Here is a 54,399-nt window from a genome sequence, read left to right as displayed (position 1 = left end):
AGCCGACGGTGCCGTACGGGACGCCGAGAACGTCGGCGATCTCCTCGTGGGTGAGCTGGGCGAGGGCCTTGAGCAGCACGACGTCGCGGTCCTTGCGCGACAGCGCGGCGAGCGCGCGGGCCAGCGACGGCTGGAGCCGTTCGGCGGACACCGAGGCCGCGACCCGGTCGTCGTGGCCGCCGGGGTGGCGGTCCGCGACGACCTGGGCGAGCGTCCGGTAGCGGCGGAGTTCGGTGCGGCGGTGCCGGGCGATGAGGTTGGTCGCGATGCCGAACAACCAGGGCCGGACGGACCCTCGGGACGGGTCGAAGGCGGCGCGGCCGCGGAACGCGGCGAGGAAGATCTCGGCCACGACGTCGTCGGCCGCCTGTGGGCCGAGGCGTCCGGCGACGTAGCGGTGGACGTCGGCGTAGTGCCGGGCGTAGACGGCGGTGAAGCGGTCGCCGTCGCGGACGGACGCGGCGAGCAGCTCCGCGTCCGTCGGGGCCGTGTCGGTCGGGGCGGTCACGTCGCCGCCCCTTCCGTCGGATCCGGCATGGGCACCTCCAGGGGGGATGGTCATCACTTCTACTTGGCCCGTCCCTCGGATCGCTTTCACGCGGGTTCGGCGGCCTGTCCGGTGCCGACGGGGGCGGGGGCGCGCTGGCACGCCTCCGCCCACGATCTCCAGAAGCCGCAGGCCGAAGGATTCGCGGCACTCCCGAAAAGCCATGAACCGCTCGAACGCCTGCACAATGCCTTATCAGCGCACTATTCAACGCCTGTACGGGTTAGCGCGTGGTCCTGGACGAGGCCCGACCTTGCATGCACTGCGAACAGCACAAAACTCTTTATATTCACCCATTCTCTACATCAGGCGAATTGCTTACAGCTGGTACGACAACCTGCAGGAAGCGAGCCGAAGAGAGGGCGTCCCGACCGGTCCCCGCAATGCGACAAGTCTTTACCCGGCACGCTGAAAAAGATCATCGTGGGCGAGCATAAGAGGAGTGTCGTTTCAGAACACGTCCCTTTCGGCGCCGTATGTCGGCACCGAATATCGGGAAGGACTCTCATGAACAGACAAATCCCCGCCGCCTCCGTCATCGTCGCGGCCGCCGCCGCTGGAGCCGTGGCGGCGATGGGCCTGGGCCTCTCCTTCGCCTCGGCCGCCGAACCGTCGCCCGCCAAGCCGGCGGCCGTCGCTCCCTCGCCCTCGCCGAGCGACCAGCCCAGCGTCACGGTGACCTGCATGAAGCTCCCCGGCTCGTCCCCCGCGGGAGAGCGCCGCACGGGGCCCGCGCCCGAACCGGCCGTCGCTCCCGGCGGCGAGCCGGCTCCCGGTTACGTGCCGGTCTGCGTCCAGGCGCCCAACTCCTCCCCCAGCCCGTCGGGGAAGTGACCCCATTCGCCGGCGCTCGGCTCAGGCGCTGACGCAGGTCGCGCGTCGGACCAGGACTGTTCTGGTCCGACGCGCGACCTGCGTTCGATGCCAAGCCCGGACCGCCATCACGTTCCCGGCTGACAACGGGTCGGTCAGTCCAGGTCGGACATGTCGAGCACGAAGCGGTAGCGGACGTCGTTGCGTTCCAGGCGCTCCAGAGCCGCGTTCACCTGCGACGATGGCAGCAGTTCGATGTCGGCGGTGATGCCGTGCTCGGCGCAGAAGCGCAACATGGCGGCGGTGGCTGGACGGCCGCCGCTGCCGGCGGAGCTGAGCTTCTTGCGGCCGATGAGCAGGTCGGTGGCGTCCACGGTGATTGCCCCGAGGTGACCGACGTGGCTGAGGGTGCCGTCCATGGCGACCGTGCGCAGGTAGGGCGTCAGGTCGTGGGGTGCGGAGATGGTGTCGATGACCACGTCGAATCGGTCTCGGACGGCTTCCATCTGCGCGGCGTCGGTGGAGACGATGAACCGTTCTGCGCCGAGGTTGTGCGCTTCGTCGGCCTTGTCTGGCGTGCGGCTGATGACGGAGACCGTGGCGCCGAGCGCGGCGGCCAGTTTGACGGCGAGGTGCCCCAGGCCGCCCAGCCCGGCCACGGCGACCTCGCTACCCGGACCCACTCCGAGGGCTTGCAAGAGTTCCCAGACAGTGATGCCCGCGCAGAGCAGAGGAGCCGCTCCGGCCGCGTCGAGGCCCGTGGGCAGGCGGTAGGCGAACTTCTCGCGGACGATGTATTCGCGGGAGTAGCCGCCCAGAGTGGTCGTTCCGTCCTGGCGATCGCTTCCGCCGTAGGTCAGGGTCGGGAAGTCGCGGCAGAAGTTCTCCTGACCGGCCTGGCACATGGGGCACGTCCCGCACGAGTCGACGATGTTGCCGACGGCTACGGGCTGGCCTGGGGCGAAGCCGGTGACCGCGCTGCCGACCTCGCTCACCGTGCCCGTGAACTCGTGCCCCGGCACCAGGATTCCGTTCGTGGTGTTCTTGTGCGCGCGCAGCGCGTGCAGGTCGCTGAAGCAGACGCCGCAGTAGTCCACGCGTACTGCGACGTCGTCCGGGCGTAGGTCGCGGCGCTGGAGGGATGCGCGGCGCAGCGTCTGCGTCGCGCGGTCCGCCTGCCAGCCGGTCGTCGTGCGCATCTCTCTCCCAAGACAGACTGTTCGGTCTGTTTGACTCTAGGCGAGTCGGCTCCGATTGAGCAAACAGACTGGTCTGTCTGTTAAGGTGGCGGCCATGCCCGACCAGCCTTCGAGCGCACGCGGGGCCGCGACGCACCAGCGGATCATCGACGCCGCCACGCAGGAGTTCGCCCGGCACGGCATCGCCGGTGCCCGCATCGAGCGGATCATCGCGGCCGCCCGGACCAACAAGGCGCAGCTCTACGGCTACTTCGGCAACAAGGAACGGCTGTTCGACGCGATCTTCTTCGCCTCGCTGGAGCGCATCACCGACGTCGTCCCCATCGACGTCGAGGACCTGGCCGACTGGGCCGTGCGCCTCTACGACGAGTACCTCGCCCGCCCCGATCTCATCCGCCTCGCCACCTGGGCCCGCCTGGAGCGGCGCCCGAGCGGCCACCTCGTCGCCGAGCCCGAGCGATACGACGACCGCAAGCTCCGCGCCATCGCCGAGGCCCAGGCCGCCGGGCGCGTCAGACAGGGCGACCCCTTCGACGTGATGGCCATGGTCATCGCCATGTCCATGGCCTGGTCGCCGGTGAGCAACGTCTACGCCGCCACCGCGACGGAGCCCCCGGAGGTGCACGATCGGCGGCGCGCGCTGTTGCGGGACTGCGTTCGCCGCGCCGTCGCTCCGGAATGAGCGGTGTCCGCCGCGGCCTGGAGAACGACCGCGCGACCGTGCCGCCTTCGGGGATTCCGCCTCTTGCTCATCTGTCGCCGCACACCGCCCGCTGGTAGGTGACTTCCAGAGCTTGACGTCGTCCAATCATCAGCGCTCTTTGCCATGTGGGCGAGGCCGTAACTCTGCCGGACGGCTGACCTGATCTGGCGTGGAGTGCGGGTTCAGCGTGAGCGGCGGCGTGCCTGGAGGTCGTGTTCGGCGTTGATGCGGATGGAGGTGGCTTCACCGAGGCGGATGTAGCGCCAAGGCTGGACAGGCGCTGGTGGCGAGATTCAGCCCGGCGTTCGGGAACGGCGCGTCCGGCGGCGGCCAGGGTGCTGTGGCGCAGCTGTCGCCTGCCACTGCTGCGCTCGCGGCTGAGACGGTGCGGTGCAGTTGGCGAGCGTCGGCTCCGACGCGGGAACGCAGGTTCACCCCGTGCGCCAGCAGAGCCGACACCTCGGCGGCGGTTTCGGAATCGGCTGCGGCGACCAGTTGCCCTTGCTCGCGGGCGGGCCTGGAGCGCGGCGTGCAGGGCGGCGCGGTAGAGCTCCTGCTTGCCGCCGAACATGGCGTACAGGCTGGAACGGTTGAGGCCGGTGGCGTTCACGAGGTCCTGGACGCCGGTCGTGGCAACGCCCTGCCGCCAAGAACAACCGCGCCCACCCCCGGCCGGTGCGCCGCGACTCCAGCAGCCCCTCCCGGAAGTCCCGGCGTAGTGGATCGCCACACTCTAGATCACCGCACCAAGGACCTGTCGGCGTAGCCATCCACCGAGCCGGGCTTCCCACTTATGTAACGACGTTCTATAGTCATGTTACTTCGATCTGCAACTCAGGGGCATCGGTCCACTGGAGGTTGTGATGGCAAGGACGACACCCGGCCGCCGGCGGGATCCACGCCCTGCGCCGCCGTCGGGGCGCGAGAACGCGGTGGTAATCGGGAGCGGCATGGGCGGCCTGCTCGCGGCCCGGGTACTGCTCGATCACTTCGATCGGGTCACCCTGCTCGACCGGGACCGTTTCCCGGAGTCGCCGGCGCATCGGTCCGGGGCGCCGCAGTCGTATCACGCGCATGGCCTGCTGCTACGCGGCCGGGAGATCATCGAGGCGCTGTTCCCGGGGATCGAGGAGGACCTGAGGGCGGCCGGGGCGACCGTCGAGCGCGACCGCGTGCCGTTCCAGGTGGTGTCGCCGTTCGGGCCGCTGCCGCTCATGTCCATCGACTACGAGTTCGGCGTCTACAGCCGGTTCCTGCTGGAGTGGCAGATCCGCGAGCGGTTGGCCGCGCACTCCCGGCTGCGGCTGCTGGGCGGAACGGAGGTGGTGGGCCTGGACACCGGCGGCCCGGCGGCCCGGCCGGGTTCCGATCGGGTCACCGGTGTGCGGACGCGTCATCGCGGCGCGGACATCGGCGCCATCTCCGTGCTCGCCGCCGACCTGGTGGTCGACGCGAGCGGGCGCCGCTCCAAGGCGCCGGACTGGCTGCGCGAGCTGGGCTACGGCGAGGTGGCCGAGGAGACCATCACCTCCGGCATCGGCTACGCGTCGCGTTTCTACGCCAAACCCGACGGGTTCCCCGGCGACTGGTCCGGGATCGTGGTCAACGGCCGGGCCCCGGACAATCCCCGGAGCGGGCTGGTGCTGGGCATCGAGAAGGATCAGTGGCACGTCACCCTCGGCGGGTCCGCCGGCGCCGCGCCGCCCACCGACGAGGCGGGGTTCCTGCGGTGGGCCCGCGACCTGCCGGATCCGACGGTCTACGAGTGCATCCGGATCGCCCGCCCGCTGACCCCGATCCGGGGCCATCGCACGCTGACCAACCGGCTGCGCCACTTCGAGCGGCTGGCCAGGTGGCCGTCCGGTTTCGTGGTCACCGCCGACGCGGTGTGCGCGTTCAACCCGATCTACGGCCAGGGCATGACCGTGGCCGCCACCGACGCGCTGGTCCTGGACGAGTGCCTGCGCGACCACGCCGACCCGCCGCGCGGCGACGTCCGGCCGCACCCGGCCCGTACCCGGCCGGGCTTCGAGCGGGAGTTCCAGCGCCGGCTGGCCAAGAACGTCGCGACCGCGTGGATGGTGGCCAGTAGCGAGGACCTGCGCTGGCCGGGGACCGCCCTGCACGGGGCACGGCCACGGCGCAGTGGAAAGGCCGCGCGCCGCTGGATCGACCTGGTGCTCCGCGCGGCCGTGGCCGATCCGCACCTCGCTGAGCGATACTTCAACCTGATCATGATGATGGCGCCACCGGCCACGCTGTTCGGCCCCCGGGTGCTGGCGCACGTCGCCCGGACCGCGATCGCGGGAAGGCTGGGCGTCCCCAGCCGGGAGTTCGGCCTGACGGACGCCTCGCTGGCGGCCGTCCGCGCCTTTCCCGACGCCCGCCCCGAGCCCGGCGACGGGCCGGCGGCGCCGGGACCGAAGGCGCCGGGACAACACCGAGCCGTCACATGACATCGCCGCCATGGCCGGCCTCGTCGGGGCCGGCGACATGTCCGCGCGCATCAACCGACGGCGGCGTGGTTGCATGGCCGCATGCCATCACCGCCGCCCGTCTCGTTCCGGACACCGACCCGACGCTCCCGGGGACGGCGGTGAGCCGGGGGCGGACGTCGGCGCTGGTGGTCCGCGAGGCGCTGCTGCGGGCGGCCCGTGAACTGCTCGACGAGCGCGGCCCCGCGGGGCTGGCGATCCGCGACATCGCCGCGCGCGCCGGGGTGGCCCCGATGGGGGTGTACAACCGGTTCGGCTCCAAGGACGGCATCCTCAACGCGCTGCTCGAACAGGGTTTCGCCGAGCTCGCGGCCGCGGTCACCGTCCGTCCCGACGTCGCCGACCCCCTCGCCGCGATCACCACCGGAATGGGCAACTACCGCGCCTTCGCGCTGGCCAATCCCGCGATGTACCGGTTGATGTTCGACCTGCCGATCGCGGGGTTCGAGCCGTCGCCGGAGGCCCGCATGATGGCGCTCGCGGCGTTCGAGCGGCTGGTCGACGCGGTTCAGCTGGGCATCGCGACCGGGCACCTGCGGCCCGGTGATCACGAAGAGATCGCCCAACGGGTCTGGGCGGGCTGCCATGGCGCGACCAGTCTGGAGCTGCGTGGCATCGCCTTCATCACCGACTACGACGCCCACTACGCCGCGCTCGTCCGGACCCTGTTGCGCGGCCTCGCCGCCCGTCCCGACGCCGAGAGCGGGTGAGCCGATGATCACGGTCAACCGGGCCGGGCTGGAATTCGATGTCATCGAGAACGGGCCCGCCGACGGTGAGCCGGTGGTGTTGCTGCACGGTTTCCCCCAGCACGCCGACAGCTGGGACGCGCTGACCCCGCTGCTCACCGCGCACGGCTACCGCGTCCTGGCGATGGACCAGCGCGGCTACAGCCCGAACGCCAGCCCGCGCGGACGCCTCGCCTACCGCGTTGAGGAGCTCGTCGCCGACGTCATCGCCCTGATCGACGCCCGGGCCGGCGGCGGCCCGGTGCACGTGGTCGGCCACGACTGGGGCGCGGCGGTGGCCTGGGCGCTGACCGCCGCCCATCCCGAGCGGGTGGCCAGCCTGACCGCCCTGTCGGTGCCGCACCCGTTCGCGTTCCTGACGGCGATGTTCACCAGCGTGCAGGGGCTGAAGTCCTGGTACATGTACTTCTTCCAGCTGCCGTGGCTGCCCGAACGGCTGCTGCTGGTCAACCCGGTCCGGACGCTGGTCCGGTTCGGTCTGTCCCCGGAGCAGGCCCGGCGGGACGCGGCCCGGTTCACCGGCCCGACGTCGCTGCGCACCGCGATCAACTGGTACCGGGCCATGCCGCTGATCGACCCGCGCGCCGCCCGCACACCGGTACGCCGTCCGACGTTGTTCGTGTGGTCCGACGGCGACACGGTCATCTCCCGGCAGGCGGCGCAGCGCTGCGCTCGTCACGTCCAGGGGCCCTACACCTTCGTGACGCTGGCCGGGGTGAGCCACTGGATCCCCGACCAGGCACCCGACGAGCTCGCCGAGCTGCTGGTGCCGCACCTGCGGCTCTGGCCCGCCGTCGCCTCCGGCTGATGAGCAGGCACGCACCCAGACGGCCGGAAGCGCCAGCATACGGGTGTGACGGGAGAGCCGGTCCTGGTGGCGGCGACCCCTGAGCCGCCGCCACCAGGCACGCACCGCCGCTCAGTACGGCCGCGCCAGCCGTCAGATCTTCAACACGCTCGCCCTCCCCCGCTCGACCGGGCGTCGCCGGCTCATCCGGCCAGGCCGCGGCGCAGGGCGGCGACGAGCTCGGCGATCTGCCGCTGCGACACCTCGGCGGGCAGGGCCTGCGACCCGTGGAACGTGCCGGGCCACTGGTGCAGTTCGACCGGCACGCCCGCCCGCAGCAGCCGCAGCGCGTACTCGATGGCCTCGTCGCGCAGCGGGTCGAACTCTGCGGTCGCGACGTGGGCCGGAGGCAGGCCGGACAGATCGTCGGCCCGTGCCGGCGCGGCGTAGCGGGTGGCGGGCCGGGCGCCCAGGTAGTGCCGCCAGGCGGCGGCGAGCCTGTCGCGGGTCATCCACGGCGTGTCGGTGAAGGTGCGCTGCGACCAGGTCTCCTGCCGGTCGTCGAGCATCGGCTGGTTGAGCAGCTGGAAACAGATCGCCGGGCCCTGCTCGTCGCGCGCCCGCAACGCCGTTCCGGCCGCCAGCCCCGCGCCCATGCTGTGGCCGCCGACCGCGATCCGTTCCGGGTCGACGCCGAGTTCGGCCGCGTGCTCGGCCACCCAGACCAGCACGGCGTAGGCGTCGTCGTGGGCGGCCGGGAACGGGTGCTCCGGGGCCAGCCGGTAGCCGACCGAGATCACCACGGCCCCGGAGCCGGCGGCCATGCGAACGGCCTGCGAGTGCTCGCTGTCCAGGTCGCCGAAGACGCCGCCACCGCCGTGCAACCAGATGACGGCGCCCTGCGCCTGGTCCGGCCGGTAGATCCGCACCGGCACCTCCGGGGCGGCGGGCACCGTGCGGTCCTCGATCTCCAGTCCGGTGGTGTCGGGTGCCGGTCGCAGACCGGCGCTCGCGGCGAGTTCGGCGCGGGCGGCGACGGGATCGCTCAGGTCGAGGCGCGGGAAGAGCGGGATGAAGGCTTCAAGTTCGGGGTCCATGCCGTTCACTCTCGCGGTAGTCCCCCATCTGGATCATCCGCCATCCGTCGGACGTTCCGCGCCGGTTTCGCGCCGATCGGCGCGGCGGGATCGAAACACTCGGGTCCGCCTGGCCCGCCGACGCGGCTCGCCATCGCCGCCGATCTCCTTCACCACATGGCGGTCCCAGGACGGCCGGGTGTCGAGCCGACCATCAACGCCGGCCCGTTTCGTCACCAACGCCTCTCGCGGGCCTGCGTCGGGATTCGCGAGAGCCGATCAGGCGTCCGCATGGGACAGGCGATCGGGGAGGTCGAGGAGACCTTCGATGCGGAGCACCGTCCCGTCCGCCGTCGGCGACGGTCCCCCGGTGACGAAGTCGATGCCGCGGTCCAGCCAGATGCCGGTGAGCCCCGCGAGGACGGCCGCGGTCACGTCGCTCTCCAGCATGTCGCCCACGTTGACCGCCTGCGCGGGGTCCGTTCGCATCCACTGGCAGGCGGCGGCGTAGGCGGCGGGCTTGGCCGCGTCGAGCTCGGTCGGGGTCAGGACGGCTTCGAAGTACTCCAGGAGGCCGAAGCGGGCGAGCTTGGCGCGCTGCTGCTCGGGGTCTCCGTTGGTGAGAACGGCCAGGCGCGGTCCCGAAGGAAGCCGTTTCAAGGCCTCCAGGCAGGGGTGGGCATCGGGATAGCACCGCCAGGACTCCTGGAAATCGGTGAGGTAGCGGTCGGTGATCCAGGCGTCCAGAAGGCTGGGACTTTCCGGAACCGGCTCGCCGAGCATCGGCAGGAAGGAACGGACCCTGCGCCTGTGATGTTCGGCGAAGGAGCACTGACCGGCCAGGTACTCCCGCATGTGGCGCCCCTCCAGCGTCCACCACAGCGTCATCAGCTCCTCCGGTGGAGCCGTCGCGTTCGGCGCTGCCCGGACGATCCGGCCGATCGTTTCCCACACCGCGCTTCGATGGTCGACCAGGGTGCCGTCCAGATCGAAGAAGATGACGTCCGCCATAGAAGGATCATTTCGTGGCGCTCGTCCCCGGGGAACGCGTTCGGTGCTGTGAACCAGCTCGTCATCGCCTCACTACCAGTGGGTACTCGCCACACTGGCGGCCATGGATTCTTCCTCGGCGCCGTCCCGGCAGGTGTTGATCGTGCTGCGCGGCAACTCGGGTTCGGGCAAGTCGAGCATCGCGGCCGAGATCCGTCGCCGCTACGAGAAGCGTGACCTGGCCGTCGTGCCGCAGGATGTGGTCCGTCGGCAGATCCTGCGGGACCGTGACGTTCCGGGGGCCGCGAACATCGACCTGATCGACACCATCGTGCGGTGGAGCCTGGACCACGGCTACCACGTCCTGCTGGAGGGCATCCTCTTCGGCGACCGGTACGCAGAGATGATCCAACGGCTGGTCGCCGACCACACCGGGCCGAGCCTGTTGTACTACATGGACATCCCGTTCCCCGAGACGCTGCGCCGCCACGCCACCAAACCGGTGGCTCACGAGTTCGGCGAGCGGGAGATGGCCGAGTGGTACCGCGAACGCGACCTGCTCCCCGGCCTCCGGGAGACGGTGATCGGACCCGCCCAGTCCCTGGAGACCACGGTGGAGCAGATCATGCGCGACGCGCGCGAGGCCCGAGGCCGTGCCGGTCACGACGGCGTCGTCATGTGAGCACTGGGGCAGGCGCTGGGAAGAAGGTGAATCTGGATATGATTTGTCCCGTTCAGATCCAGCCGCGGGAGGGCGAAGCAATGGTCTTTGTTGAGCGAGAAGAACTCCTGGTCATCGGCATCGCCGTCCGCACGACCAACGAGGCCGAGGCCGACCCCTCCCGCGGCCTACTGCCCGGCCTGTGGGCCCGCGCCGGCGCGCCCGGCGCCTTCGAGCACGTCCGATTCCGAGCCGACGATCGGCTCTATGCCGTCCTGACCGACTACGAGAGCGACGAGCACGGCGCCTACACCCAGATCGTCGGCGTCAAGGTCACCCAGCTCACCGGCCCGCCCGAGGGCATGGTGGCGGTCCGGGTTCCTGCCGCCCGTTACCTGAAGCTGGAAGCTCGCGGGCCCATGCCGCTCTCCCTCATCCAGGCCTGGCAGCAGGCCTGGAAGCACACCGACCCGCCCCGCACCTTCACCACCGACCTGGAGGTGCACACCGACCAGGGCGCCGACCTCCTCATCGCCGTGCACGCCTGAGCCCGCCCCGACCAGCGGGCCGCACCATCCCCTCTTTCCCCCACACCCCGGTTGAGGATCGGAAGCCCGTGGCAGGGTACGGCGAAGGCGTTGATCAGGTGGGCTCTCCACTGACCAGAAGAAGCAGTCATGGCGGGACTTCAGGGGTCGCGTCCGTCATTTTGGGTCGGTTCGGTGGTCGGCGTCGCGGCGGGCGTTGCGTGCACGCCGATCGTGTGGTTGCCCAAGGCGAAGGTCGCGTACATGGCGTCCTCGACGGTGAGCCTTTTCCAACCTCAGTTTGAGCAGGTGAGGTGGAGGGTGAGGACGGCCTGGACGAGGCTGGTGATGCGGGTGGTGCTGCATCGGAGTTTGCGCAGGAGTCGCCAGTTCTTGAGGGTGGCGACGGCGGGTTCGACCAGGGCCCGGATCTTGGCCTGTGAGCGGTTCACGGCCTGTTGGCCTTCGGAGAGGTTCTCCCATCGGCCTCGGAACGGCACGCGGACGGCTGGTCCTGCGCCCTGGTAGCCCTTGTCCGCCCAGCACGGGATGCTTGCGGTGCGAGGGCGTCGAGGATGCCGTGTTTACGGGCGGCGCGGATATCGTGGATGGCGCCGGCCAGGGCGGGTGAGGCCCACAGCAGGCGGCCAGCCGGGTCGGCGAGGATCTGGACGTTCATGCCGTGCTTCTTGTGCCTGCCTGAGTAGAACGGTCGGTCGGCAGCGATCCGGTCGGTCGGCAACAGGGTGCCGTCGAGCAGGACGAATGCCTTCCTCGACGCTTCGCGGACGGCTTGTTGGAGTGTGGGCGCCAGGGCTGCCAGGAGGTCGACGGCTTCGGCGATGTAGCGGTAGGCCGTGGCCGTGCCGATGCCGAACCCCGCGGCGAGTTGGGCGTAGGGGTGCCCGTTGCGCAGATGGGCGAGGGTGAGTAGGGCTTGGCGGCCGGCGGTCAGGCGCCGCCATCGGGAGCCGATCGCACGGCGGCGTTCGCGGATGCGGGCGGTGAGGAACCGAAGGTGCGAGCTGGACAGGTCCAGTCCGCACGGGCAGACAAGCATGTGAAGCCTCTGGCGGAACGGGTGATCTTGGTGGTGAACCCGTCTACCAGAGGCTTCAGTCGTCTGTCACGCCAATTTGAGCCGAAGCACGATAGCTGTCACCGTCGGCCTCCACTGGCCTGCGGCATCCAGCGAGCAAGGCACGGTGGTTGTCACCGGCGCGCTGGGACAGCTCATTGGATCAAGTCGGTGTGCGGATGCTCGGGGGAAGTCGGGCAAACGTAGATCTGCATGTTGTCCGTGCTGCCTACTTCTACCGCCGTCGGCTGCGAGGGGTCCTGGCCCGCGTAGTGAGAGCTGACGGCGTTTGCCTGGTCTTCTTGCGGCACCCAGCCTTTGTCACCGTCCCACTCAAAGGAAGCGATCGTCAGCAGCGGGATCATCTGTGCCTCGCACACGGCGCAGTACTGCGGGTACGGGTCGGTGCGGCCCCACGGGGGCCAGCCTCCAACCTTCCAGCCGGGTGCGTTGCCCAGATGGGTGGAGTAAAAATCGCGCGGATACGCCGCGTAGGAGCTGTCCACGTCGGCGCCGCCGGCCTGCCACCTGTTCCAGTCCTCCAGCATCTCCTGCAGTGCCGGGCTCAGGTCCAGGCTGTTGGGGTATTCGATGATCGCTTCTGGCGCCAGCAGGCACGGCTCCGGCACGTAGCCCGGATAGTCCGCCTCGTACGGTTCCGGTGGTGTGACGAGGACGTCGCCGACCTCCGCGGCCGACCGCCAGAACAGTGCGGTCGCCGGCTTGTAGTTCGGATCGTGCTCGTACGGGCACCAGAGGATCTGGAGCAGGTCGGCTTGCCCGGGCGGCCGCAACAGGGATACGTCGCGCAGGAACAGCTGAGCCACGGGCAGCATCGGGACCGGGCATTCCGCCGGGCCGGGAGGGCCGGCTTCGAGCCGTTCGGCGAGCCACGCGGCATTGCGCTTCTTGAGCGCCTCCTCTGCGGGTGTGAGGGTGGGAGCCGGGCCGTCAGGGCTCCACCGGGAAGACAAGATCCGGCGGAGCCGCACTTCGGTCGGCGACTGGCGAAATCCGGTGTCCACGTGCAGGTGGACGTCTTCGCAGTGCGGCCAGGGCTCGCCGGCCGGCCACAGCAACGGCCCGCCGACCGAACTGTCACTGACCGACGGCGACCCCGGACGCGGATGCAGCCGTATCGCTGGGCGCGCCAGCGGCGCGAGCTCAGGGAAGACCGCTGTCACCTCAACAGGCCGCGGCGGAGTAGTTCGTACGAAACTCATACCAGTGATCTTGTCACCAGCTACTGACAGCAGGGGCCATCCAGCCCGGCACCCGGGCGGCCCAACCATCCGAACGAGGCGAATGAGGCCGACCACAACGTTGGTCCGATCATGCAGTAGGCCTCATCCGGCGTTTCCGGTGACAACTATCGCGCTTCGGCTCACAACTGCTGCACCGCACCGGCAGGTTAGAAAAGGCTCGCTGAACCCCGCCTCTTCCATCATCTACAGCAGCAGTTCCAGGCCGGGCCACTGGTCGGGGGGCGGACGGGCGCGCTCCTGGAGCCGTCACCGCCAGCATCGCCGTCTCCCTGCGGTTCTTCTGCGCGATGTCGGGCTTCATGCTCGAGCTGACGCTGTTCCTTCAACTCGGCCTTGGCTACTCCCCGATGCGCGCCGGCCTCACGACCATCCCCTGGGCGCTCGACATCACGGTCGGCGCGATCAGTGCGAAGCGTCGGTCACCCGCTGTATAGGTCATCTGCGGAGTGGGCGCTGCGACGCTCTACCTGACCGGTTCGGGCGACGTCTCGTCGTTGCGACTCGTCCCCGCCCTGCTGATCTTCGGCTTCGTCCTGGCGGGTGTCGACGACCACGAGGGCGGTTCGGCCGCCGGGGTGCTGGAGGCGAACCAGCAGCTCGCCGGGGCCGTCGGCGTCGCCGCGCTGCCTGTCGTCCCAGCGATGGCGGGCCGCCGCCTTTCACGATGAGGAGTTCAGGATGAATCGTTCTCAGGCGGCCGCATGTTCCGAGCGTCTCTTGAGCCGCAGTAAGAGACGTGGGGTTGTCATGATTCCTGTTGGCGTTGGCGTATGAGGTCTTCGAGTGCCGCGATCCAGGGTTCTTTCACGGTGTCGCTGGCAGCGGGTTCATAGGGGTGGGCGACCACTTCCGCGATGTCCCTGCTGTCAGGTTCTGCGGCAGGTTCGTAGAGGTGGGCGGTCGCTGCGGGGATGCGTCCCCGAGAACCGGCCGGAACACCGCGATCGGCACCGGAATGGGTGGGAGGCATGCCGGTGAGGTCGGGTTCGGGTGCCGGGTAGTTGTGGACGGTGTCGGGGTCCAGGAATCCGTCGCGGGTCTGGGGCCATTCCGGCACGGTGGCCATGGTGGCGCCGATGCGGTCGCGGATGTGCCGCTGTTCGGCGGCGTCGTCGTGGTGTCCGCGCTGTTCGTCGATGTCGGCCCACTTGTCGAGGAGGGCGAAGGCCAGGGCCGACTGGTCGAGGGTGAGGGCTACGGTGACGGGCTTGTCAGGGGTGTGCCAGCCGTCGCGTACGTGAGCCGCCACGGTGTCGCGGATGCTGTCGGCGAGGCCGACGATGCCGCGCGGATCTCCCCTGACGATGGCACCGTCGGTTTCGTCGGAGATGCAGATGAGGAGGGTGTGCCAGTCGCCGACGGTCAGGGCGATGGGCCGGGTCTCTGCTGCGTTCATGCGGTGAGCTTTCGCGGCATAGGGAGACGGGACTCGGGATCGTACCTCGGGTCCCGTTCTTTGATCATCCACCGGATGACGGCCTGCACGCAGAAGGGGTCACGGTCGAGAATCCGTGGATCGGCCTCGGCAGGCGCATCGCCCTTGTAGCTGCTGGGTCGTCTTCTGCTTGCTTGCGAGCCGATGCCTTGGGAGCCGGGATGTCCTACCGAGTCGTCAGCATGGCCAGTGACCGCAATTCGTCTTCAGGAGGAGAGCAATGCCGGTTCGCAAGCTTCCCCAGCCTGCACCTGACGAAGTGTTGCTGGTCAGTACGTGCTACCAGGACGGCACGGCACTGTGGGGCGAACTGTTCAAGGAAGTCGGGGGCCATCGTGACGGTGATGTGCTCCTGGTCGGGGCGGCCGGATGCGGCTTCGTCTGAGCCCGACCGGCCGCTGACCATCGTCGACGTGCACGACACTCCAGGGCAGGTCGCCGTCCTTCCCCTCCGCAAGGCCGGGTCGATGGAGTGCAACCTGGGACTTTCCAACATGAGCTTCCACGACTTCATCACTCCAGAGGGCACCAAGCCGTGGTGGAAGGACTCCTGAGGGGAAACCCGTGTCGTGGTCGACGGCCCCGCCCACTGGTAGTGCGTATGGACGGGCCGTTCGTCGCTTGCCGGTGCGGCTAGCCTCCGTAGTGGGCGTCCTGCACGGGCCCGTCACACTGTGCCCGGACCGACATCTCAGGCCGGAGTATTTCGGTCGGCACGCCCTCGACCTCGAAATAGCGACCGCCCGGTCCCGTACGGCCCCGGATCTGGAATCCGAGTTCGGCCAACTGCTCGGCGAGCTTGGCGCGGCCGACGGCTCCGCCCTCGCGTCCCACCGTCTCCTCGCTCAGCGCCTCGGCGTTGGGCGTCCATGTGTCGCCGAGCTGGTCGGTGATGCCGATGAGGTAGCAGTGGACGTGCAGCAGCGGCGGGGGCGGTTGCGGGGAATCGCGGGCGATCACGTGCAGGACGGCCGCCGCCGCGTACCCCGTACCGGGCTGCTCGCCGTCCAGCAGGGGGCGGGTCCGTGCCAGGTGGCCGAGGGTCCGGTGCGCGGCGTTCATCATCGCCTGCTTGATGCCTTCGCGCAGGGACGCGTCCGTGGTCTGCGCCCAGATCCACGACACCGAATTGGGGGCCGAGAAGATCAGGTGGCCGGTGGTCGCGCGCCGGCGGTCGGCGGGCTTGATGTTGGCGGGGCCGTAGATGGGGTCGCAGCCGCGGAGCAGTAACGCCAGCTCGTTACCGGTGACCTCGGCGCCCAGCTTCACGCCCGCGAACGACAGCGCCCGTTCGGAGCCGAGCCACATCGAGTTCGCGCGCTGGCGGCTGGTGTCGGTGCGGGCGAAGGCGCGGGGAGAGAGGTCTTCGGCGAGGGCGTTGGCCTGGATGGCGCAGGTCTCGTGGCCGTCGGGGGTGGCGGGCAGCGTGATCGTTTGCACTGTCAGCACGGCGGGGTCTCTCTGCTGATCGGAGCGTGACGGACCGGGCCACCGTAGCCGCGCAGACGATCAAGGAAGGCGGTCTGCGGGATCACGGCCGGGAGCGGCCACCGGACGGCTCGCGCCTCCGGCGGGCGGCCCGGCCGAACACCCGCCGCTGACCGACGCGGACCGGAGGCTCATCGACGCTCTGGGACGCGACGGCCGCGCCTCCTACGCCGACCTCGCCGCCGCCACCGGCCCCACCAACCTGCTCGCCCAGGCGTTGTGCGCCTCCCCCGCCGATCTGCACCACTACCTGACCCGCAGGCTCAGCGCGCTCGAACAGATCAGCACGATCGAGACCGCACCGGTGCTCCGCACCGTCAAGGCCGCTGGAACGCTGCTCACCGGGTGACGGACGCGGCGCGGGGCTTCCGGCGCGCTGTCCATGAACGTTCACCGGGTCCGGTGACGCGCCGGGCAACGTCCTTCACGCTCGACGGCGGATGATCGCATCCGTTGGAAGGCCGCGCCTACTTCCGCACGTGGAAGCGGAGCGTCGTGACGGCGCCCGCATGGGTGTTGCTGAAAGGTTCCAGTTCGACCCTGCCCAGGCTCGGCGGCGAGAAGCGGACGCCATCGCCGAGGAGCACCGGCAGGACGTACACCAGGATCTCGTCGACGAGTCCGAGCCGCAGGCACTGGGCGGCCACGTCGGCGCCGAGGATCTCCAGGTTCTTGCCGCCCGCGGCGCCGCGTGCCGTGGCAACGGCCTCCTCAAGTCCACAGGTGAGGAAGGTGACCGCAGGGTCCGGCTCGTCGGGCGGCCGGTGGGTGAGGACGAACTGCGCTCCCCCGTCGTAGGGGGTGCCCTCCTTGGACATGCGCTTGGCGACCTCGTACGTGCCCCGGCCGACGAGCATGGCGCCCGTGGCCGCCATCACCTCCGGAATCGCGTCCGCTGTCAGGTAATCGGAGATCCAGTCCATCGCGTGGCCGGGACCGGCGATGAAGCCGTCCAGCGACATCGCCCTGTTCACGACCACTTTGCCGGTGCCCGCATCACTCATGCGTTTTCTCCACAGCTCTCGGAAGGCCGGAATCGGAGCATAGTTCGGACGGCTGACATTGGCGGGAGTTGCACGCCTATCTGCGATGACGCCGGTACACGCGTGCCATTGCGGTAACGTCCCAGCGGTGAAGGCGTGGGTGACGGCGCGAACGACGAGCTCACGCATGAGGCGCGGCGGGAACGGTCATATGGGCAGTGCTGTGCGGCCAGGCCACGCCGCCTTGGAAGGTTGACGCCATTCATCTGCTTGGGGTGCGGCTCGCGCACAGGGATCCGGCGAGCCGGACTGATCACCGGGAACGAGCCGCCCCTGCCAGGAATTGCTGGCGGGCTCGGCGCTCACCTGGCCCAAACGGGTGATGACGGGGAGACGGGCTACCGATCAGCGTGGGCGGCTGTGGGCGACCTCGGCCAGGTCCGTCCATTGATCGACCGAGGAGTGGGGCACGACCACCCAGTCCTTGACCTCCCTGCCCCGCCCCGAGGGGTCGAACAGGGACGCTCCGGGCAGCGCAAGCGCGGCCGCGTGTTCGGGGGTGTCCCTGACCAGCCGGAACACCATCGCGCCGTCGCGGTGCAGGTTCGCGAACACCTTCCCCGCATGGTCCTTGAGCGCGGGACTCCCCATCATGCTGGAGACCCGTACACCCAGGTCGGCCAGCTCGGCGCCGACCCGCCGGAAATCCTCTTCCGCGCTCATCATCAGTGGTCCCGAACTCCATGGCAGCGTGATCGAGCAGCTCATCGCGGTCGGGACGCCTCCCGCGCGAGGCGACCGCCCCCGCTCCGCCTTCCGGCCGCACGGTGCTCAACCTAGCCGCCCCGACGAAAGTGATCAAGGTCGGACTCCGCGTGTGCTCGTCGGCGCAGGCCACCGACTCGGCCTCGCCGAGGCTCGGGCCCGGACGCCGGGTCGGGTCGGCGTACGTCAGGCGGGCGTTGCGCAGGAAGGCAAAGGAAGAGCCGCACCCAACCGAGTTCAAAGCACGTTCTCGTCAGGCGGGCTGAGCTCCTTGACTGCGATCTCCCGCCCTCCGTCCGCAGCCAGATTCGAGGTGGGAACCCGGCGACGCACTGTCGGACTCCACCGGCGGCCATCGTTCTCGCAGGGGCGTGGTCCAGAGTCGGGACGGAGTCAGGGATGCACGGTCCCCGCTGCCCACGTCGGTTCGGTGACGTCGTCGGCCCGCGCAGCGGCGCTGACGCCTTGCCCCCGAACTGGAAACGCTCCTGCCTAGCCTCGTACCGGCGGCAAGGGCAGGGAAAAGCCGACGGAGCGATGGCCGCGAACCTGGTCTCAGCTAGACGATCTGGTCGAGATTGCTGATCCGCCAGCGGCCGTCCACCCTGTCCATCGTCAGGCGCCAGCAGTGGTCGCGGGAAGCCCCTGCCCCGGCCGGTGGGCCGGTGGCCTGGGATGACGCTTGGACGATGACGGTGGCCTTGACCGCGTCCGCTTGGACGATCGCCGTTTCCACCCCGAGGCTCCTGGTGGAGCTCTTGGCGTTGACCGCCGCGGTCTTGATCTGTGCCGCGCTCCGCGCCCACTCTGTTGCGTAACCACCGGTGGCGCAGGCCGTGACCTTGGCCAGATCGGCGTCGATCGTCTTGTGGTCGACCGTTACCAGGGCTGCAGCGCACTCTCCGGCGTCCTTGAACAACGACGATGTCGCCCCGGCCGGCCATGGGTCTGTTCCGCTGCTCTGCGGGGCGGGCAGCAGGGTGAGCTCGCTGACCAGCCATCTCCCCTTGCGGCTCAGCATTTCGACGCGGATCGCCTGCTTGTCGAGCCGTTCGGGGGAGCCGGTCTGCCGCGTCTTCCGGTGCAGGACGACGAGCACGCCGGCGCGGCCGGGGGCCATCCGCTCCAAGCCTGCGGCCACGACGGTGCCTTCGGCGATGGTTTTCTGTCTCGTCGCGGTCGTGCGGCGCTGTTGCAGGCTGCTCTGGTTCTTCTGCCAGAACTCCTCGGCCAGATCGGCCCGGGTACGTTGCAGGTCGGCGTCGTAGCTGAGGTAGTGGTAGCTGGTGAAGTTCCGCACGGCCAAGCCGGCGGCGGCCACCGCTTCGGGCCCGTCCGCCGGCAAGCCGACCGGCTGGGCGGCGCTGTCGCCGCCCCTTCCGCCACGATCGGCGTCCGCTCGGTGGTTGTTCCACAGCACGCCTGCCGTGCTGACCGCGATCACGGCTGCGGCGGCTCCGGCGACGATCCACCAGGTCCTGTTACGACCCTTGGGGGCTGAAGGTGCCTGCGGCCATGGCTGATGCTCCGGCTGGAGCCGCGGCGGCTGCGACTGCGGCGGTTGCGGCAGCTGCAACTGCGGCGGCGGGGAAGGCGGCGGGAGGGCCGGTTGCGGAGCACCCTGCGGAGGCGGAGGGGTCGCCGGTTGCCCGCCCAGGAGGGTGAGCAGAAGCTCTTGCGACGACGGCCGTAGGGCAGGGTCTTTGGCCAGGCACCGTTCGACCAGGATGTGCAGATCGTCGGGGAGGCCGCTCAGATCGGGGACGCCGTTCACGATCTGGTGGATCACGGCAGGAATGCCGTCGCCCCGGAAGGGGGGCCGGCCCGCCGCGGCGAAGACCAGCGTCGCTCCCCAGGCGAAGACGTCCGCCGCCGCTGTGATCCGCCCGCCGGCGATCTGCTCCGGCGCCATGTAGGAAGGGGTGCCGACCACTCCGCTGGCGATCGTCGAGTCGGCGCCGAACTCCAGCGCCCGGGCGATGCCGAAGTCGATGACGCGGGGGCCGTCGGAGGCCATCAGGATGTTCGGCGGCTTGAAGTCGCGGTGCACGATCCCCGTCCGGTGGATCGCGGCCAGGGCGGTCGCGGTGCCGACCGCGAGCCGGTGCAGGTCGTTGCCGCCGCGCGGTCCGTGCTCGGCGACGGACTCCTGGAGCGAGGGGCCGGGCACGTACTCGCTGACGATGTAGGGCTGGTCCCCGGCGATGTCGGCGTCGAGGACCTGAGCGGTGCAGAATCCCGCGACCTTCTCGATCACCGACAGTTCCCGCGCGAACCGGGCCCGCATGGCCTGGTCCCCGCTGAGCTGTGTCCTGAGCAGCTTCACCGCGACCTGGCGGCCGCCTTCGTCCCGTCCGAGGTAGACGACCCCCTGGCCGCCCTCACCGAGCCGTCCCTCCAGCACGTACCGTCCGAGGTTCGGCGGATCGCTCGAACGCAGCCCACCCGGACCCGCCATGGAACCTCCCTCGCCACGGGAAGACCAGAGCCTTCCAGGCACGGCTGTCCCATGTCAAAAAGACTGTGGCGTTCATAAGGACCGGCGGCGGCCTCCGTCGTCGTGGTCGAGCGTGCGGCGCTCTCGGGGCCGGGCTCGGCGTGGCGGGCGCCGAACGGGGCGGCTGGTGCATGGTCCAGGAAAACGACATGAAACGATCTTGCTTGCCGGACATTTCCATCCGGGCTTTCCCGCCCCCGAAGGAGCTCCCATGCGTTTGGCCGTCATCACCGCCGCCACCGTCGCGGCCGGCACCCTCCTGTCCCCCGCGGCGTCCGCCGCCACCGCGCCCCCGCCCGTCCAGGCCGCCGCCTGCGACAAACCCTGCGACCGCACGATCAAGGACGACTACCCCTACAAGACCAAGCCCAACGTGGCCGACCCCTGGAACTTCTGGACGGGCCAGTGCACGTCCTTCGCTGCCTGGCGCATCAACCAGCGGCTCGGCGTCACGTTCACCAACCGCTACAAGGACGTTCTCTGGGGCAACGCCAACACCTGGGACGACGCCGCCAAGAAGGCGAAGATGAAGGTCGACAAGACGCCCAAGGTCGGCGACATCGCCGTCTGGAACGCCGGCCGGACCGGCCACGTCGCCTACGTCGCCCAGATCAGCGGAACGAAGATCGTGGTCGAGGAGTACAACTACTCCACCGCCGTCGCCTACAGCAAGCGCACGATCGCCGCCAACACCGTCGACGCCTTCATTCACTTCTTCTGATGCGGAGGGCCTGGCCGGGCTCAGCCCCGGCCAGGCCCCGCAGGCACCGGGAGGCCCGGCGCACCCTCGCCGCACGGACCGCACCCGCGGACGGGCGGCGGCCGGTGAGGCCACCGCGATGTGCGGGCGTCCGGTGGTCGGATGCGGTCCCACGTGAGCGCGCACGCCGAACACCTCGCCGATGAGGGCGGGGGTCAGGACCTCGTGCGGTGGTCCTGCCCCGGCGACGCGTCCCTCCTTCAGCACCACGACCCGGTCGGCGTAGGCGGCGGCGTGGTCCAGGTCGTGCAGGGTCGCCAGCAGCGTCAGGCCCAGCGAGCGGATCAGGCCGAGCAGGGAGCCGACGTCCAGGTGGTTGGTCGGCTCGTCCAGCACCAGCAGCGGCGCCTGCTGGGCCAGCGCGCGGGCCAGCAAGCAGGACGACGCCGCGCCCCGACACCGGATGCGGGCGCGCGCCCCGGCCGGGATCGTGTCCCCGTGCCGCGGGGGCGGTGTCCGATGGCACGGGGTCCGGCGGCACGGGGCGGTCCCGGGCTCGCGGGGCGTCACGGGTGGACCGCCTTGGCGATCTTCTCCACGCCCCGGGCGTTGAGCGGGCCGAGGTAGACGCCGTCGGACACCACGGTGTGGGTGTGAGTCCTGGACGCCGCCCACTGGGGGTAGGCGGCGAACAGCTCGGCGGCCTCGGCCTCGCCATCCTCCCGGGCCGTGAACAGGGCCGGCCCACAACCCGGGCGCGGACGGCGTCCACTCGCCAGCGCAGGTCGGCCACCAGGGTGGCGGCCCGCTGCCGGACGTCGAAGATCCGGCCGAGCAGGCCCAGGAACTCCAGCGAGGAGTTGATGGACTGGTCGCGGTAGGCGCTCTTCTCGGCTGGGGTGACGCCGGGTTTGCCGTTGGCGCAGTTGGCGGGGTTGACCAGGGAGGTGATCCCGGCACGAGCACCGTCCGGCCGACGGACTTGCGCGGCCATAAATGTACTACGGTTCGTAGTACATCGGGGGTGGCGCTGCGAGACCGGCGGTTCAGCGCCGCTTCCGCCGGAGGGTGCTCATCGGTTCGCTTCTTCACCGAACGCGGCGACCGGCGCGGCACGTCGCGGCGAGAACGCGAGGAGCAGGCCGCCGGTGACCGGATGGGTCAGATGCGTGCAGGTCACTCCGAAGACGGTCTGGACGAGTTCGGGGGTGAGCACCTCCGCGGGCGGGCCGTCCGCGACGATCCGCCCGCGATGCAGGACATAGAGCCGGTCGCAGTAAGCGGCCGCGAGGTTGAGGTCGTGCAGTACGCACAACGTCGCGCGTCCCAGATCGCGCACGAGCTCCAGAAGTTCGAGCGCCGCGTGCACGTCGAGATGGTTGGTCGGCTCGTCCAGGAGGAGCAGCGGGCTCTCCTGGGCGAGCGCGCGGGCCACCAGCGCCCGCTGCCGCTCACCGCCGGACAGCGTGGAGAGTCGGCGTGCGCGATGGTCGGTCAGGCGGACACGCTCCAGCGCGGCGGTGATCGGTGCCGCCCCACGACCGGTGGCCGACTCGAAGGACCGGAGCCATGGTCCGCGCCCCATGGCCACGACCTCCTCCACGGTGAAGTCGAAGTCCGGAGCGGCGTCCTGGGCGACGAGCGCGGCACGTCGCGCCACCTCGCGCTGGCTGAGCGTCCGCACGTCGGCGCCGGACAGCGCGACACCGCCCGCGAAGGGATCGAGCGCGCGGTAGACCGTGCGCAGCAGCGAGGTCTTGCCGCTGCCGTTGGGGCCGACGAGTCCGACGCGTTCGCCGTCCTCGACGGTGAGGTCGCAGTCCGCGACGATCGGGACGGCACCGATCCGGACGCTCACACCGGACAGCGAGAGTCTCATGACGCCTCCGAACGTCGCAGCAGCCACAGGAAGACCGGCGCGCCGAGCACGGCGGTGACGATCCCGACGGGCAGTTCCTCGGGACGGACGAGAACGCGGCAGAGCACGTCGACGACGACGAGGTAGATCGCGCCGACGAGCATGGCGATCGGGAGCAGCCGGCGGTGGTCCGGGCCCACGGCCAGGCGCACGAGATGGGGGACGATGAGTCCCACGAAGCCGATCCCGCCGGACACCGCGACCAGGACGCCGGTTAAGAGGGAGGCGACGACCAGCAGGCGGACGCGGGCGCGGTGCGCGGGGACGCCGAGCGAGAGCGCCGCGTCGTCACCGGCCGCGAGCGCGTTGAGCGTCCGGGCCCGCGACATCAGGGAGACGCCGATGACCAGCACGGCCGCCGCCGGCAGCGGCAGGTTCGACCACGACGACTCCGACAGGGAGCCCAGCAGCCAGAACAGCACCGAGTGCGCCGCGTCCGCGTCGCCGCTCCGGAAGATGACGAAGTTGGTGGCTCCGCTGAACAGGTAGGAGAGGGTCACCCCGGCGAGGACCAGGCGGCTCGGGACGACCCGGCCGGCGCGGCGCGACAGTCCGAGGACCACGACCGTCGCCACCAGCGCCCCGGCGAAGGCCGCCGCCGATGTCGACAGACCGGCCACCGCCGCCGACCCGAAGGTGATCGCGACAGAGGCCGTCAGCCCGGCCCCCGCGGAGACGCCGAGCACGTAGGGGTCGGCGAGCGGGTTGCGGGCGGTCGCCTGGAGGGTGACGCCGACGACGGCGAGCCCCGCGCCGACCACGGCGGCCAGCAGGACGCGCGGCAGCCGCAGGTTCCACACGATCTGGTCGTCCATGACGCTGGCGGGCGTCCCGGCGCCGATCAGGTGATCGGCGATGACCTTGAGCACGGTCTCCGGCCGCACGCCGACCGATCCCACCGACACCGCCACGCAGATCGTGACGGCGAGGAGGACGAGCAGCGGCGGCGCGACGACGGAGAGGGGTATATGTCGGCCGCCGCGTCCCAGGACTGGGCGGCGACCGCCCTGCGGGAGCTCTTCGACGATGGTGGCGGTTGCCTGTTTGCGCATCGCGGACCCTACTGAGAGTGGGACGTGTTCGGGTGCAGGAAGCGCGCGATCTCGGTGACGCCCGCCACCGGCCTCGTGCTGCCGCGCGCGCCGGTCTTGGCCGCGTCGATGACGAGGATCCGCCGCTTCGCGACCGCCTCGACGGTGGGGAACGTCCGGTTCAGGAACGCGGTCGCGTCGTTCCGGCCCGCCGCCGTCGCCGTGAAGTCGTCGACGATGATGGCCTGGGGGTCGCGCGCGACGACCTGTTCGGGGCTGACCGGGGCGAACTGTCCGGGCAGGTCGGCGAAGACGTTCGTGCCGCCCGCCCGTTCGAGCACGTCGTTCGCGAGGCCGCCGGAGGTCACGTAGAGCTGGCCGGCGACCTGCGAGATCTCGGCGACCTTGCGCCTGGGCTCCCGGGCGGTCCGCCGTTGCACGTCGTCGAGCTCGCCGCGCAGCTCGTCGGCCAGCGCCCGCGCGCGTGCCCCCACACCGAAGATCGTGCCGAGCTGGCGGAGGTCGGCGTCGAGCGCGGCGAGGCCGGAGGTGTCCGATTTCAGGTCCGCCGCGCAACCGCCGCCGACCACGTAGGTGGCGATGCCCAGCCGTTTCAGTTCGGCGATGCTCGGGCTTCCCGGTTTGCCGGAGACCTTCTCGACCTGATCGGTGATCAGGAGGTCGGCCTTGGCCGCGATCAGCGCCTCGACGCTCGGATTGCGCGTCCCGAGGCTGGGCAGCGCCGCCAGGCGCGCCTTCAGCTCGGGCGCGGGGGCGGACTCGCCGCGCGTCTTGGCGACGATCCGGTCGCCGACGCCGAGCGCGAACAGCGTGTCGGCGATGGCGTCCGTAGTGATCGCCACACGCCGGGGGACACGATCCAGCTCGACGGCGCGGTCACAGGATCGGAAGGCGATTCCGCTCGGCCCGCCTTCCCGGCGCGGGCCGGAGCCGGCGTCTGCGCACCCGGCCGCTCCGACGGCCGCGAGCGCGGCGAGGACGCCGAGCGCGGCGGCTCGGAGCCGGTTCGGTCGGCGGCTTGGCGAAGGGTGGCCGAGGTGCGTCTGGAGCATGGGGGACGTTCCCTTCGGTGACGGTCGCACGGGGGTTTCCGGGCGGTGCGCACATTATTGAATGAGCTTCAGTCACCATGTTAGGTTACCCTAATGAAACGCTCAAGATCGCAACCTCCCGGGCTGGCGGGACCCGGCGCGCTGCTCCGCCTGCTCGCCCCGATCCGGACCCATCTCGCCGTCTGCGCGGTCCTGTCGTGCCTGAGCGCGGCGGCGGGCATCGTGCCCTACATCGCCGTCGCCGAGATGGCGCGGCTCATGCTCGACGACCCCGCGGGCTCGCGCACCGCCATCTGGACCTGGGTCGGCGTCGGCGCGGCGGGCGCCGGCGTCTGGCTCGTCCTGTTCGTGCAGTCCTCCCGGGTGGGGCACTACGCCGACGCGGCGATCCTGCACGACCTGCGCGTGCGGATCGTGACCCACCTCGGCAGGCTGCCGCTCGGCTGGTTCCGCGCGGCGGGCTCGGGCAAGGTCAAGCGGGCGATGACGGGCGACCTCGAAGAGATGCACGAGGTCATCGCGCACGCCCTGGGGCAACTGGTCGGGGCGACCACCGTCATGGTCGTCGCGACGGGCTACCTGCTGTTCGTCGATGTCCGCATGGCGCTCGTCGTGCTGGGCGTGCTCCTGCTGACGGGCATCTTCTTCCGCGTCTCGATGCGCTCCATGACGGCCCACATGGACCGGCTGGTCACCGCCGACGCGCGGATCAGCGCCGCCAGCGTCGAGTACGCCGACGGCATCCAGGTGGTCAAGACGTTCGGCACCGGGGGCCGCGTCCTGCGCCGCTTCGACGACGCCGTGGACGAGCACACCCGGGCGTTCGCGGCCTGGGTCGCCGAGGTGCGCCACAGCTCGGCGGCCTCGCGGCTGTTCGGCTCGGAGATGACCGTCCTCGCCGCCGTGACGGCCGCCGGGCTGGCCCTGGTCGACCGCGGCCTGCTCGGCGTCGCGGACCTGGTGGCGTTCCTGGTCGTCGCCATCGGGCTGCCCAACTCCATCCTCCCCGCCGTGACCGCCGCCCAGGGGGTGCGCAAGGGCCGGATGGGCGCGGCCAACATCGAGCGGCTGCTGGCCCGCGCGCCGCTGCCCGAGCCCGCGAACCCGCGCACGCCCGGTGGCCACGGCGTCGAGTTCGACCGGGTCTCCTTCTCCTACGACGGGGTGACCAACGCCGTCGAGGAGATCAGCGCCGTCTGCCCGCCGGGCCGGGTGACCGCGATCGTGGGCCCGTCGGGCGCCGGCAAGACGACCCTCGCCAGCCTGCTGCCGCGCTTCTACGACGTGTCGGCGGGGTCGCTCCGGATCGGCGGTGTGGACGTGCGCTCGATCCCGTCCGCGCAGTTGCTGGCGTCGATGTCGCTGGTCTTCCAGGACGTCGCCCTGCTGCGCGACAGCGTGGCGGAGAACATCCGCATCGGCCGGCCCGGCGCCGGCGACGCGGAGGTCCGCGAGGCGGCGGAGGCCGCGCACGTCCACGACGTGATCGAGGCCCTGCCCGACGGGTACGGCACGCTGCTCGACGCGAGCGGCGGCGGCCTGTCCGGCGGTGAGCGCCAGCGGCTGACGATCGCGCGGGCGATCCTGTCCGGTGCGCCGATCGTCGTCCTGGACGAGGCGACGGCCGCGCTGGACGCCGACAGCGAGTCGGCGGTCCAGGAAGCGCTGGCCAACCTGACGGTGGACAAGACGGTGATCGTGATCGCCCACCGGCTGCACACCATCGCGGCCGCCGACCAGATCCTCGTCCTGGAGAACGGGCGGCTGGCCGAGCAGGGCCGCCACGACGAACTGCTCGTGCGCGACGGGCTGTACGCCCGGATGTGGGCCGCCCAGGAAGGAGTGCTCGCGTGATCCGCCGCCTGTACCGGCTCTGGCCGAACCCGAAACTGCTGGCCCGGCTGTGGGCGCTCACCGCGGCGCAGGCAGTCCTCCAAGGTCTGCTGCTCGCCCTGCTCATCCCGATCCTGGACGCCGTCATACGCCCCGAACCGGACGTCGGCGCGGCCACACCATGGCTCGTGCTCGGCGCGGTCGGCGCGCTCCTGTACGCGGTGCTGAGCGTCGTCGCCACCCCGGTGGGCTTCGCGGCGTCGGGCACGCTCGCGGCGCAGCTGCGCCGCCGGTTGATGCGCCACGTGAGCACGCTGACGCTGGGCTGGTTCACCGCCGACCACAAGGCGCGGCTCGCGCGGGCGGTGACCGCGGACGTGGGCAACGCCGCGCACCTGGCCGTGACGATCGGCGGGCCCGTGATCACCTCGACCCTGCTGCCCGCGACGATCGTCGTCGTGACGTTCGCGGTCGACTGGCGGATGGCGCTGCTGCTGTGCGTGATCGCGCTGGTCGCCTACCTGGCCCTGCGGCGCGCCGCGCGGATCGCCGAGATCACCGAGATCGAGCTGGAGCGGGCGGCGGCCGGGGTCGCCAGCCGGGCGATCGAGCTCGGCCAGGCCCAACCGGTGCTGCGCGCCGCCGGGCACGCCGAGGGCACGCCCCAGATGCGGGCCGCGTTGGAGGACCACCGCGAAACCTACCGGGACGGCATGCGCCGCGCGCGGCGGCCGTTCTTCATCTACACCGGTGTGATCATGGCCGGTTTCGTCGCGGTGCTCGCGCTGACCGCCGAGCTGCTGCTCAGCGGGCGGATCGAGGTCGCCACGGCGATCGTGCTGCTCGTGCTGGCCGCCCGTTTCCTGGAGCCGCTCGGCAACCTCATCGAGCTCATCGGCGCCCTGCGCGCGTTGCGGAACCAGATCGCGCGCGTCGAGGAACTGCTGGCCACGCCCACGCTGCCGGTCCCGGCCGAGCCGGTGCGCCGGATCGCCGAGGCCGACGTCGAGTTCTCGGACGTCACCTTCACCTACCCGGGCGGCGACACCCCCGCGCTGAAGGGCGTGTCCCTGCGCTGCCGGGCGGGCACCACCACCGCGCTGGTCGGCCCGTCGGGATCGGGGAAGACGACGGTGACCCGGCTCATCGCCCGGTTCTTCGACATCGACTCGGGCGCGCTGCGCGTCGGCGGCGTCGATGTGCGCGAGCTCGACCCGGGCACCCTGCTCGACGAGATCGCCATCGTCTTCCAGGACGTCTACCTGTTCGACGACACCATCGAGGACAACCTGCGCCTGGCGCGTCCCGAGGCGACCTGGGACGAGTTGCGGGAGGCGGCCACCGCGGCGCGGCTCGACGAGGTGATCGAGCGGCTGCCCGCGGGCTGGCGGACCCGCGTGGGCGAGGGCGGCGCGCAGCTGTCGGGCGGCGAACGCCAGCGCGTCGCGATCGCTCGGGCGATGCTCAAGCGGGCGCGCGTCGTCCTGGTGGACGAGGCCAGCTCCGCGCTCGACCCGGAGAACGAGGCCGCGATCACGCGGGCCATCGCCAACCTCGGCGCCGACCCCGGCCGCACGGTCGTCGTGATCGCCCATCGCCCCGCCACCCTGGCCGCCGCGGACCATGTGGTCGCGCTCGACGGCGGCCGGGTCGTGGAGGCCGGCACGCGGGAGGAACTGCTGCGCGCCGGTGGGGCGTTCGCGCGGCTGAGCTCGCAGTACGAGCGGGCACGTCACTGGCGCATCGCCAAGGCGGACCGCTGACCGGGAACAGGCCCGCTCCCCCGTCGGCGATCCGCACGTCAGGGTCGCCGGCGGCCGGACTCAGACCCCGGTGCGCAGGTAGCGGTGCGCGAGGTCGATGATGTCGGCGATGAGCTCGTCGGCCCGCCGGTCGATGTCCTCGACCTCGTGATGCAGCAGCGCGTGGGTGGCGCCGTACCAGGCGCTGTAGATCAGATTCGCCGCCATGACGGGGTCCGGGGCGTCCGCGGGCGGGTCCGGCCGCTCGGTGATCAGCCGCCGGAACGCCTCGACATGCGCGTTCTCCGGGCTGACCTGGATCTCCGTCGTGGCGTTGATCGGCGTGTGGCCGTACAGCACGTCGTGGAGCTCGGCGTGCTCCACGTAGACGCGGACCGCGTCGATGAGCCAGGCGTCCACGCGCCCGACCCAGTCCTCGGCGGGCAGGTCCCGCACCGCCGCCTGCTGCCGCTCGACCAGCCGGTCGATGAAGCGGGCCCGCACCGCGAGCATGAGGTCGCGCTTGGAGCTGAAATGCAGGTAGAAGGTGCCGATCGCGACACCCGCGCGCTCGGTGATCTCGTCGATCCGGGCGGCGTCGACGCCCCGCTCGACGAACACCCGCTCGGCCGCGTCCAGGAGGTCGGCGCGCCGCTCCTCGGCGGGTTTGGTCCGCGGGCGGCCAGGGGTGGGTCGGCGCACACTCATCCTGCGGATTCTACGTGTCCGGCGGGGGCGATCCGCCGGTGGGACGGCCCTCCTCCGCGTCGCGGTCACTCGGTGTCGAACCGGTGGTCGGCCCAGACGTAGCTTTCGGGCAGCAGGTCGGTGATGCGGACGGTCCGGACACGGTCCCCGTCTCCGACGATGACCTTGAGGCCGGGGAAGTAGTCGAGAAGCACCTGACGGCAGCGGCCGCATGGGGGGACGATCCCCCGGTCGCGGTCGCCCACGGCGACGATCGTGTCCAGCTCGTAGACGCCCTGGGCGGCCGCCGCGCCGATGAGGACCAGCTCGGCGCACGGTCCTCCCGTGAAGTGGTAGGCGTTCACCGCGGTGACGATCCGGCCGTCCCGGGCACGGGCCGCGGCCGCCATGGTGTGGTCGTCGCCCCGGCAGCGGGTGCGGGCCACGTGCGCTGCGGCCCGGACGAGGTCGTGGTCGACGGGGTGGGTCTGCATGGTCATCTTCTCTGCCTTCGTCGGGATGACTGACGACGTTGGCCCGCCTGTCGCGGGTGCGCAAACGAATATCGGCGGATGGCGCACTGGCGAATCCGTCGTCGGCAACGGGCGTCGGGTGGTCGCCGTTGACCTCGCGGAACCGTTCGACGAGCTGGTGTTCCTGGGCCGTCTTTGAATGGCGTAGGCATTTCCCGGATGGGAGTGAGCACGTTTTCGGTTCGACGCTCGCCGCACCTTTCCCGGCCGCGCCTGGGTGCGGTCGTGTGTTTCCCTTACGTCGTGGCCCGCTGCTACCGGCTCTCATCAGGCTCAAGGGCCGCGAACAGCATGATGTCGGTCGCGACCATCTGCACCGCCACGTGCGCGACCGTCGTCAGGGGGTCTTCGGCGGCCCTGTCCACGAAGGGATGGGCCGCCCGCAGCGCGCGCTCGGCCGCGTCCAGGCGGTCGGCGCTGTCGCCCAGGCCGGTGGTCAGCGCGTCGAGCGCCGCCGCCATCTCGCACACCACCGGGCCGAGTTGCCGACGTTCGGTCGAACTCATCGCCGTCGTGGCGCGCACCAGGGACAGGCTGCTCTCGCCCAGCAGGATGAGGCGGTCGATCTTCTCGTCCTCGTCCAGCAGCGGCCCCCGGTCCCCCCAGCGCAGCACGGTCCGGCGCGCCGCCCGGTGGCCGTTGGCGCGGGCGCGGCCGAGGTCGGCCAGCGGCGCGCTCAGGTCGCCCAGGAGACGGACCACCTCCTGGGCGGGCACCTCGCCCTCCCGGTCCAGCGCCCGGCCGGTCTGGTCGAGCATCCGCACCATCTCCGCCAGCGCCGCCGCCTCGGTGCGGCGCAGCAGCGCCACCACCCGCACCGGGAACAACACCTGGCTGAACACCAGCGCCACCCCGGCGCCGATCAGCGCGTCGGCCAGCCGGCCCGTGCCGACCCGGCCGTCGGCGGTCGTCACGGTCAGGATCGCGCCGGCCGCCGCCTGGGCGATCACGATCCGCTCGACGCCGGCCGCCACCGCGATCGCCATCGCCACGCCGGTGGCGATCGCCAGCGTCCGGTACCCGCCGTCCAGGACGGTGAGGGCGGCCTCGCCCACCACGATGCCGATCACCACGCCCAGCAGCAGCCGGACGGCGTTGGTCCCGCGCTCCCCGCCCGAGGCGTTGAGGGCGACGACGGCGGCGATCGGCGCGAAGAACGGGTCGTGCCCGTCGATGAGCCCGCCCGCGACCACCCAGGCCACGGTCGCGGCGGCGGTGGACTGCAACAGCGGCCACGCCTGGGTGCGCACGCGCCCCAGCGCGTCTGCGGCGACAACTCGTGCCCGGCGCCGTCCGGTGCGCGCGAGCGTCTTCTTCCCCGTCGAGACCAGCCTCCGCGCTCGGCGAGCCCCCGCTCGCGCCGACACCTGCCGTCATGATCGATACCCCGGTGCGGCGGGGAGAAGAGCCACCGTCGGCGCATTGCGGGGCGGGGCCGGTGATTCGGGCGATTTATTGCGCTTACTGATCCGATTATGCCGTGGAAACGGTATTAGCACCCTTATTACGGCGGCGAATTGACAGAGACCATCAAGGGTCGGCGGCCACCCCATACCCCGAAACGCCCCGATATGCCCGCCGGTCACCCTGTGATCCATTCCACTCCGCGCCCTGTCTTCCAGGGCTTCGTTTCCGGCTGCTAGCTTCACACAGACATTGGTGTCTATTAAAGGAGCGCACCATGCCGACGCATCCGTTCGCCCCCCGGCGGATGTCCTTGCTGGCCGTCGCGGCGGCCACGGCCATCGCGGCCACCGTGGGCGGCGCCCCGGCCGCGCACGCCGCCGGGCCCGCCGAACTGACCCTCGTCCCGTCCGGCGCCGGCTACCAGACCCGGCTCCAGCAGCAGACCGACTACTGGAACCTCAAGCGGCTGGCGGTCGCCGCGCTCAACGGCGACGGGTCCGACGCCGTCGCCCCGGCGGCCGGCTGGGACGACACCGCCCGGCCCTGGTCCGGCGGCGGGAAGATCACCCGGACGGCCGGCAAGCTGGTGATGCGGATGCGCAACGCCGACGGCGCGACCACCACCGACGCCCCCTCCGCCTGCACCGCCACGGTCGTCAAGAGTCAGAACAAGAGCGTCGTGGTCACCGCGGCCCACTGCCTGCGTGTCAACTGGGGCCTGAACGGTCCGCTGGACCTCAACATGGTCGCGACGAACGCGCTGTTCATCCCCGGCTTCCGGGGCGAGAACCTGCCGCGCGTCGCGCCGGGCACCAACGTCGACAGCGGCCCGGCGATCGGCTCCGACGTCGCCCCGTACGGGGTGTGGACGGTGACCCGGGCCTGGTGGACCGAGGGCTGGGCGGGCCAGGCCAACCACTTCAACAACAACGACATGGCCGCGATGGTCGTCGACAACCCGGCCGACGACCGTCCCGTCGAGGAGGTCGTGGGCGGCGGCCAGCAGATCGGCTTCAACCCGGCGCGCAAGACGCCGCGCACCAACTTCGGCTACCCCACCGTGAACTTCAAGAGCTACAGCGGCCCCAACTTCTCCGGCACCGGCGCCGCGGTGATCAACGGCTCCCCGAACGTGAACAACGTCCCCGCCGCGCAGCAGCGCATCTACGACGGGCGGTCCCTGCTGTTCAGCCAGGGCGCGTCCTGGATCAACCGCGAGTGGTGGCAGGACACCAACAGCGACCTGATGAAGACCCAGCTCAGCCCCGGCGCCAGCGGCGGCCCCTGGTTCCGGGACTTCGACCAGGCCACCGGCGAGGGCGTCCTGGTCGGCGTCACCTCGCACTTCGCCCAGAACAGCACCGGCGGGCTCGACGCGATCGCCGAGGCCCAGTCCCGCGCGCCCAGCCCCTACATGGCCGGGACGAACTTCGGCAACCAGGAGAAGGCCACCTTCGAGACGGCCCAGGCCGTCACCCCGGGAGCCTGACCGTGACGACCTCCCTCAAGCGCGCGCTGAGCGTGCTGGCCGCGCTGGTCCTGGTGTCGCTGTCCGCGCCCGCCGCGCACGCGGCGTCGCGGCCGTCGCTGGCCGACGGGTTCGGGCTCACCCAGGTCACCAGCGACGCCAGCTCGGCCCCGTCCAACACCGACACCAACTTCGTGATCACGGTGAAGACCGCCCAGGTCCAGGGCGAGCAGAACATCCGGATCATCCTGCCGAGCGACTACGCGGCCAACCCGGGCAAGCGGTACCCGGTGCTGTACTTCCTGCACGGCTCGCCGGACGACCCGTCCCTGCCCTTCTACGGCAACGCCGCGCTCACCGGCGCGTCCGGCATGATCACCGTCGTGCCGGACGGCGGCAACCGCGGCTGGTACGCCAACTGGCTGAACCAGAACACCGCCGCCGGGGCAGCGAACTGGGAGAACTTCCACATCAAGCAGGTGATCCCGTTCATCGACGCCAACCTGCGCACGATCGCCACCAAGCAGGCGCGCGCCATCGCGGGCATCTCGATGGGCGGGTTCGGCGCCTTCCACTACGCCCAGCTGCACCCCGACCTGTTCAGCCAGGTCGGCTCCCTGTCGGGCGACCTGGAGTTGGGCGCGAACCAGATGGCGCTGCGCCTGGTCGTGGTCGGGTCGCTGACCAACGCGACGGGCGCGCTCTGCGCCTCGACCTCCGGGACGGTCGCCTGCGACGACGACGCGTACGCCCCCGGCGTGGACAGCGACGCGCTGTTCGGCAGCCCCTACCCGGCGTTCAACGCCGACTGGCGCTGGAACCAGGCCGACCCGGTCGCCAACGCGGCGAAGCTGCGCGGCATGGGCATCCACATCTACGTCGGCAACGGTGACGGCGGGAAGTACGACATCCGGGAATGGTGGCTGGAAAGCGCCTCCTCCCACATGAGGGACAAGCTCGAATCCCTGAACATCCCCGTTCACTACGAGGGTTATGGCAACGGCGCCAACTGGGGTGAGTACTGCAAGGGCGGCGGTCACGAGGCGGGGTGCTGGTATCAGGACCTTGTCGACCTGATGCCTCGCCTGCAGTCCTCTCTGACGCCAGCGGCTTGACGGGAGCGCGGCGGGTGGCTTCGGCGCCCGCCGCGCTACGGCCTGGCGGCCGGGGCGGGCTGCTCGAAGACGAGTTCGCGGCCGTCCTCCTCGTCCCATTGCTCGCCTATCTGCTGGAAGCCGATGGCGGCGATGATGGCCAGGGACGCGCTGTTGTCCGGGGAGACCGAGGCTCGAACGGTCCTGGCGCCCTCGTCCGTGGCGCGGTGCAGCAGTTCGGTCGCGATGGTCTTGCCCCAGCCTTGCCCGCGAGCGGCCGGGTCCACGGAGTAGCTGATCTCGATGGCTCCCTCGGCGTCGGGCGGGTCATGGAAACCGCCGTGGCCGACGACTCGTCCGTCGGGTTCGGACACCACCGCCCACACGCGTCCTTGGGGCTGGTCGGGAGCGGTCTGGCGGAGCTGGGTCCGGTAGCGCCACAGACCCCGCAGATCGTCGCCCACGAAGTGCTCGGTGAGCGGAACTCCGACCTCCGCCGAAGCTGCGGGAAGGTCACCGTCCACGAGCGCGGACATGGCCTGCGGGGTTATCTCGACCAGCTGGAAGGTCCGTTCGGAGGCATCCTGGATCACGGGCAAGATGGTCGCACCGGCCGAGCGAGCAGCTCAAAGGCTTTTCTGAACCGCTTGCGACGGCTCCGGCCATCCGATGTGCGGGCCGATGCCGACGCTTCGGCTGCGCGGCAATGGTCAGGAGGATTCGGGGAGCCCCAGGATGGCGGCGGTGATCCGTCCGCCCGCGAGCACTCCCCCGTGGGCGGCGGCCACGAGGGCACGAACGATGGTCTCGGGATCGCGGCCTGGGGTTTCGATCAGTCCGGTGAGGCCCGCGTACAGGACGATCCCTTCTGCGGCTGCGGAATCCAGCCAGCTGCGGTCGACACGGATGCCGTAGTCGTCGACGACGGTCAGCGCCCGGCGGTCGTCGGCCCGGCAGGTCACCGTCGTCCGGATCCCACCCTCGCGGTCGCCCGGCACGAAGACCGCTCGCCAGCGCCCGGCTGCGGGAACGTCCATCAGGTCCCCGACACCGAGCAGGTGCAGTCCTTCGGCGAGCCAGGCCGCCAGATAGGCGTTGGTCTGCGCTCCGGCCTCCTCCAGGCCGGGCCACCACGGTTCCATCACCAGCGCGGCGGTCGGGGCGTCGGTGTCGCTGCCGAACAACAACGGGATCAGATGCTGGCGCCGAAAGTAACGATCGGGGTCGATCTCGGTGTCACGGTCGTGGACCTGCGAGGGCGCGCAGCCGACATGCGCCCACAGGATGTTCAGCACGTGATGGCCGGGGCGGCGGGCCTCGGGGTACCGGTACAGCAGGACGCTGGTCGCCTCTACGTCGGCGTCACCGGGCCGGTCGCAGATCACGCACTCGTACCGCCCCGGCTCGGGCCCGGCGAGCAACTCGGCGACCTTCGCCTCCCCAAGAAGCGCGGCGACGTCATCACTGATGAGAACCTTCCGCTGGCCTTCCACACCGCGACCGTAACCGCGAGCCACCCCCGACTACCAGCCCTACGACTTTGATCGCCCCCCACCTCAATGGCAGCCGCGCTTGTTCCTAGTCAAAGAGGAGAATGCGGGCGGCGGCCGCAGGGGCAGCGGTCCAGACGACCGAGCCCTGGTCACTGCGCCACGCGCTCGACGACGAACTCATCGACCGCACCGGTCGCCTCCTCCAGGCCATGACCGACAACGACGTGAATGCCTTCCGCAGACGCGTTGCCCCCTTGCGATGGATCTCCCGGCATTGCGTGGTTCATGATCGCTGGCTGTCAGTGCACGGAGTTGACCCGGTGTCCGCTCCGAAGCCGGGCGTCGTGTGCCGTCGTCAACTCGTTGTCCGTCTGACGTCGAGCTGGAGTTCCCTCAGAAGGGCCTGGGTGAGCTGCGGGACCTGGTCGTGATCGGTGATCGCGCCAGTGAGGCAGGTGATGCCGGTGATGGTGTTGATGGTGCTGCCCCGCAGGTCGGCTCCGCGCATCCTGGTCCGGATGAACCGGGTGTCGGGCATGGGGCAGTCGGCGAAGACGACCCCGTCGAGGCGGGAGTCCTCGATCGAACTCTCGCGGAGCGTGCAGTCGATGAACACGACGGTGCCGGTGGCGTTGAGGCCGACGAGGGTGGCGTAGTCGAGACGGCAGCGTTCGATGATGACGTCCGCGAGGGTGATGCCGTCGGCCTGGAGGCCGGTGAGACGGCTGCCGGACAGGACACATCGGTCGATCTTGACGGCGTTCCAGCGGTTGGAGCCGAGGTCGCAGTCGGTGAAGGTGGTGTTGCTGACCCGGGTGTCCTCCAGATGGAGTCCGTCGAGGACGACCGAGGTGAGGCGGCAGTCGACGAGCTGGCGCTCGACCAGTCGAAGGCGGGACCAGTCGGCGTCGCGGGCAACGATGCCGATGACGTCGCTGCGGGCGGGAGGCTGGTCGGCGCTGGTGAGGTCGAGTTCGGCGGAGGGCAGCAGGACCTTCGCCTCGCGGATCTGCCGGACGTCCATGTGCGTGTCCTTCGTCGTCGGGTGCGTGCCCCGGAACCATGGGGGTGTTGTCCGGGGCACGCGGCTGGTCGCCCGTTGGGACTAGTGCTTCTTCCAGTTGTCCCAGGTCGGGCGGTTGTCGAACGCTTCGGGCGCCAGGTCGGGGGCGGCCGTGAGGACGTCGTCGAGGAACTCCTCCACGGTAGTGGCGGTCGTGGTCTCCAGCAGCTGAAGGACGGACACGGCTTCACTCCTTGATCGTTGTTGCGAAGGCGTTGATGAGGGCTTGGCGGGAGTTGCGGCAGTGGGCGGTCTCGGTCGCGGTGAAGGTGCCGGTCTCGAAGTACTTGTTGCCGGCGTGTCCGCCGCGGCAGAACGCCCAGTAGCCGCAGGTGCTCTCGCAGGCGTCCAGGCCCGCGAGGACGTCATGGATGTAGGGGACCTGCTCTGCGGTGCGCAACATGCTGGGCAGCGAGGTGGTGAGCACGTTGCCGATGACGAAGTCGTGGTGGCGTGCGTCCTTGATGCCGAGCAGTTCGGGAGACATCAGCACGGTGTCTCCGTTCCAGGCGATGGTGGGGATCGGGTCGTGTCTGGCGGTGGACCACTCCTCCTTCCGTCCTGTGCGGACTTGGGCGAGGTAGGCGGCGAGCTGGTCGGTCTCACGGACTCGCAGGTGCGGGTGGCGGGAGCGGGCGGCCAGCACGCCTTCCCAGAACGCCTGGGCGTTCTGCGAGGTGACCGGTGTGCGGGTGTTGACCCCTTCGAGCTCCTCGATGTTGAACCCGACCTGGACGCAACCCAGGTCGGCGAAGAAGTCCATGAGGGTGTGCGGGTCGTCGATGGTCTCGGGGGAGACGACGCAGATGACGCTGAACTCCAGCTCGTGCCGGCGTAGCAGGCCGATACCGCGCATGGCCCGGTCGAACAGCGGTTTCCCGGCCCGGTCGACGCGGTTCACGTTCGCCTGACGGGGGCCGTCGATGCTGACTCCGACACCGAATCGGTAGCGGCGCAGCAGGCCGCACCAGTGGTCATTGAGCAGGAACGCACCGGTCTGGATCGAGTGCCGGACCTTGCCCGCCAAGCGCAGTTCCTCGAAGGCCTCCAGCCGCCGGACGAACTCGGTGATCCGCAGCGCGGTGGGTTCCCCACCGTGCCAGACCAGGTTCACCGGTTCGGCGGCGTCCTGCTCGGCGATCGAGCGCGCCACCGCTCGCGCGACCAGGGGCAGCAACTCGTTGCGGTTGCTCCTGGTCGGCAGGTAGCAGTAGCGGCAGTCGCCGGGGCACAGGCTGGTCGGCTGGATGACCACGGTCTGAAAAACGTGGCCGATGCGCTCGGCGAAGCCGCGGCGCGGACGCAGAAGGCTGGTGTCCATGCATGGACGATCCGGCCGTTGCGTCCGGTTTCCCGATGACATTTCGATGGCAGGGTCGATGACATGTCATCGGCCGGTCAGGACGTGTCATCGCAACCCCGGCGGGCTTGGTGATCCGCCCGGGTCGATCACGGTGCGTGGGTTAGTGTGGCCGTGTGGCGCGACGTTCGATCCTCATCCAGGACGACCAGGTGTGCAAGGACCTCGGGCACGTCCTGATCTGCTCGGGCTACCTGGTCGAGCGGGGCGAGGTCCTTCTCGTCCATCACAACCGGTTCGACAAGTGGGTCCCGCCGGGTGGGCACATCGAGCCGGGCGAGACGTTCGCCGAGACCGCCGTCCGCGAGTTCAAGGAAGAGACCGGCCTGCTGGTCGAGGCGCTGTCGTCGCAGCCTGTGATCCATCCTCCCGACGACAACGCCACTCCCGAGCCGGTGCCGTTCTATGCGGACCTGGAGCGGGAGGGGTTCGCCACTCCAGCACTGGTGCAGTTCTTCTATGTCCGCCGGGTGGCGGCCGATCGGGATCAGGAGCTGGCGGCCGAACTGGCCGAGGTGCATGACGTGCGCTGGTTCGGCCTGGACGAACTCGACGACCTGCCGACCTTCGAGCAGGTCCGGTCCCTGGCCCGGTTCGCGTTGCACAACTATCCGGTCGAGGCCGAGCGCGCCTAGGCGGGTCGTCCCGGGCTTTTGCGGCCCTCGGTGGGAACGACGAGTTGGTAGCCGCTGCCCTCGGGGGTCTGACAGGCGATGACCACCCTGATCGGAACTCCGCCGAAGCTCGTACTGATAGCGGCGTTCAACCGCTGGACGTATTTGGCGATCGAGGTCGGCGCCACGTGCATCGCCGTGGCGAGCTGGCAGACCGCCAACCCCTCCGCCTCGTGGTGGAGCAGGACCGCCAGGTCGAACAGCCGCTCCGAGAGCGTGCAGTTCACCGAGGCGTCCGCGGTGGACACCACGATCTGGTTCCCCTCGGAGAACAGGGAGATCTCCCTCGGCAACACCGGAGTCGCTTCCAACCGCGTCGGAGCGTCGTCGTGCTCGCTCATGCCCAACTCCACGATCCGGGCGCGGGCCTCCTCATAGGCGCAAACGCTGTAGTAGGCGGCCCGGATCGTCGCCCGACGGCCGGAAGCGCCCGGCTCGCTCCAGAGCCCGGCCTGGCCGTCCCAGAGCCGGTCCATCAGCTTCCACGCCTTGACCAGCCGCTGGTCGTTCGGGTTCGCGCCCGCCCGCAAGACGGCCTGCGTCCCGAGCGCGTAGGCCATGTGTTCCCAGGCGGTGCCCTGAACGTCCTTGTCATCCTCGACGAACAGCTCCCAGCGGTGATGGTTCTTGAGCAGCCATTGGCCCGCCTGTGTGATGATCCCGCGCGCGGGAAGCCCTGCGGGGCGGCCGTCGACCCCACCGGCCTCCAGCACCCGGTCGGCTCCGTCGCGGCTGGTGGCTGCGTCGATGGCCAGCAGGCACAGCGCGGTCTTGCTCGGCGAAGGAGCGGTGTCGATATAGGTCCGCCACCCCCAGGCGCCGCTGGGACGGCGGTGATAGAGCAGCCCGGCCAGCCCGTGCTCGATCAGCGCCGAAGTGCGCTCGACGAGCGCGGTGGTGTCGCCGCCACCGGGTAGCGACAGGCCGGGGCCGAGACCGTCCAGGACGTCCCGGAGCCTTGCCAGCGCGAGAACGGCCAGAGCGGTCTGGTGCAGTGAGGCGTCGTCGATACCGACGACCTCGGGCCAGCCCTGTCCTATCTGGTGCTCCTCCAGCCAGTCCAAGCACCAGGCCGCCGTTCCGCAGACGTGCGGTTGGGTGAAGAACTCCCGGTAATGCAGCAGCCCGGTCAATCCGAAGCAGACGAATCTGGTGTTCTTGCCGCGGCCGCCTTTTTGCCGCGGCCGGCAGTGCTCCTTGATCGAACCAGCCAGGAAATCCAGGGCGCTCCGAACCGGGGTGCCGCCGATCCTCGCTGCGCGCAGCACCGCCAGGACTTCGCTGGTGTTCACGATCGAAGACACCGAAGAAAGCGTCAGCCCCCACCCACCGTCGAAGCCCTGGCACTCCAGCAGCGTGCGGGCCGAAGCCGCCAAACGTTTGTCGTAAGAGCCCAGCCCGATCTGCCTCATTCGTCGACCACCCCGCGGCGTCCGGCGTCACCGTGAGCGTAGCCGCTACTCCGTTCGGTGACCATGGCCAGAGGCGCCCCCATCGACGCGCTCCCCACCGGGCAGAGCATCGCCAAGGACGACAGCGCCATACTCATGAACTGGTGACCGGGTTGCAGCCCTAGCGCAAGTGTTCTGCAGAGCAGCGGTCTTCGCCGCAGCGTCAGGCCCCGTTCACATGCAGCCCTCGAACTGTGGCACCTGCACGGTCGCGCGGCCGAGGCCGGTTCCCGCGAACCACTTGCCCACCAGCCGCGTGGCCGTGCCGTCCTGGTACATGCGGGTGACGGCCTTGTTCAGGGCCTCGCACCCGTCCAGGTCGCCCTGCCGGATGCCGATGCCGGTGCTCTGCTCGCTGATCTGGGCGTTGACCAGGCGGTACCGTTGGCCGCCCGCCCGCTTGGCGAGTCCGGCGAGGATGACGTCGTTGGTGGTGATGGCGTCGACGGCACCGTTGCCGATCTTGGTCATGCACTCGTCGTAGTCCCTGGCCTCCACGATCGTGACCTTGTCCATCCCGTTGAGCGCCTGGAGCCGCTTCACGGGATCGGCGCCCTCCACGCCGCAGAACCTGCGGCCCTTCAGGTCGCGGACGCCCTTGACGCCCCGCTCGCCGGTGCGCACGAGGACGTCCTGGTAGGACAGGAAGTAGGGTCCGGCGAACGCGATCTGCGTCTTGCGCTCGGGCGTCACCGACAGCGTCGCCAGCACCAGGTCGGCCCGCCCGGAGGTGAGCGCCGGGATGCGGTCGTTCGCCAGCACCGGAACGAACCGGACCTTCTTTCCAAGCCGCTCCCCCACGTAACGGGCCACGTCGATGTCGAACCCCTCGAACGTGCCGTCCGCCTTGCGGTGTCCGAGCCCCGGCAGGTCCGGCCGCACACCCACGGTCAGCGTGTCCTTGGCGAGCAACGAGTCCCCGGAACGCCCGCAGGCCGCGAGGGACGCGCAGAGCACAACGAGGCCGACCAGCAGACGCAGCCTGACCACTGCGCACCCCTTCTCTTTGCAATTCGTTGTGAGTGATCATGCCGGGTCCACGGGCGCAGTCAAGCCCTGCAGATCGGTGCTTTCCACCGGCTGCCCGTGGTGATATCGAGAACGGCGTCGAGGGCTGGCGCGGCGCCCGGCCTCACGAGCGTTCGGCCTTGGCCAGTTCCCAGGGGCGGATGTGGTTGATGTAGCGGTTAGCGTGGGCGTGCCACATGGAGGAGGTCCGGCATGGTGGTCCGGCGGATGGACAACGTTCTGATCGTCGTTGACGACCTTGAGGCCGTCATCGCGTTCTTCGTCGAACTCGGCCTGGAGTTCGAAGGCAAAGGGCCGCTCGAATGGCGCGGGGCGGAGCGTGTCATCGGGCTCGATGACGTCCGGCAGGACGTCGCCATGCTGCGGGTCCCGGGCGGTCATGGGCGGGTGGAGCTGGCGAAGTTCCACCGGCCGAAGGCCATTACTCCTGAGCCGAAGGACGCCCCAGCGAACACGCTCGGCCTTCGTCGCGTCATGTTCGCCGTCGACGACATTGAGGATGTCGTTGCCCGCCTGCGGGCACACGGCGCCGAAGTGGTCGGCGAGATCGTGCAGTACGAGAACATCTACCGGCTCTGCTACGTCCGCGGTCCCGAGGGCATCGTCGTCGGGCTCGCCGAGGAACTCGACTGAGGGCCGTCTGCAAGCGGTCGCCCGTCGTTGCTCTGTCCGAGCCGGAGTAGTTCTTTCCAGCTCGGGTTCGCTGCGGGCCTTTATCGGCGTGGGTGACGGGCCGCTCGTTCGGCCGAGGCACCTTCCCGCGCGTTCATTGCACCGTGCAAGAATGGCGGCTCCGAGCCGATCCCGCGGCGCCCCGGGTCCCTTCCCGGTCTCGTCCCGGGCTATGAGAGCACTCCATGGACGACACCGACGAAGCCCTTCCCCTGACGGTGATGCTCGCCGTCGAGCGCGGATGCGTCGTGCTCCTGCTCAGCGGGGATCTCGACCGGCGCACCGAGTCGCAGCTCCGTCGCTGGGCCGACCGCGTCGCCGTCCTCAGCGGGCCGCTGCGCGTGGCGGTCGATCTGACCAACGTGCGCGACTGCGACGCCTACGGTCGGGCGGCCCTGCGCTACACGGTGGAGCGGATCGGCGCGGCGGAAGGTCGCATCGTCCTGGCCGCCGCGCCTGAAGGGTGTCGTGAGGACGTCGGTCTCCCTGTCGATCCCGGGATGACCCTCGCCCGGGCGCTCGATCTGCTCACGGAGCGTCCGGCCTGAACGGCGCAGGTCCGATGGGCTCCTCGGCCGTGATGGGTGAGCACAGGGCTCAACTTCAAAGGAGGCGGTGACGGCCTCGCGGGGCCGTCACCGCCTTCGCTGGACTACTGGTGCAGCTCGAACGTCAGGTGCTCCGACAGCGCGCCGAGGAAGTCGGCCGCGTCGAAGATCTCCCCGGCGGAGGCGACCCCGGTGGTCCTGGTCCGTCCGGTCAGGATGCGGGCGACCGCCTCCACCGCCAGCGGCGCCGTGATGGCGTAGATGTCCTGGCCGCTCGCCGTCGCGCGCCGCTCCGTCCCGCCGGACCGCACGACGACGTCGACCAGGAACGTCTGGTCGGACCGTCCGCGCTCGTCGGCCGCCGCCGGCTCGGGCGTGTCCGGGGCCGACAGGTCGCCGACCGCCTCGGCCGTCATGTACGAGTGCAGCCTCGGGACGGCGAAGTGGCTGGGGATCGTCACCACGTCGGCCATGCTGAACTCCCCGATGACGGACCGGACGCCCGTCGGCTCGGGGAACGTCCACTTCAGCGACGGCAGCGCCTCGTCGTGGTACTCCAGCTTCCCGTTGGCGAACCGGACGCGCCGGCCGTCCCGCCGGTCGTGGGAGACCGTGCCCGACGCGCGCGTGCCCGCCGTGGGATGCCAGCTGCTCAGCGCGTAGGCGACGTGCACCTCGTCGGCCGACGTCCAGTCGCCCATCGCCACCGTGGCCAGCAGGTCGCCGAGGCCGCCGAAGAAGGCCATCGCGGGGACGACCACGGCTCCGGCGGCGCGGGCGCGCTCCCCGAAGTGCGCGAACGTGTCGGCGTTGGCCTCGATCTCGGCCGCCACGTCCACGTAGGGGATCCCGGCGCGCAGCGCCGCCTCGATCACCGGGGCGGTCGTCGCGGCGAAGGGGCCCGCGGCGTTGATGACCGCGACGGTTCCGGACAGCGCGCGGTCGAGCGAGGCCGGGTCGTCGGCCGTCGCGGGCCGCGCTTCGAGCTCCGACGAAGCCGCCAGCGCCTCCAGCTTGCCCGCGTCGCGGCCGGACAGGACGGGGACGAACCCGCGCTCCAGCAGCTCCGCCACCACGAACCGCCCGGTGTGCCCGTAGGCGCCGAACACCGCTACCGCCTGACGCGATTCCATCGTTTCTCCCGTGCTCGCTTGATCCGCTGAAGAGATCATCGCGCCGACGGGCCCGCCGCACGAGTGTCTGGAACGCCATGCGTCGTACAATTCCGGACATGAACACAGTCGCGGTGGCCATCACCGACGGGATGTTGCATTTCGAGCTGTCCGTGGCGTTCGAGGTGTTCGGGCCCGCCCCGGCCGCCGTGACCGGCCCCTGGTACGAACTCGTCGGTTGCGGGTCGGACGCGGTGCGGGCGGGCCGGTTCCGGCTGGAGCCCGACGACGGCTTCGACCGGCTGGCCAGCGCCGACACCGTCATCGTCCCCGCGTGGGCCGACGTCGACGTGCCCCCGCCCGCCGACCTGCTCGATGCGGTCCGCGCGGCGCACGAGGCGGGCGCGCGCGTGGCCGCGCTCTGCACGGGCGCGTTCGTGCTGGCCGCCGCCGGTCTGCTGGACGGGCGGCGCGCGACCACGCACTGGGCGCACACCGACGTCCTGGCCGAGCGCCATCCCCGCGTCGAGGTCGATCCCGACGTCCTCTACGTGGACAACGGCAGCGTGCTGACCTCCGCTGGCAAGGCCGCCGCGCTGGACCTGTGCCTGCACCTCGTCCGACTTGACCACGGCTCGACGGTCGCCAACGCCGTCGCGCGCCGCCTGGTCGTGCCGCCGCACCGGGACGGCGGGCAGGCCCAGTTCATCGCCTCGCCGATGCCCGCCCGGGAGGACCACCCGCTCGCCGAGCTGCTCCCGTGGGTGATCGAACGCCTGGACCATCCTCTGACGGTCGAGGACCTGGCCCGCCAGGCCGCCATGAGCTCGCGCAACCTGGGCCGCCACTTCAGGTCGGTGACCGGCACCACCCCGCTGCAATGGCTGCTGGTCCAGCGGATCCGCCGCGCGCAGGAGTTGCTGGAGCTGACCGACGACGGCGTCGAGGCCATCGCGACGGCCACGGGCATGGGGACGGCGACGACGCTGCGCAGGCACTTCAACCGCACCGTCGGGGTGCCGCCCGACACCTACCGCCGCACCTTTCGCAGCTCGCACGCGGATGGGGCGGCGTTCAGGGGCCATCCCGCACGTCTCTCCTGAGACGTCCTCTCTGTCCTGGTTAGAGTGGCGATGTGAAGATCGGGGATGTGGCCGCGTCCTGGGACGTGGAGCCGGGATGGTTGAACACCGCCAGCTACGGGGTGCCGCCGCGCGCGTCGTTCGAGGCGTTGCAGGGGCCGCTGGACGAGTGGCGGCGCGGCGCCAACGGCTGGGACCGCTGGGACCCGGCCGTCGAGCGGGCGCGGGCCGCGTTCGCGGGGCTGGTCGGGGCCGCAGCCGATGACGTCTCGGTCGGCGCGGCCGCCTCGCAGGTGCTGGCGCCGGTGGCGGCGTCGCTGCCGCCCGGGAGCCGCGTGCTGGCGCCCGACATCGAGCACACCTCCAACCTGTTCCCCTACGCGGCGGCCGGGCTGGACGTGCGGACCGTGCCGGTCGACGAGCTGGCCGACACGATCGACGAGCGCACCGACGCCGTGGCGTTCAGCCTCGTGCAGTCGGCCACCGGGCAGGTCGCCGACGTCGAGACGGTCGTGGCCGCCGCCCGCGCGCACGGCGCGCTGGTCGTGGCCGACGCGACGCAGGCGGCGGGCTGGCTGCCGATCGACGCGACCCGCTTCGACGTCATGGCGGTGTCGGCCTACAAGTGGCTGATGTGCCCGCGCGGCACGGCGTTCGGCTACTTCGCCCCGGCCGTCCGCGACCGGTTCCGGCCCGTCGCGGCCAACTGGTACGCGGGCGAGGGCGACGCCTCCTACGGCCTGCCGCTGCGGTTGCCGGCCGACGCGCGGCGCTTCGACATCGCGGTGCCGTGGTTCTCCTACGTCGGGGCCGTGCCGTCGCTGGAAGCGCTGGCGGAGATCGGCGTCGAGCAGGTGCACGAGCACGACGTGCGCATGGCGAACCGGTTCCGCGAGGGCATCGGCCTGGAGCCGAGTGACAGCGCGATCGTCACCGTGACCGAGCCGGGCACCGCCGAACGTCTCCGCGCCGCCGGTGTCCGCTTCTCGGTCCGGGGCGGCGGCGCGCGGCTGGCGTTCCACCTCTACACGACCGAGAACGACGTGGACACCGCCGTCGCCGCACTCCGCTGACCTGGGCGCTGTGCGCCACGCCGGGCCCCGTCCAGGACATACAGGATATTGCAGGTCTATATCGGGTACCTGCGCGTCACCATCCGGCCCCAGGCCACGCTACTGTTCGACCCTTGCCGGCGCTGTCCACCCGGCACCCTCGACGGAAAGGCCACCCAGACCATGACGGCGGTTTCAGACCAGTGGCCGGACGCCGCCGGGCAGGCTGCGGGCGAGGACCTGCGGGCGTTGTTCGGGCAGTCCGTCGCGGTGTTCGCCTCGCTCGCCGGACCGGCGCACGTCGTGGAGTCGGCGAATCCGGCCTTCTTCGCCGCCATCGGCGAGGAGCGGGCCCGCACCGGCGTCCCCATCGCCGAGCTGGTGCCCGAACTGGCCGGTCAGGGCTTCGTGGAGCTGCTGGACCGGGTCTACCGCACCGGCGAGCCCTCCACGGGCCGGGACGCCAGGATCGTGCTGGGCACCGGCCCTCAGGCGCGGGAGCTGTTCTTCGACTTCACCCACGAGCCGCGCCGCGACGCCGGGGGCGAGGTGACCGGCGTCCGGCTGATCGGCGTGGAGACCACGCAGGTCAAGCACGCCCAGCGGCTGATGGCCGAGCACCGGGCCCTGGTGGAGCAGATCGCCCGCCAGGTGCCCCTGGCCGAGGTGCTGGACGGGATGGCCCGCTGCATCGAGGACCTGTCGCCGCACGAGGTGCTGGTCTCGGTGCTGCTCGCCGACCCCGACGGCCGGCACCTGCGCCACGGCGCCGCCCCCAGCCTGCCCGACTTCTACAACGAGGCCATCGACGGGATCGCCACCGGCGACGGTGTCGGCTCCTGCGGCACCGCCGCCCACCGGCGCGAGCAGGTCATCGTCACCGACATCGCCACCGACCCGTTCTGGGCCGACTTCCGCCACCTGGCCGAACCGGCGGGCCTGGCCGCCTGCTGGTCCACGCCGATCCTGGCCCGCGACGGCGGCCTGCTGGGCACCTTCGCCATGTACCACCGCGTCCCGCGCGCGCCGCAGGACGCCGACCTCGCCCTCGCCCGGGTCTTCACCGACACCGCCGCGCTGGCGATCGAGCGCCATCACATCGAGCAGGCGAAGCTCGCCGCCGAGGCGAGCGCCGAAGCGGCCCTGGAGGAGTTGGCCAAGGCGGTCCACGCGGAGAAGTGGCTGCGCGCCGAGGCCGAGCAGCGCGCCACGGCGGCCGCGGAGCTCGCCGCCCAGATGCGCGCGGCCGCGGCCGCGCAGGCCACCGCCGCGCATCCCGAACGTTGCCAGCTCGGCGGTGCCACCGGGTGCGACGAGGCGGTCGAGATCAAGATCGCCGACCCGTGGGGCGACTCGGCGTGGGGCTGCACCGCCCACGTCGAGGAGGCCCTGCTCAACGTGCGGTCGGTGTTCATCGCCGACGAGGAACTGAGCGGCCTGGCCGCCTACCTCAACCGCTGACCCGCGCCCGGACGACGGCTGACGTCCGAACCGGGCGGTTCCGGCGACGCCATCCGCCGCCTAACCGCAGCACGCCGTGGGGCGAGCCCATGCCCCGTTCCGCCTGCTGACGGCCGGGAGCCAGAGCGGTCCGCTCAGCGTTCGCCCTTGACGCGTTCGTAGTGGCGGGCGGCCTTGGCGCGGTTGCCGCAGATGGCCATCGAGCACCAGCGGCGGGTGCCGTTCTTCGTGGTGTCGTGGAAGTACAGCACGCAGTTGGGATGCGCGCACGGTTTGACCCGGTCGGGGCTGTCGGTCATGAGGCGCAGGTAGTCGACGGCGGCCAGCCAGGACGGTAGCCAGACGACGTCGTCGGTCTGCGGCCGGTTCTCCGGGCCGTCGAGCCCGAGCCGGTAGTGCAGCGCGCCATGTTCGAGGACTCGGTTGAGCGGGTCCACCGTTTCCGGGGACGAGCCTTTTTCCATGAGTCCCAGGAGCGTCCCCCGGGTTTCCAGTGCGGCTTCCAGCGTCGCCTCGTCGGCCACCGCGCGGTCGTCCAGCCCGGCCGAACGCAACCAGATCGCCAGGCCGTCGACGGATTCGAGCAGGTCGTACCGGACGCCGTCCTCGTTCCACCGCGTGTTGAGCAGATCCAGGGCCAGCGGCTCCCCGACGAGCGGACGGGGGTCCGCCGCGCCCCCTTGCTGAGGTCGATCTTCCGGCTGCACACCCCCACTCTACCCCTCTATCGCCGCTTAGCCGGTTGACGATCACCTTCTAACTCTCTATCTTTCAATAGCCAGTTAGAACAACGCCGGGCAGGACGCCCGGATTTGCGAGGTATGACACCTGATACCACCGCTGGCCGCGAGCGCCGCGCTGGTGTTCGCCGCCCCCACACTGCCGTTGGCGCAGCCTCGGAACGTCATCGGGGGCCAGCTCATCTCGGCTTGCGTGGGCTTCGCCGCTCTGGCGGTCGGCGGTGATTCGGCCTGGACGGCGGCCATCGCGGGCGCTCTCGCGATCGGCGCCATGGCGCTGGCCCGGACGCCGCACTCCCCCGCCGCCGCGACCGCGGTCGTCGTCGTCCTGACCAAGCCCGACCTCGTCCCCTTCCTGGGCCTGCTGGTGCTGGCCACGATCGTCATCGTGGCGGTCGGCGTCATCGCCGCCCGCCGCCGCTACCCGGTCTACTGGTGGTGACGTCGTCCTGAGCGGCCTCAGCCGGAGGCGGGCATCCAGGTGCGGGCCGCGGAGACCAGGGCGTTGATGCCGGTGGTCAGCGTGGGTTCGATGACGGGCGCGTACTGCGGCGAGTGGTTGGACGGCAGGCTCTGGACGATGCGCTCCAGGGCCTGCATGTCCTGGGCCCCGGCGAACGCCTGGGGGTCGGCGCCGCCGAGCAGCCAGTAGACGCACGGGACTCCGGCGGCGTCGGCGAAGATCCCCACGTCCTCGCTGCCGGTCACGGGCCCGGGGTCCACCACCAGCACGGAGCCGAGGTCGGCGGCGAAGCCGTCCCGGGTGCGGGCGCAGGCCGCGGGGTCGTTGCGGACGGCGGGCAACGACTCGGTGGGCGTGATGTCGGGCTCGCGGGGCGCGCCGGAGGCCGCGGCCTCGGCCCGGACGATCCGCTCGACGGCCGCCATGACGGTGTCGCGCACCGCCGGGTCGGAGGTGCGGATGCTCAGGTGCAGGTCGGCCCGGTCGGCGATGATGTTGCCCTTGGTCCCGGCATGCAGGGCGCCGACCGTCACGACGGCCGTGGCACCACCGGCCACCTCGCGGGACACCACACCTTGCAGCCGCATCACGGTCGCCGCGGCCATGAACACCGGGTCGACGGTCGCCTCGGGCCGCGAGCCGTGGCCGCCGCGCCCGTGCAGCACGACGTGCAGGGAGTCCATGGCGGCGAAGGCCGCCCCGGGGTGCAGGCCGAGGACCCCCGCCGGGATCGGCGCCACGTGCTGGCCGAGGACGACCGCCGGTGTGCCGAATCGGTCGTACAGCCCGTCGTCAATCATCGCCTGGGCGCCCTCGCCGATCTCCTCGGCCGGCTGGAAGACCAGCAGCGCGGTGCCGCGCCACGCCGACCGGTCCGCGGCCAGCACGGCGGCCGCGCCCAGCAGGCAGGCCACGTGCATGTCGTGGCCGCAGGCGTGCATGAGCGGGACGTCCTGGCCGTCGCCGCCGAGGCCCTGGGCCGTGCTGGCGTAGGGCAGGCCCGTCTCCTCGCGCACGGGAAGCGCGTCCATGTCGGCGCGCAGCAGCGCGGTGGGCCCGTCGCCGTTGCGCAGTATCCCGACCACGCCGGTGCCGCCGATTCCGGTGGTCGTGTCGTATCCCAGCGCGCGGAGCCGGTCGGCGACGATGGCGGCGGTGCGCGTCTCCTGGAAGGCGAGTTCGGGATGGGCGTGCAGATCGCGGTAGACCGGGGCCAGATCCCGCGCCGCGTCCTGCACTGCGTTCGCTTCCGTCATCGGCCGTGCCCCCTGGTCAGATGCGTCGGTGCCATCGCTTGACGGCGGCCCGGAAAAATGTGCACGACGAGAATAATGCATACTGCTAAAGCGCGATTATGGCGGGGCGTGCGGAACTGTCACAGCCGAATTCCGCCGTGCAGATGGCCATCCACTGGCGAGAACATTAACGAACCCTTTCGAGTCGATATGCATATTTCCCGACGGCTGCCGCCGCCAGGGCTGCTGGGCCGGTCGGCCGTCCTCGTGCTGGCCGCCGTGGTGCCGGTGGGCGCGGCGTGGTGGCTGGTCGAGGGCACCGCCGCGCAGGCGGTGTACCTGGGCATGGTGTTCATGACGGTCGCGGTCCGCCGGCTGCCGCTGGCCGGACAGTGCTGGGCCGGTCTGTCGGCCGGTGTCGTCGCCGCCGTCGGCACGCTCGTCGGAGGCAGCACGCCGCTGCTGCTGGTGGCGGTGACGGTCGCCTGCGCGTTGCAGTGGGCGTTCAACCGGTACAGCGTGGGGGTGGCGGCCCTGCTGCCGTCCAACCTGGTGCTCTACGCGGCGATCGCCCCCGGGAACGCGCCGCGGATCGCCGTGGCCACCTGGCTGGGAGCGGCCGTCACCATTGGCGCGGCCGCCCTGGTGCGCATGCGCGTCCCGCCCGAACCCTGCCCTGACCGGGACGCCGCCCTGCACGCCGCCGAACTGGCGGTCGGCTGCACGGCGCTGATCCTGCTGGCGGACGTCCTGGACCTGCCGCGCGGGAACTGGGCCGTCCTCACGTTGTGCCTGGTGTTCATGCCGTCCACCGGCGAGACCAGGACGCGCACGACCTATCGCGTGCTGGGCACCGCCGTCGGGGCGGTCGTCGCGGTCGCGGCCGCCGCCCTCGCCTCCCCTGCGGTCTGTCTCGTGCTGGCGGCGCTGTGCGCGGTCCTCACCGTCACCTACGCGCTGCTGCCCGACGACCTGCTCTACGCCGCCTTCCTGACCGCGACGGTGCTGCTGCTGTTCTCCTCCGGCCGCACGGGCGCGACGGTGGAGATCGCGGTCCAGCGCGTGGAGATGACCGCCGTCGGCGCGGCGCTGGCCGTCGCCCTCACGCTGGTGACGGTCCTCTGGCAACGACGGCGGCGGCGCGGACCGGCCTGAGCCCGAGTGGACGCGCCGTTGCCATGGCGTGGGGCAATCTTGGTCGGCGCGCCCGCTCGCGGGTCCGCGCCCGGGTAGATCGTCGATATGGCATCGACGAGTGCGGCGACCGCACAGGAGGGCACGGTCCGCAAGCTCGGCGTGCCTGCGCTCACGGCCATGGTGGTCGGCTCGACGGTCGGCGCCGGCGTGTTCTCCCTGCCGCGCAACTTCGCGCAGGCCACCGGGGCGCTGGGCGCGATCATCGCGTGGGTCGTCGCGGGCACCGGCATGCTGATGCTGGCGTTCGTGTTCCAGACCCTCGCCGTGCGCAAGCCGCAACTGGACGCCGGTGTGTTCGCCTACGCCAAGGCGGGGTTCGGGGAGTTCCCCGGATTCCTGTCGGCCTTCGGCTACTGGGCGAGCGTGTGCGTGGGGAACGCCTCGTACTGGGTGCTGATCAAATCGACGCTGGGGCTGGTGTTCCCGGCGTTCGGCGAGGGCGACACGCTGCTGGCGGTCGCGGTGTCGGTGGTGGCGGTCTGGGCCTTCCACCTCCTGGTCGTGCGCGGCGTGCGGGAGGCCGCCTCGGTCAACCAGATCGTCACGGTCGCCAAGCTCGTGCCGATCGTGGTGTTCATCGTCATCCTGGCCGTCACGCTCCAGAGCGGGACCTTCTCCGGCAACTTCTGGGGCGACGGCGGCGACTCCTCGCTCGGCGGCCTGTTCGACCAGGTGAAGGCGACGATGCTGGTCACGGTGTTCGTGTTCCTCGGCGTCGAGGGCGCCAGCGTCTACTCCCGCCACGCGCGGCGGCGCAGCGACGTGGGGCGCGCCACCGTCCTGGGCTTCCTGAGCGTGCTGGCGCTGTTCGCGTCGGTGACGCTGCTGTCGTACGGGGCGCTGCCGCGCGCCGATCTGGAGGGCCTGCAGCAGCCGTCGATGGCCGGGGCCCTGGAGGCGGTCGTCGGGGGCTGGGGCAGCGCCTTCATCGGCGTCGGCCTCATCGTCTCGGTGCTGGGCGCCTACCTGGCGTGGACGCTGATGTCGTCGGAGGTCCTGTTCGTCGCCGCCCACGACGACGACATGCCCGCCTTCCTCAAGCGCACCAACCGGCACGACGCGCCCACCAACGCCCTGGCGATGACCAGCTCGCTGATCACCGCGGTGCTGCTGGTCACGCTGTTCTCCGAGGACGCGTTCACCTTCACGTTGAAGTTGTGCAGCTCGTTGTCGCTGATCCCCTACCTGCTGGCGGCCGGATACGCGCTCAAGCTGGCGGTGGGGGGCGAGACCTACGACACCGCGCCGCGGGGCCGCGGCCGGGAGACGGTCGTCGCGCTGGTCGCCGTCGCCTACACGATCTTCCTGGTCTTCGCGGCCGGGCTGGTGTTCCTGCTGCTGTCGTGCATCGTCTACGCGCTGGGGACGGTGCTGTTCGTGCTGACGCGCCGCGAGCAGGGCCGCCGCCCGTTCTCCGCGCCGGAGGCGGCGCTCTTCGCGGTCCTGGCGGCCGGGGCGGTGGCGGGTCTGGTGGGCCTGGTCGGCGGCTGGCTCGTCATCTGACCCCTACGGCGCGGGCGGGTAGGTCGCGTACGCCTGACGGCGCTTGATGACGGGGACGTGGCCGACCTGAACGCGTCCGGCCCGCTCGAACACCAGCGTGAGCGGGTACTGCTCGGCGCCCTGCAACTTTCCCGCCAGGCCGGTGAGGACGACGCGCGGCCTGTCGTCGGACTGGAGTTCGACCAGGCGCCCGGCGGGGAGATCGACCGCGCCTCCGACGATTCGGGAGCCGGAGAAGGCCGGTGACGAGACCGAGACGAGCTTGTCGGTGGCACTGGCGGTCAGGTAGGCGTACACCGGGGCGTCGGCGCCGACCCGCAGAAGCTGGTCCTGGTCTGGCCCGAGGACGAACAGGTTGCGGACCTTCACCCACGGTTTCCGCGCGCTCGGCACGTCGGCGCTGGTGCCCTTGACCAGGCGCTTGCGGTTCTCGGCGGGCGAGCCGCACCCGGCCGCCGCGAGGAGCATCGCCGCGGCGGTGAGGAGCGCGGCGGCCCTCACACCGGGTCCCGGGAGATCGGGCAGGTCATGCAGTGCCCGCCGCCACGGCCCTTGCCGAGCTCGTACCCCTCGATCTCGATGACCTCCACGCCGTGCTCGCGGAGCTTGCGGTTGGTGAACTCGTTCTTGTGGTAGCCGACGACCACGCCCGGCTCCAGCGCGACGAAGTTGCTGCCGCTGTCCCACTGCTCGCGCGCCCGCTGGTGGTCGTCGCCGCCGGTGGGGACGATGTCCAGGTGCCCGATCCCCAGGGCGTCCTCGAACGCGGCCGCCAGGCTCTTGTCCCGGTGGACCTCCAGCGTCCCGGCCTTGTCGCCGGGACGCAGGGAGTACACGTCGGCGCCGTCGACAACCGGCGGGTAACCGGTGGCCTTGTCGGCGTCCAGCAGGGTGAAGACGGTGTCCAGGTGCATGTAGGAGCGGTGGGGCGGGATGTTGACGGCGATGACGCGGGTGGCCGCCCCGGCGGCGAACAGCGCCCGCGCGATGTGCTCGACCATGCGGCCGGTGGTGCGTTCGCTGACGCCGATGGCCACCGCGCCGCCGCCGATGGGCATCATGTCGCCGCCCTCCAGGGAGGCGCGCCCGAAGTCCTCCTCGTCGAAGCGGCCGTCGTCGCCCGTCGGCGGGTACCAGTAGGCGAAGTCGGCCCCGGCGAACATCGGATGGTGGTGGTAGACGATGCTCTGGTTGAGGGTCTCCAGGCGGCGGGCGTGGAAGTACAGCGGGTTGAGCGAGACGCCCCCGTACAACCAGGCGGCGGGATCGCGCTGGTAGAGGGAGTTGGGCAGCGGCGGCAGCACGAAGGTGCCGGGACGGGCCAGCGCGGCCACCAGGGACCGCTGGTCGTAGGCGGCACCGCCCTGGAGCGCCCCGTCCAGGAGTTCCTGCTTGGTGAGGCCGCCGATGAGGTGGCGGGCGAGCCGGACGCCGTCCCAGGAGGCCAGCTCGTTCCGGATGTCGTCGACCAGGGCGGGGCCGACCGACAGGTGGGTGACGGCGCGCTCGACGGCCTGCCGCTTGGCCTCGGCGCCGGTGTCGAGGGCCTCGGCGAGCAGTTCCTGGTGGTAGAGGACCTCGACGCCGCGTTCGCGCATCACCGCGACGAAGGCGTCATGCTCGACCTGCGCCCGGCGCACCCACAGGACATCGTCGTAGAGCAGCTCGTCCCGGTTGGTGGGCGTCAGCCGCTCCAGGCTGAGCTCCGGCCGGTGGACGATCACTTGCCGGAGCCGCCCGACCTCCGAGTGGACCCCATAACTCCCGCCTGCGACGCTCACGCCACCCCCCGTTCGACCAGCGAGCGAGAACGCTCGGCGAGCGCAGCAGCCCCGGTCCGCTTTCCTGTCCGTATGTGGTGGATTCCCGGCCAATGGCCAAGGTCAGGCCGTCAGCACTTATGGAAAGCATTACTCGCGACCTCGGCCCCGCCATTGAGGGGACGGCAGTCAAGCGACTGCGTGGATGTCACGGCCCTTTCCCCGATGAACTCGTCCGGGCCCGCCTTACTACTTGCTCTGCACCTGGGTCCTTCTCCAGCGTCGCGCGCGTCAGACCTTGGCGGCGACCGTCTGGATCACAGCAGGGATGATCCGCGTCTGAGTGACCACGGTGTCGACGTTCCACGTTCCGGTGCTGACCGTGAACATGAGCGGTCCCCGGCGGCAGACGACGCTGCGAGGTTCCAGCTTGCTGGTGTCGTGGACGAAGCAGGCGTCGGTGCCCGGGATGTCCACGCCGTTGTCCTCTTCGGGGCTCTGCTCATTCTTCTTTGTCCTGGCGAAGAACTTCGTCACCAACGCGGGGTCTCCGACGCCCTCGATCCGGATCGACAACTGGTTGACGCGGTACATCGCCTTGCCGCTGCGGTGGGAAAGCTCGACCATGTAGGTGCACTGGCCGTTGGCCGCCCGGCCGGTGCCGCCCGGACCGACGGAGTCGGACGGCTCGACGACCACCCGCTGCGACCAGGGTTGGCCGAGCTTGCCCTGCGGCAGGATCGCTTTGATCTCCTTGCTGCTGACCAGGTCACAAGCGTTCGGCCACTGTGCGGGGTTGACCGCCTGACGTGGCTTCCAGGCGATGCCGACCTTCCTGGCCTCCGGCCGCGCCTCCCCTACCGAGATCTCCTTGTCCCCGGCACAGGCCGTCAACGCGGCGCACACCGCCAACACCACGGCACCTGCAAAGCGACGTCGCACAGTCGTTTTCCTCGTTCT

General features: G+C 70.8%; 58 protein-coding genes and 1 pseudogene (1 of these 59 cut by a window edge). 27 read left to right on the top strand and 32 right to left on the bottom strand.

Annotated elements, in window-relative coordinates; translation table 11 throughout:
• On the bottom strand, window positions 1–508 hold the 5' portion of the coding sequence (locus AH6_RS04210) for an RNA polymerase sigma factor (protein WP_067473749.1). Its footprint begins 65 nt before the window's first position; only the first 508 of its 573 coding nucleotides appear in the window; its start codon is at window positions 506–508; its stop codon lies off the left edge, out of view.
• A gap of 546 nt (window positions 509–1,054) precedes the next feature.
• Here AH6_RS04210 and AH6_RS04205 point away from each other — a divergent pair.
• Window positions 1,055–1,381, top strand: a complete 327-nt coding sequence (locus tag AH6_RS04205) for a hypothetical protein (RefSeq protein ID WP_067473746.1) — start codon at window positions 1,055–1,057, stop codon at window positions 1,379–1,381.
• A gap of 134 nt (window positions 1,382–1,515) precedes the next feature.
• Here the strand turns inward: AH6_RS04205 and AH6_RS04200 are convergent, their stop codons facing one another.
• On the bottom strand, window positions 1,516–2,559 hold the full coding sequence (locus tag AH6_RS04200) for an NAD(P)-dependent alcohol dehydrogenase (RefSeq protein ID WP_067473744.1): 1,044 nt from the start codon (window positions 2,557–2,559) through the stop codon (window positions 1,516–1,518).
• Window positions 2,560–2,653: 94 nt separating this feature from the next.
• Between AH6_RS04200 and AH6_RS04195 the strand changes: the two genes are divergently transcribed.
• The gene (locus tag AH6_RS04195) at window positions 2,654–3,241 is read left to right on the top strand and encodes a TetR/AcrR family transcriptional regulator (RefSeq protein WP_067473741.1); all 588 of its coding nucleotides are present in this window, start codon (window positions 2,654–2,656) and stop codon (window positions 3,239–3,241) included.
• Between the two features lie 67 nt (window positions 3,242–3,308).
• Here AH6_RS04195 and AH6_RS42050 read toward each other — a convergent pair whose 3' ends face one another.
• Window positions 3,309–3,992: a TetR family transcriptional regulator gene (locus AH6_RS42050; RefSeq protein WP_281180187.1), complete on the bottom strand. Its 684-nt coding sequence runs from the start codon at window positions 3,990–3,992 to the stop codon at window positions 3,309–3,311.
• Between the two features lie 220 nt (window positions 3,993–4,212).
• Here AH6_RS42050 and AH6_RS04190 point away from each other — a divergent pair, with 220 nt between their 5' ends.
• From AH6_RS04190 to AH6_RS04180, 3 genes are all read left to right on the top strand, one after another.
• Window positions 4,213–5,718, top strand: coding sequence for an FAD-dependent oxidoreductase (locus AH6_RS04190; protein WP_067473738.1), 1,506 nt, complete (start codon window positions 4,213–4,215; stop codon window positions 5,716–5,718).
• Window positions 5,719–5,783: 65 nt separating this feature from the next.
• Window positions 5,784–6,467, top strand: a complete 684-nt coding sequence (locus AH6_RS04185) for a TetR/AcrR family transcriptional regulator (protein ID WP_169807794.1) — start codon at window positions 5,784–5,786, stop codon at window positions 6,465–6,467.
• 4 nt (window positions 6,468–6,471) lie between these two features.
• The gene (locus AH6_RS04180) at window positions 6,472–7,314 is read left to right on the top strand and encodes an alpha/beta fold hydrolase (protein WP_067473732.1); all 843 of its coding nucleotides are present in this window, start codon (window positions 6,472–6,474) and stop codon (window positions 7,312–7,314) included.
• A 182-nt stretch (window positions 7,315–7,496) separates the two neighbouring features.
• Here AH6_RS04180 and AH6_RS04175 read toward each other — a convergent pair whose 3' ends face one another.
• Both AH6_RS04175 and AH6_RS04170 read right to left on the bottom strand, forming a co-directional pair.
• Window positions 7,497–8,390 (bottom strand): alpha/beta hydrolase, encoded by an 894-nt coding sequence (locus AH6_RS04175; protein ID WP_067473729.1) that lies wholly within the window; start codon window positions 8,388–8,390, stop codon window positions 7,497–7,499.
• Window positions 8,391–8,648: 258 nt separating this feature from the next.
• Window positions 8,649–9,380: an HAD family hydrolase gene (locus tag AH6_RS04170; RefSeq protein WP_083982201.1), complete on the bottom strand. Its 732-nt coding sequence runs from the start codon at window positions 9,378–9,380 to the stop codon at window positions 8,649–8,651.
• A gap of 103 nt (window positions 9,381–9,483) precedes the next feature.
• On the opposite strand from AH6_RS04170, the gene AH6_RS04165 reads away from it, so the two are divergent.
• Entirely contained in the window at window positions 9,484–10,041 is a 558-nt protein-coding gene (locus tag AH6_RS04165; RefSeq protein ID WP_067473726.1) for a P-loop NTPase family protein, read from the top strand.
• Window positions 10,042–10,121: 80 nt separating this feature from the next.
• Complete coding sequence (locus AH6_RS04160; RefSeq protein WP_067473723.1) at window positions 10,122–10,568, top strand: GyrI-like domain-containing protein; 447 nt, start codon at window positions 10,122–10,124, stop codon at window positions 10,566–10,568.
• A gap of 275 nt (window positions 10,569–10,843) precedes the next feature.
• Here the strand turns inward: AH6_RS04160 and AH6_RS04155 are convergent.
• A pseudogene (locus AH6_RS04155) lies at window positions 10,844–11,607 on the bottom strand (transposase family protein).
• Between the two features lie 173 nt (window positions 11,608–11,780).
• Window positions 11,781–12,848, bottom strand: a complete 1,068-nt coding sequence (locus AH6_RS04150; protein ID WP_067473720.1) for a hypothetical protein — start codon at window positions 12,846–12,848, stop codon at window positions 11,781–11,783.
• Window positions 12,849–13,189: 341 nt separating this feature from the next.
• Here AH6_RS04150 and AH6_RS46485 point away from each other — a divergent pair, with 341 nt between their 5' ends.
• Window positions 13,190–13,324 (top strand): hypothetical protein, encoded by a 135-nt coding sequence (locus AH6_RS46485; RefSeq protein WP_281180186.1) that lies wholly within the window; start codon window positions 13,190–13,192, stop codon window positions 13,322–13,324.
• A 12-nt stretch (window positions 13,325–13,336) separates the two neighbouring features.
• The gene (locus tag AH6_RS04145; RefSeq protein WP_067473717.1) at window positions 13,337–13,558 is read left to right on the top strand and encodes a hypothetical protein; all 222 of its coding nucleotides are present in this window, start codon (window positions 13,337–13,339) and stop codon (window positions 13,556–13,558) included.
• A gap of 77 nt (window positions 13,559–13,635) precedes the next feature.
• Here AH6_RS04145 and AH6_RS04140 read toward each other — a convergent pair whose 3' ends face one another.
• A complete protein-coding gene (locus AH6_RS04140; protein ID WP_067473713.1) occupies window positions 13,636–14,286 on the bottom strand; it encodes a hypothetical protein in 651 nt (216 codons plus the stop codon).
• Window positions 14,287–14,545: 259 nt separating this feature from the next.
• Between AH6_RS04140 and AH6_RS43390 the strand changes: the two genes are divergently transcribed.
• Window positions 14,546–14,710, top strand: a complete 165-nt coding sequence (locus AH6_RS43390; protein ID WP_157431254.1) for a hypothetical protein — start codon at window positions 14,546–14,548, stop codon at window positions 14,708–14,710.
• A 28-nt stretch (window positions 14,711–14,738) separates the two neighbouring features.
• A complete protein-coding gene (locus tag AH6_RS43385; protein WP_157431253.1) occupies window positions 14,739–14,879 on the top strand; it encodes a hypothetical protein in 141 nt (46 codons plus the stop codon).
• 79 nt (window positions 14,880–14,958) lie between these two features.
• Here AH6_RS43385 and AH6_RS04130 read toward each other — a convergent pair whose 3' ends face one another.
• Window positions 14,959–15,774, bottom strand: coding sequence for a relaxase domain-containing protein (locus tag AH6_RS04130; protein ID WP_067473707.1), 816 nt, complete (start codon window positions 15,772–15,774; stop codon window positions 14,959–14,961).
• Window positions 15,775–15,922: 148 nt separating this feature from the next.
• Here AH6_RS04130 and AH6_RS47225 point away from each other — a divergent pair, with 148 nt between their 5' ends.
• Complete coding sequence (locus AH6_RS47225) at window positions 15,923–16,162, top strand: Lrp/AsnC ligand binding domain-containing protein (protein ID WP_157431252.1); 240 nt, start codon at window positions 15,923–15,925, stop codon at window positions 16,160–16,162.
• A gap of 118 nt (window positions 16,163–16,280) precedes the next feature.
• Here AH6_RS47225 and AH6_RS04125 read toward each other — a convergent pair whose 3' ends face one another.
• The 3 genes from AH6_RS04125 to AH6_RS43375 form a co-directional block, all read right to left on the bottom strand.
• Window positions 16,281–16,817, bottom strand: a complete 537-nt coding sequence (locus AH6_RS04125; protein WP_067473704.1) for a dihydrofolate reductase family protein — start codon at window positions 16,815–16,817, stop codon at window positions 16,281–16,283.
• Between the two features lie 384 nt (window positions 16,818–17,201).
• Window positions 17,202–17,522, bottom strand: coding sequence for a hypothetical protein (locus AH6_RS04120; protein WP_245679171.1), 321 nt, complete (start codon window positions 17,520–17,522; stop codon window positions 17,202–17,204).
• A 598-nt stretch (window positions 17,523–18,120) separates the two neighbouring features.
• Window positions 18,121–20,019, bottom strand: coding sequence for a serine/threonine-protein kinase (locus tag AH6_RS43375; RefSeq protein WP_067473701.1), 1,899 nt, complete (start codon window positions 20,017–20,019; stop codon window positions 18,121–18,123).
• A 250-nt stretch (window positions 20,020–20,269) separates the two neighbouring features.
• On the opposite strand from AH6_RS43375, the gene AH6_RS04110 reads away from it, so the two are divergent.
• The gene (locus AH6_RS04110; protein ID WP_067473698.1) at window positions 20,270–20,779 is read left to right on the top strand and encodes a CHAP domain-containing protein; all 510 of its coding nucleotides are present in this window, start codon (window positions 20,270–20,272) and stop codon (window positions 20,777–20,779) included.
• Between the two features lie 1,051 nt (window positions 20,780–21,830).
• Here AH6_RS04110 and AH6_RS04100 read toward each other — a convergent pair.
• The 3 genes from AH6_RS04100 to AH6_RS04090 are packed head-to-tail and all read right to left on the bottom strand — an operon-like array spanning window position 21,831 to window position 24,570.
• The gene (locus tag AH6_RS04100; protein WP_067473693.1) at window positions 21,831–22,637 is read right to left on the bottom strand and encodes an ABC transporter ATP-binding protein; all 807 of its coding nucleotides are present in this window, start codon (window positions 22,635–22,637) and stop codon (window positions 21,831–21,833) included.
• Complete coding sequence (locus tag AH6_RS04095) at window positions 22,634–23,728, bottom strand: FecCD family ABC transporter permease (RefSeq protein ID WP_067473690.1); 1,095 nt, start codon at window positions 23,726–23,728, stop codon at window positions 22,634–22,636. Before AH6_RS04095 ends, AH6_RS04100 begins: the two co-directional genes overlap by 4 nt.
• An 8-nt stretch (window positions 23,729–23,736) precedes the next feature.
• A complete protein-coding gene (locus AH6_RS04090; protein ID WP_218005702.1) occupies window positions 23,737–24,570 on the bottom strand; it encodes an ABC transporter substrate-binding protein in 834 nt (277 codons plus the stop codon).
• A 303-nt stretch (window positions 24,571–24,873) separates the two neighbouring features.
• Here AH6_RS04090 and AH6_RS04085 point away from each other — a divergent pair, with 303 nt between their 5' ends.
• A complete protein-coding gene (locus tag AH6_RS04085; RefSeq protein ID WP_067473684.1) occupies window positions 24,874–26,634 on the top strand; it encodes an ABC transporter ATP-binding protein in 1,761 nt (586 codons plus the stop codon).
• Complete coding sequence (locus tag AH6_RS04080) at window positions 26,631–28,376, top strand: ABC transporter ATP-binding protein (RefSeq protein WP_067473681.1); 1,746 nt, start codon at window positions 26,631–26,633, stop codon at window positions 28,374–28,376. The genes AH6_RS04085 and AH6_RS04080 overlap by 4 nt, the downstream gene beginning before the upstream one ends.
• A 60-nt stretch (window positions 28,377–28,436) precedes the next feature.
• On the opposite strand, the gene AH6_RS04075 is transcribed toward AH6_RS04080, so the two are convergent.
• Window positions 28,437–29,063, bottom strand: coding sequence for a TetR/AcrR family transcriptional regulator (locus AH6_RS04075; RefSeq protein WP_067473677.1), 627 nt, complete (start codon window positions 29,061–29,063; stop codon window positions 28,437–28,439).
• A 65-nt stretch (window positions 29,064–29,128) separates the two neighbouring features.
• Window positions 29,129–29,542, bottom strand: a complete 414-nt coding sequence (locus AH6_RS04070) for a cytidine deaminase family protein (RefSeq protein WP_067473674.1) — start codon at window positions 29,540–29,542, stop codon at window positions 29,129–29,131.
• Here AH6_RS04070 and AH6_RS04065 point away from each other — a divergent pair.
• The gene (locus tag AH6_RS04065) at window positions 29,535–29,714 is read left to right on the top strand and encodes a hypothetical protein (RefSeq protein ID WP_067473671.1); all 180 of its coding nucleotides are present in this window, start codon (window positions 29,535–29,537) and stop codon (window positions 29,712–29,714) included. The two genes, AH6_RS04070 and AH6_RS04065, sit on opposite strands and share 8 nt — an antisense overlap.
• Window positions 29,715–29,829: 115 nt before the next feature.
• Here AH6_RS04065 and AH6_RS04060 read toward each other — a convergent pair whose 3' ends face one another.
• The gene (locus AH6_RS04060) at window positions 29,830–30,825 is read right to left on the bottom strand and encodes an FUSC family protein (RefSeq protein ID WP_067473667.1); all 996 of its coding nucleotides are present in this window, start codon (window positions 30,823–30,825) and stop codon (window positions 29,830–29,832) included.
• A gap of 431 nt (window positions 30,826–31,256) precedes the next feature.
• On the opposite strand from AH6_RS04060, the gene AH6_RS04055 reads away from it, so the two are divergent.
• Window positions 31,257–32,471: a trypsin-like serine peptidase gene (locus AH6_RS04055; protein ID WP_067473664.1), complete on the top strand. Its 1,215-nt coding sequence runs from the start codon at window positions 31,257–31,259 to the stop codon at window positions 32,469–32,471.
• A 2-nt stretch (window positions 32,472–32,473) separates the two neighbouring features.
• The gene (locus tag AH6_RS04050) at window positions 32,474–33,565 is read left to right on the top strand and encodes an alpha/beta hydrolase (protein WP_245679170.1); all 1,092 of its coding nucleotides are present in this window, start codon (window positions 32,474–32,476) and stop codon (window positions 33,563–33,565) included.
• A 35-nt stretch (window positions 33,566–33,600) separates the two neighbouring features.
• On the opposite strand, the gene AH6_RS04045 is transcribed toward AH6_RS04050, so the two are convergent.
• From AH6_RS04045 to amcB, 6 genes are all read right to left on the bottom strand, one after another.
• Window positions 33,601–34,137, bottom strand: coding sequence for a GNAT family N-acetyltransferase (locus AH6_RS04045; RefSeq protein WP_245679169.1), 537 nt, complete (start codon window positions 34,135–34,137; stop codon window positions 33,601–33,603).
• A gap of 117 nt (window positions 34,138–34,254) precedes the next feature.
• Window positions 34,255–35,037 (bottom strand): hypothetical protein, encoded by a 783-nt coding sequence (locus AH6_RS04040; protein ID WP_157431251.1) that lies wholly within the window; start codon window positions 35,035–35,037, stop codon window positions 34,255–34,257.
• A gap of 149 nt (window positions 35,038–35,186) precedes the next feature.
• Entirely contained in the window at window positions 35,187–35,324 is a 138-nt protein-coding gene (locus AH6_RS43370) for a hypothetical protein (RefSeq protein ID WP_157431250.1), read from the bottom strand.
• Between the two features lie 68 nt (window positions 35,325–35,392).
• Window positions 35,393–36,061: a pentapeptide repeat-containing protein gene (locus AH6_RS04035; protein WP_067473657.1), complete on the bottom strand. Its 669-nt coding sequence runs from the start codon at window positions 36,059–36,061 to the stop codon at window positions 35,393–35,395.
• 81 nt (window positions 36,062–36,142) lie between these two features.
• On the bottom strand, window positions 36,143–36,283 hold the full coding sequence (locus AH6_RS43365) for a hypothetical protein (RefSeq protein ID WP_157431249.1): 141 nt from the start codon (window positions 36,281–36,283) through the stop codon (window positions 36,143–36,145).
• A gap of 4 nt (window positions 36,284–36,287) precedes the next feature.
• Complete coding sequence (amcB, locus tag AH6_RS04030; RefSeq protein ID WP_083982199.1) at window positions 36,288–37,421, bottom strand: cyclophane-forming radical SAM peptide maturase AmcB; 1,134 nt, start codon at window positions 37,419–37,421, stop codon at window positions 36,288–36,290.
• A gap of 155 nt (window positions 37,422–37,576) precedes the next feature.
• Here amcB and AH6_RS04025 point away from each other — a divergent pair, with 155 nt between their 5' ends.
• On the top strand, window positions 37,577–38,095 hold the full coding sequence (locus AH6_RS04025) for an NUDIX domain-containing protein (RefSeq protein WP_067473655.1): 519 nt from the start codon (window positions 37,577–37,579) through the stop codon (window positions 38,093–38,095).
• Here AH6_RS04025 and AH6_RS04020 read toward each other — a convergent pair.
• Both AH6_RS04020 and AH6_RS04015 read right to left on the bottom strand, forming a co-directional pair.
• Window positions 38,092–39,546: a hypothetical protein gene (locus AH6_RS04020; RefSeq protein ID WP_067473652.1), complete on the bottom strand. Its 1,455-nt coding sequence runs from the start codon at window positions 39,544–39,546 to the stop codon at window positions 38,092–38,094. The genes AH6_RS04025 and AH6_RS04020 overlap by 4 nt on opposite strands.
• Before the next feature lie 213 nt (window positions 39,547–39,759).
• Window positions 39,760–40,575 (bottom strand): transporter substrate-binding domain-containing protein, encoded by an 816-nt coding sequence (locus AH6_RS04015; protein WP_245679168.1) that lies wholly within the window; start codon window positions 40,573–40,575, stop codon window positions 39,760–39,762.
• A 246-nt stretch (window positions 40,576–40,821) separates the two neighbouring features.
• Between AH6_RS04015 and AH6_RS04010 the strand changes: the two genes are divergently transcribed.
• Both AH6_RS04010 and AH6_RS04005 read left to right on the top strand, forming a co-directional pair.
• Complete coding sequence (locus AH6_RS04010; protein WP_218005701.1) at window positions 40,822–41,247, top strand: VOC family protein; 426 nt, start codon at window positions 40,822–40,824, stop codon at window positions 41,245–41,247.
• A gap of 224 nt (window positions 41,248–41,471) precedes the next feature.
• Window positions 41,472–41,834, top strand: a complete 363-nt coding sequence (locus tag AH6_RS04005; RefSeq protein ID WP_067473646.1) for an STAS domain-containing protein — start codon at window positions 41,472–41,474, stop codon at window positions 41,832–41,834.
• Between the two features lie 104 nt (window positions 41,835–41,938).
• On the opposite strand, the gene AH6_RS04000 is transcribed toward AH6_RS04005, so the two are convergent.
• Window positions 41,939–42,967, bottom strand: coding sequence for a saccharopine dehydrogenase family protein (locus AH6_RS04000; RefSeq protein ID WP_067473643.1), 1,029 nt, complete (start codon window positions 42,965–42,967; stop codon window positions 41,939–41,941).
• Window positions 42,968–43,065: 98 nt separating this feature from the next.
• Between AH6_RS04000 and AH6_RS03995 the strand changes: the two genes are divergently transcribed.
• From AH6_RS03995 to AH6_RS03985, 3 genes are all read left to right on the top strand, one after another.
• Window positions 43,066–44,049 (top strand): helix-turn-helix domain-containing protein, encoded by a 984-nt coding sequence (locus tag AH6_RS03995; protein WP_067473637.1) that lies wholly within the window; start codon window positions 43,066–43,068, stop codon window positions 44,047–44,049.
• A gap of 32 nt (window positions 44,050–44,081) precedes the next feature.
• The gene (locus AH6_RS03990; RefSeq protein ID WP_067473634.1) at window positions 44,082–45,101 is read left to right on the top strand and encodes an aminotransferase class V-fold PLP-dependent enzyme; all 1,020 of its coding nucleotides are present in this window, start codon (window positions 44,082–44,084) and stop codon (window positions 45,099–45,101) included.
• A gap of 162 nt (window positions 45,102–45,263) precedes the next feature.
• Window positions 45,264–46,541, top strand: coding sequence for a GAF domain-containing protein (locus AH6_RS03985; protein ID WP_067473852.1), 1,278 nt, complete (start codon window positions 45,264–45,266; stop codon window positions 46,539–46,541).
• A gap of 134 nt (window positions 46,542–46,675) precedes the next feature.
• On the opposite strand, the gene AH6_RS03980 is transcribed toward AH6_RS03985, so the two are convergent.
• Window positions 46,676–47,248 (bottom strand): CGNR zinc finger domain-containing protein, encoded by a 573-nt coding sequence (locus AH6_RS03980; protein WP_067473631.1) that lies wholly within the window; start codon window positions 47,246–47,248, stop codon window positions 46,676–46,678.
• A 121-nt stretch (window positions 47,249–47,369) separates the two neighbouring features.
• On the opposite strand from AH6_RS03980, the gene AH6_RS03975 reads away from it, so the two are divergent.
• The gene (locus AH6_RS03975) at window positions 47,370–47,723 is read left to right on the top strand and encodes an HPP family protein (protein ID WP_083982198.1); all 354 of its coding nucleotides are present in this window, start codon (window positions 47,370–47,372) and stop codon (window positions 47,721–47,723) included.
• A gap of 17 nt (window positions 47,724–47,740) precedes the next feature.
• Here AH6_RS03975 and AH6_RS03970 read toward each other — a convergent pair whose 3' ends face one another.
• A complete protein-coding gene (locus AH6_RS03970; protein WP_067473628.1) occupies window positions 47,741–49,000 on the bottom strand; it encodes an amidohydrolase in 1,260 nt (419 codons plus the stop codon).
• Between the two features lie 189 nt (window positions 49,001–49,189).
• Here AH6_RS03970 and AH6_RS03965 point away from each other — a divergent pair, with 189 nt between their 5' ends.
• Together AH6_RS03965 and AH6_RS03960 are read left to right on the top strand one after the other, a co-directional pair.
• Window positions 49,190–50,134 (top strand): FUSC family protein, encoded by a 945-nt coding sequence (locus AH6_RS03965; RefSeq protein ID WP_157431248.1) that lies wholly within the window; start codon window positions 49,190–49,192, stop codon window positions 50,132–50,134.
• Between the two features lie 87 nt (window positions 50,135–50,221).
• Window positions 50,222–51,679 carry a basic amino acid/polyamine antiporter gene (locus AH6_RS03960; RefSeq protein ID WP_067473622.1) on the top strand — a complete coding sequence of 486 codons (1,458 nt, stop codon included), beginning with the start codon at window positions 50,222–50,224 and terminating at the stop codon, window positions 51,677–51,679.
• Window positions 51,680–51,682: 3 nt separating this feature from the next.
• Here the strand turns inward: AH6_RS03960 and AH6_RS43360 are convergent, their stop codons facing one another.
• The 3 genes from AH6_RS43360 to AH6_RS03945 all read right to left on the bottom strand — a co-directional run bounded on the left by AH6_RS43360 (window position 51,683) and on the right by AH6_RS03945 (window position 54,381).
• Window positions 51,683–52,180, bottom strand: a complete 498-nt coding sequence (locus AH6_RS43360; protein ID WP_067473618.1) for a copper chaperone PCu(A)C domain-containing protein — start codon at window positions 52,178–52,180, stop codon at window positions 51,683–51,685.
• A complete protein-coding gene (locus AH6_RS03950) occupies window positions 52,177–53,460 on the bottom strand; it encodes an arginine deiminase (protein ID WP_067473615.1) in 1,284 nt (427 codons plus the stop codon). Before AH6_RS03950 ends, AH6_RS43360 begins: the two co-directional genes overlap by 4 nt.
• Before the next feature lie 270 nt (window positions 53,461–53,730).
• A complete protein-coding gene (locus AH6_RS03945; protein WP_157431247.1) occupies window positions 53,731–54,381 on the bottom strand; it encodes a hypothetical protein in 651 nt (216 codons plus the stop codon).
• Window positions 54,382–54,399: the final 18 nt, after the last annotated feature.

The sequence above is a fragment of the Actinomadura hibisca NBRC 15177 genome, assembly GCF_001552635.1.
GTDB lineage: Bacteria > Actinomycetota > Actinomycetes > Streptosporangiales > Streptosporangiaceae > Spirillospora > Spirillospora hibisca.
The sequence above is the reverse complement of the archived record's forward strand: the minus strand, read 5'-3'. Positions and strand labels throughout refer to the sequence as shown.

Excerpts from the sequence above, each read along its gene's own strand:
- AH6_RS04205 (WP_067473746.1), top strand. The coding sequence starts at position 1,055 with ATGAACAGACAAATCCCCGCCGCCTCCGTCATCGTCGCGGCCGCCGCC.
- AH6_RS04200 (WP_067473744.1), bottom strand. The coding sequence starts at position 2,559 with ATGCGCACGACGACCGGCTGGCAGGCGGACCGCGCGACGCAGACGCTG.
- AH6_RS04195 (WP_067473741.1), top strand. The coding sequence starts at position 2,654 with ATGCCCGACCAGCCTTCGAGCGCACGCGGGGCCGCGACGCACCAGCGG.
- AH6_RS04190 (WP_067473738.1), top strand. The coding sequence starts at position 4,213 with ATGGGCGGCCTGCTCGCGGCCCGGGTACTGCTCGATCACTTCGATCGG.
- AH6_RS04180 (WP_067473732.1), top strand. The coding sequence starts at position 6,472 with ATGATCACGGTCAACCGGGCCGGGCTGGAATTCGATGTCATCGAGAAC.
- AH6_RS04175 (WP_067473729.1), bottom strand. The coding sequence starts at position 8,390 with ATGGACCCCGAACTTGAAGCCTTCATCCCGCTCTTCCCGCGCCTCGAC.
- AH6_RS04170 (WP_083982201.1), bottom strand. The coding sequence starts at position 9,380 with ATGGCGGACGTCATCTTCTTCGATCTGGACGGCACCCTGGTCGACCAT.
- AH6_RS04165 (WP_067473726.1), top strand. The coding sequence starts at position 9,484 with ATGGATTCTTCCTCGGCGCCGTCCCGGCAGGTGTTGATCGTGCTGCGC.
- AH6_RS04160 (WP_067473723.1), top strand. The coding sequence starts at position 10,122 with ATGGTCTTTGTTGAGCGAGAAGAACTCCTGGTCATCGGCATCGCCGTC.
- AH6_RS04150 (WP_067473720.1), bottom strand. The coding sequence starts at position 12,848 with ATGAGTTTCGTACGAACTACTCCGCCGCGGCCTGTTGAGGTGACAGCG.
- AH6_RS46485 (WP_281180186.1), top strand. The coding sequence starts at position 13,190 with ATGCTCGAGCTGACGCTGTTCCTTCAACTCGGCCTTGGCTACTCCCCG.
- AH6_RS04140 (WP_067473713.1), bottom strand. The coding sequence starts at position 14,286 with ATGAACGCAGCAGAGACCCGGCCCATCGCCCTGACCGTCGGCGACTGG.
- AH6_RS43390 (WP_157431254.1), top strand. The coding sequence starts at position 14,546 with ATGCCGGTTCGCAAGCTTCCCCAGCCTGCACCTGACGAAGTGTTGCTG.
- AH6_RS04125 (WP_067473704.1), bottom strand. The coding sequence starts at position 16,817 with ATGAGTGATGCGGGCACCGGCAAAGTGGTCGTGAACAGGGCGATGTCG.
- AH6_RS04120 (WP_245679171.1), bottom strand. The coding sequence starts at position 17,522 with ATGATGAGCGCGGAAGAGGATTTCCGGCGGGTCGGCGCCGAGCTGGCC.
- AH6_RS43375 (WP_067473701.1), bottom strand. The coding sequence starts at position 20,019 with ATGGCGGGTCCGGGTGGGCTGCGTTCGAGCGATCCGCCGAACCTCGGA.
- AH6_RS04110 (WP_067473698.1), top strand. The coding sequence starts at position 20,270 with ATGCGTTTGGCCGTCATCACCGCCGCCACCGTCGCGGCCGGCACCCTC.
- AH6_RS04100 (WP_067473693.1), bottom strand. The coding sequence starts at position 22,637 with ATGAGACTCTCGCTGTCCGGTGTGAGCGTCCGGATCGGTGCCGTCCCG.
- AH6_RS04095 (WP_067473690.1), bottom strand. The coding sequence starts at position 23,728 with ATGCGCAAACAGGCAACCGCCACCATCGTCGAAGAGCTCCCGCAGGGC.
- AH6_RS04085 (WP_067473684.1), top strand. The coding sequence starts at position 24,874 with ATGAAACGCTCAAGATCGCAACCTCCCGGGCTGGCGGGACCCGGCGCG.
- AH6_RS04075 (WP_067473677.1), bottom strand. The coding sequence starts at position 29,063 with ATGAGTGTGCGCCGACCCACCCCTGGCCGCCCGCGGACCAAACCCGCC.
- AH6_RS04065 (WP_067473671.1), top strand. The coding sequence starts at position 29,535 with ATGGTCATCTTCTCTGCCTTCGTCGGGATGACTGACGACGTTGGCCCG.
- AH6_RS04070 (WP_067473674.1), bottom strand. The coding sequence starts at position 29,542 with ATGACCATGCAGACCCACCCCGTCGACCACGACCTCGTCCGGGCCGCA.
- AH6_RS04055 (WP_067473664.1), top strand. The coding sequence starts at position 31,257 with ATGCCGACGCATCCGTTCGCCCCCCGGCGGATGTCCTTGCTGGCCGTC.
- AH6_RS43370 (WP_157431250.1), bottom strand. The coding sequence starts at position 35,324 with ATGAACCACGCAATGCCGGGAGATCCATCGCAAGGGGGCAACGCGTCT.
- AH6_RS04035 (WP_067473657.1), bottom strand. The coding sequence starts at position 36,061 with ATGGACGTCCGGCAGATCCGCGAGGCGAAGGTCCTGCTGCCCTCCGCC.
- amcB (WP_083982199.1), bottom strand. The coding sequence starts at position 37,421 with ATGGACACCAGCCTTCTGCGTCCGCGCCGCGGCTTCGCCGAGCGCATC.
- AH6_RS04020 (WP_067473652.1), bottom strand. The coding sequence starts at position 39,546 with ATGAGGCAGATCGGGCTGGGCTCTTACGACAAACGTTTGGCGGCTTCG.
- AH6_RS04010 (WP_218005701.1), top strand. The coding sequence starts at position 40,822 with ATGGACAACGTTCTGATCGTCGTTGACGACCTTGAGGCCGTCATCGCG.
- AH6_RS04005 (WP_067473646.1), top strand. The coding sequence starts at position 41,472 with ATGGACGACACCGACGAAGCCCTTCCCCTGACGGTGATGCTCGCCGTC.
- AH6_RS04000 (WP_067473643.1), bottom strand. The coding sequence starts at position 42,967 with ATGGAATCGCGTCAGGCGGTAGCGGTGTTCGGCGCCTACGGGCACACC.
- AH6_RS03995 (WP_067473637.1), top strand. The coding sequence starts at position 43,066 with ATGAACACAGTCGCGGTGGCCATCACCGACGGGATGTTGCATTTCGAG.
- AH6_RS03985 (WP_067473852.1), top strand. The coding sequence starts at position 45,264 with ATGACGGCGGTTTCAGACCAGTGGCCGGACGCCGCCGGGCAGGCTGCG.
- AH6_RS03970 (WP_067473628.1), bottom strand. The coding sequence starts at position 49,000 with ATGACGGAAGCGAACGCAGTGCAGGACGCGGCGCGGGATCTGGCCCCG.
- AH6_RS03965 (WP_157431248.1), top strand. The coding sequence starts at position 49,190 with ATGCATATTTCCCGACGGCTGCCGCCGCCAGGGCTGCTGGGCCGGTCG.
- AH6_RS03960 (WP_067473622.1), top strand. The coding sequence starts at position 50,222 with ATGGCATCGACGAGTGCGGCGACCGCACAGGAGGGCACGGTCCGCAAG.